Here is a 47230-nt window from a genome sequence, read left to right on the forward strand (position 1 = left end):
ATGAAGCACAGCCAGCCAGATCGCAACCTCGCCCTCGAGCTGGTGCGAGTGACCGAGGCAGCGGCAATGGCAGGCGGGCGGTGGGTCGGCCGAGGTCAGAAGAACAAGGCCGACGGTGCCGCCGTCGAGGCCATGCGCGCCATGATCTCCACCGTCAGCATGAACGGCGTCGTCGTCATCGGCGAGGGCGAGAAGGACGAGGCGCCCATGCTCTACAACGGCGAGCACATCGGCGACGGCAGCCCGCCGGAGGTCGACATCGCCGTCGATCCGCTGGAGGGCACGACGCTGGCCGCCAAGGGCATGCCGAGCGCGCTGGCCGTCATCGCGCTGTCGGAGCGCGGGACGATGTTCAACCCCGGCCCGATCGTCTACATGGAGAAGCTGGCCGGCGCCTCCGACATCGCCGACCTGCTCGACCTCGACCGGCCGCTGACCAAGACCATCGAGTTGGTCGCCGAGCGCCGCGGGGTGGAGATCGGCGACATCATGATCGTGTCGCTGGAGCGCGAGCGCCACGACAAGGTCCTGCAGGAGGTCCGCGACATCGGCGCGCGCGTACGGCTCATCCAGCACGGCGACGTGAGCGCCTCGATGCTCGCCGTCAGCGACCGCTCGCCGGTCGACCTGTTGTGGGGCATCGGCGGCACGCCGGAGGGCGTGATCTCCGCCGCGGCGATCAAGTCGCTGGGCGGCGGCCTCGTCGGCAAGCTCTGGCCGCGCGACGACGCCGAGCGGCAGGCGGCGATCGACGAAGGCTACGACCTCGGCCGCCAGCTCACCCAGGACGACCTGGTCAAGGGCGACGACTGCTTCTTCGCCGCCACCGGCGTCACCGACGGCGACGTGCTGCAGGGCGTGCGCTACCAGGGAGCCCGGAGCGCGACGACCGAGTCGCTGGTCATGCGCTCCCGCTCCGGCACGGTGCGTCGCATCCACGCCCGCCACGACCGCGCGAAGCTGCGCGCGCTCGTGTCCGGCCGGTACGGCTGAGGGGCGAACATCGCCCCGGGGGCGAACACCCGCGGCCTCGCGGACCCTAGGCGCTCTTCTCGCGTTCCCGCACCGGCGCGGGCGTGTCCTCGCCCTTGGGCACGCGGTACCGGCCGGTCACCGACTGCTCGAGGTCGCGGTGAGCCAGGCGGCGCAGGAACCCGTGGGTCACGATGACGTGGATCCGCGACTGCGTGTTGGTGTACAGGAACCGGCCGAGCCGCGACGCGATCGCCGGGTAGAAGTTGGCGACCTCGACCTCGACGTGGATGTGCGCCTGGTCGGGGTCGTCGCGGTCGCGCCGCACGTCGATCTCCAGATAGCCGTCGCCCTTGCGGCCCGACGGCGCCACGAGCAGGCCCTTCTCGATCCGCCAGCGCACGATGCCGCGGTCGGCCTCGGTCTCGTACTCCGGCGCCCGGAAGGTCAGCAGCTTCAGCGGCTTGAACAGCAGGCTGACGTAGCGCTCGCCCTCCGTGTAGTACACGCGGATCAGGCCGCCCGTCACGCGCGTCAGGTACGCCCAGTAGGTGCGGGCGAGGCGCTCGAGCGTCTCGGTGGTCCACAGCTCGTCGCAGAGCTGCCTGGGCAGCACGATGTCGGCGCCCTGGATCGAGCGGACCGCGCCGTCGGCGTCGATCTTGGTGTCGTCGGTCGGCGTGCGCACCGTGACGCCGTCGATCCGCCGCGAGCCGGCCAGCAGCCGGCGGGCTGTCGCGAAGAGCCCCGCGGCGATCAGGACCACGGCGGAGAGGATGGCCAAGGGCACCATCATCGATTGACCAACCTTACGCGGCGAGCGCTGCCCGCACGGCGTCGTCGAACCCCAGCGGGCGGTCGTTGAGGCCGCTCGGCGGCGGCTCGCGGACGACGGTCTCGGCGCTGAGCCCCTCGACGAGCGGCTTGACCAGGCCGAGCTCGACGGGCGTGATCAGCGCGACCCAGTAGGACGACAGGCGCGGGGTGAAGAGCGGGACGCCGAGCAGCAGCGGCTGGCGGCGACCCTCGACGGCGGCGAAGCGGCGCAGCATCTCGCGGTAGGTCAGCACGTCGGCGCCGCCGAGCTGGACCTCCTCGGGCGCGTTCGCGCGGTCCGCCAGCGCGGCGAGCGTGCCGACGACGTCGTCGATCGCCACCGGCTGGCTGCGCGTCTCCAGCCACTTCGGCGTGATCATCACCGGCAGGCGCTGCACGAGGCCGCGGAGCATCTGGAACGACACGCTGCCGGCTCCGACGATCATCGCCGCGCGCACGTAGACCAGCTCCGGCACCCGCGCGCGCAGCACGCCGGCGACCTCGTGGCGGCTGCGCAGGTGCTCGGACGCGCCGTCGTCGCCGCCCTCCAGGCCGCCGAGGTACACCGTGCGCGCCACGCCCCCACGGCGCACCGCGTCGCCGAAGTTCGCCGCCCCACGACGGTCGCGCTGCGCGAAGTCGTCCTCGCTGCCGCCCATGGAGTGCACGAGGTAGTAGGCGACGTCGGCGCCGTCCAGCGCCTCCGCGAGCCCCGTGCCCTCCAGCACGTCGCCCGCGACCATCTGCGCGCCGGCGGGCAGGTCGGCGCCGTCTGGGTCGCGCACGACGCAGCGCACCTCGTGGCCGGCGTCGAGCAGTCGCGGGAGCAGCTGGCCGCCGACGTAGCCGGTGGCGCCGGTCAGCACGATGGTCTGGCGGGGTCGGTGAGCGTCCATGTGACGGCTACGCGCGCCGGGCCATCGGCGATGAACCCGGGGGCTGGTCGGAAGACGTACCCGTCCGGCACCGAGGAACACTCAACGGCGTGTTGAACCATGCTTCACGATGTTGCTCAAGGACATGACCACCGACCTGGCCATCAAGGACGTCGCGGAGCGCACCGGCATAGCGCCCGGCACGATCCGCATGTGGGAGCAGCGCTACGGCTTCCCGGCGCCCGCGCGCACGCCGTCGGGCTACCGCCGCTACTCCGAGGACGACGTCGACGCGCTGCGCAAGGTGGTCGCGCTGCGCCAGCGCGGGCTGTCGGTTTCGGCCGCGATCGAGCGCGCGCAGGATGGCGCCGGCGGTCCGTCGGACCATCCGTCGATCTACGCCGCGGTGGCCGCCACCGACGTCGGCGCCCGGCCGCACCTGCTGCGCAAGTCCACGCTGATCGCGCTGTCGAAGGCGATCGAGCACGAGGCGCTGGCGCTGGCCGCCGCGCCGATCGTCTTCGCCGCGTTCCAGCAGGAGCGGTTCTACCGCCACGTCGAGCCCCGCTACCGCCGGCTTGCGCTGCACGCCGACGCGGCCGCCGTCTTCGCCGACTTCCCCGCCGGCGTCCGCCATCCGGCCGGCGCGCCCTCCGAGATCCCGATCGGCTCCGACGACGCGCTCGGCAACGAGTGGGCCGTGATCGTCGACGCGCCCGGCTACGCCGCGTGCCTGCTGGCCTGGGAGCAGCCCGGCGTCACCGAGCCCGGCGGGCCCGACGACCGCGACCGCCGCTTCGAGGCGATCTGGACGATCGATCCGCAGGCCACGCGCCGCGCCGCGCAGGTCGCCGCGCGGCTGGCCGGCCGCGCCGACCCGGCCTACGGCAAGCGCCTGCAGGAGCTGCTGGACGAGCGCCCGCTGGCGCTCGAGACGCCCGCGCCCGCGCTCACCGCGCTGACCACGCGCATGGTCGCCTACCTCGAAGCGGCAGGCTAGGAACGTCTTTCAGACGGGCTCGAGCACGACCTCGGTCCCCGCGGGCAGCGCGCCGTCGCCGCGGGGGATGAGCGCCAGCCCGTCGGCGCCGAGCAGCGACGACAGCACGTGCGAGTCCTGCGGGCCGGTCGGCTCGACGCGGCCGTCGGGCGTGTGGCGCACGCGCACCATCTCGTCGCGGTCGGGGTGGCGGCCGACGGCGACGGCGAGCGGCGCGGAGGTGCGCGGGACGGTCGGGTCGGCGCCCGCCAGCCGGGCGAGCGCCGGGCGCCCGAACAGCAGGAACGTCACGTACGCGCTGACCGGGTTGCCGGGGAGGCCGAGGACGAGCTTGCCGTCGCGCACGCCGAGCCAGGTCGGCTTGCCCGGCCGCAGCGCGACGCGCCACAGCAGCTCGCGTACGCCGAGGTCGGTCAGCGCCTGCTTGACGTGGTCGTGCGCGCCGACCGAGACGCCGCCGGCGAGGACGAGGACGTCGGCCTCGTCGAGCGCCTGGGCGATCACCGTGCGCGTCGCCTCGGGGTCGTCGACCGCGTGGCCGCGGCCGACGACCTCCGCGCCCGCCCGCGAGGCGAGCGCGGCGAGCATCGGTCCGTTGGAGTCGTGGATCTGCCCGGGCTGCAGCGGCGTGCCGGCCTCCATCAGCTCGTCGCCCGTGGTGACGATCGCGACGCGCGGTCGCGGCGTGACGTGCAGGTTCATCCGGCCGGCCCCGATGGCGACGCCGAGCTCGGCGGGGCCGAGCCGCGTGCCCGAGGCCAGGACCCGCGTGCCCGCCCGCAGGTCGCTGCCCGTCTCGCGCACGTTGCGCCCGGGCGCGACGTCGGCGCCGAGCACGACGTGCTCGCCGTCGAGGTCGATCAGCTCGATCTGCAGAACCGCGTCGGCGCCGGCGGGCAGCGCGGCGCCCGTCGAGATCGCCACGGCCTCGCCCTCGCCGAGCTTGCCTGCGAACGGCGTGCCGGCGCGCGACTCGCCGCCGATCCGCAGGCGGCGCCCGGACGGGCCGGAGCGCATGGCGAAACCGTCCATCGCGGAGTTGGCGAATCCCGGGACGTTGTGCGCGGCGGCCACGTCCTCGGCGAGCAGGAGGCCGAGGGCGTCGGCGACGGGGACGTCGATGGAGGGCAGAGGGCGCGTCGCGGCCAGCAACGTCGCGCGCGCCTCGTCGATGGACGGCAGGGTGGGCACGGCGGCATTGTCCATCCTCCCGTCCGGAGGTCCAGTCTTGGGGCCGCCGGAGGCGGTGACGTCGGACTTCGGTGCCAAGATGCACGAGCCATGGATGGAGCAGGAACCTTCGGTCGCAAGCCGCGACCAGTCGCTGACGCGCCCGCCGTCGACGCCGTCGCGATCGCGAAGGCGTGGCTGCTCGCGCTGGTGGCCGACGCGCCGCTGCAGCAGGCGGGTGCCGTGCCCGCCGCCGAGCTGGCGCGCAGCGGCCCTGCGCTGTGCGGCGCGCTCCTCGCGGCGCTGGGTTCCGACGCCGAGCTGGAGCGCCTCGTGGGCGGTGCCGGCCGCGCCCCGCTCGGCGCTGCGGCGGCCCGCCTGACCGGCGCGCGCACCCCCGCTGCGCTGTCGGCCGGCGTCGAGGCGCTGCGCGCCGCGACGTGGCGCCTGCTCCGCGCCGCGCTGCGCGATCCGGACCCCGCGCTGGTCGCCGACCTCGGCGACCGCCTCGCCTACGTGTGCGCGCGCGTCACCGAGGCCTCGCTCGCCGCACCGGCCACCGACGTCCCGCGCAGCGGCGGCCCGCTGGCCGAGGCGCTCGCGGGCGCGCCGCCCGCGCCGCCGCAGGCGCCGCCGCCCCCGCGGCGCGACGCGCGGCAGGCCGCCCACGACGCCGCGGCGCGCCAGGTCGCCGGCCTGGCGCCCAAGCCACAGCCCTCGGCGCGCGAGCGCGACGTGCGCGACGCCGCGTCCCAGGAGGCGATCGCCGAGGCCATCGAACGCGCCGCCCGCGAGGCCGCGGCGCTCCGCCAGGCCCGGGCTGTGGAGGCGGAGCCGCCCGAGCCGCCCGAGCCGCCCGCGCCGCCGCACGGCGTCGAGCTCGTCGACCTTCCGCCCGCGCTGCCCACCAGCCTCGACCCGCTCACCTCGCTGGCCGAGGAGCTGGCCGCCGCGCCGCCGACCGGCGTGAGCGGCGTGCCCGACTCCGCCTTCGCCCCCGCCGCCGACACGCCCGCGGTCACGCGGCGGCGCGTCGACACGAGCTGGGACGAGCTGGCCGAGGCCGGGCCGCCCTGGCTGGGCGCCATCAGCCGCCGCCTGGCACGGCGCGAGGACGACGGCCTGCCGTTCGCGGTGCTCGTCGTCGAGGTCGACGACCTCGACCGTCTGCTCGCCTCGCAGACCGGCCGCGAGGTCGCCGTCGCCCTCGAGGACGCCGAGCGCGCGCTCACCGCCGAGCTCGCACCGGCCGACCTGATCGTGCGGGAGCGCCTCGGCCGCTGGTGGCTGACGAGCCCCGATCGCGACCTGGCCGGCGCGCGCGACCTCGGCACGCGGGTCGCCGCGGCGATCGCCCGCGCGCACCTCGGCGGGGCGCCGCTGGCGGCCTCCATCGGCCTCGCGGTCTGCCCGGACGACGGCGACACGCTCGAGTCCCTCGCCGGACGCGCCGACGAGGGCATGTTCGCCGCGCGCGCGGCGGGCGTCCCGCTGGCTTAGGAGACTGTGTCGCTATCGCGACTGGGGACCCACCTCCGGCGGCGACGGCCGGCCGTCGTGGGCCTCGGCCTCGCTGGCCGCCTACGGCACCCCTAGGCCGGGGGCGTGACGGCCCGCACGGCGCCGATCGTGGTGCTCGCCACCACGCCGAGCGCCTTGGCGGTCGCCGCGGTCAGGTCGTAGCTCGTGCCTTTGCGAAACGGGCCGCGGTCGACGACCGGGACGGTCACCGTGCGGCCGTCGTTGTACAGCTCGACCATCGTGCCGCAGGGCAGCGTCTTGTTCGCGACGCCCAGCAGCGCGCGGGTCAGCTTGCGCCCGCAGGCGGTCTTCTTGCCGTAGAAGCCGGGGCCGTACCAGGTGACCTTGGCGCCGTGGTAGACGGTGATCGCGCGACCTTCGGTGCCGGCGGCGGTGCTGGCCGCGGCGGTCGCGCCCTGGCCGCCGGGCACGGCGCGCACCGTGGTGCGGCCCGCGTGGTCGGTGCGCCAGACGGCGTCGTAGGAGCCGTCGGCGCCGACCGTCGCGGTGGCGACGGCGACCCAGCCCGCGGTGGCGTCGAGGCGCTGCACCAGCACGGGGTCGCCGGGATGCGAGCCCGCGAGCGCCCCGTGCAGCTGCACGACGGTCCCGACGATCTCGCCCAGCGGGGCGGCGAGCGTCGAGCCGTCGGCGAAGACGGTCGGGGCGGTGGGATCGTCGTAGCTCAGGCCGCCGGGGGCGGCGTCGGCGCTCGCGACGGCGGGAACAGCAAGGGCGAGCGCGACGCCGAGAGCGGCGCCCAGCTTCACCAGGGGCGTGTAAGGCACGTCGATTTCAGTCCTCATCCAACGGCCTACGAGGTGAGCTGACGGGCTCGCGCCGGATGACGGCGCTACTGGCCGGGTGGCCTGATTCGCCCCGGCGAGTCGCGGCGATCCGCGACTCGCAGTGGTTCCCCCGCTCCGCACGGCCAGAGGTGGCGTGCGGACTCGGCTGACGGCGCGGGAGCATAACAACGCGCAACCACGGACGCGAACCGGCGTTCGGAGGAGATCGCGCTCGTAGCGCGAACGCGCGCGCCTGGCGGAGTGAGGCGCCTTACGGCTTCGGCAGGCGCGACAGCGCCTGGCGGAGCGCCTGGGTGCCGAACGTGAGGCCGATCTGCGCGATCTCGCCGACGCCCTGCACGACGCTGCCGAGCAGCTCGCCGGTGCCCCCACGGCCCGTGTCCTGCGTGGGCGCGGCCCAGCCGGCCGGCGGCGGGGAGGAGGCGGCCTTGGCGCGGGGCGTCGCGGGCGCGGGCGCCGGGTTGGCCGGGGCCGCCGCGGCGGAGGCGACCGACGGACGGCCCTTGGCGCGCGCGGCGGCGGCCGGCTTGCGCTTGGGTGCCGCCGAACCGGCGGCCTTCGCCGTGGCACCGGCCTTCGCCGGGGTGTTGGCGGTGCCCTTGCGCGCCGCGGGTGCCTTGGGCGCCTTCAGCTTCGCCTTCGCGGCCTTCGTCGCCGGGGCGGCGGCCTTGTTCGCGGCGGCCGTCCTGGCCGGCGCCTTCGCCTTCGCGGCGGCGGCGGGCTTCGCCTTCGGCTTCGCGGCGGCCTTCGCCGGCTCCGTCGCGCCGGCGACGGCGCCGCGCTTGGCGCTGCGCCGCGTCGGGCGGGTGCGGGGCAGGCTCGTCAGGACGTCGCGATCGGCGGGGCTCATGCGCGCAATCCTCGCACGCTTCGGCGATCGCCCACGTGTACGGCGGCGTGCAACGGGGCAAGTTCTGCGCTCGTTGACCGTTTGAGAAGAACGGCCCGGCCCTCAGGAGGCAGGCGGCCGTTGCCGATGGATCACGTACCGAAACCCTGAAACGAACGAGGACGCCGGACGTAGTGTCCCTGAAAGGCGTCGCGAAGTGCGGTCGGAGCGCGCCAGCAATGTGACGGCGGTCACACAGCGTTGCTGCCGCCGGAAACAGCGACTACCCTTGAGCCTACGCTCGGACAGGTACGTCGCTATTGCTGACCCGCCTGTGTCTCCGATCCGTCCTCCGCACCCCCGATAACCCCCCTGCCGGCGACGCCACGCCGGCGAACCGAACGGACGTCGATGTCAGTAGTTGAACTGCAGGAACTCGAGGAGATCAAGGGCCTTCTGGCGCGTGGCCAGGTCACCGGCGTACTGACGTTCGCCGAGATCGCCACGGCCGTCTCCGAGCTGGACCTGGACGAGTCCGACGTCGAAGAGCTGCACGGCTACCTGGAGAAGTCCGAGATCGAGCTGGTGGAGGAGATCGACCCCGCGTCGACCGCCGCCAACGAGGTCGAGCGCGCACCCGACAAGCGCACCCGCCGCAAGAAGGCGGCGCTGGACCTGCGCCCGGACATGACGACCGACAGCCTTCAGCTCTTCCTGAAGGACATCGGCAAGGTCCGGCTCCTCACCGCCCAGGAGGAGGTCGACCTCGCCAAGCGCATCGAGCGCGGCGACCTCGATGCCAAGCAGAAGATGGTCGAGTCGAACCTGCGCCTGGTCGTCTCGATCGCCAAGAACTACCGCAACCAGGGCCTGCCGTTCCTGGACCTGATCCAGGAGGGCACCCTCGGCCTGGTGCGCGCCGCGGAGAAGTTCGACTACCGCAAGGGCTTCAAGTTCTCGACGTACGCGACCTGGTGGATCCGCCAGGCGATCGCGCGCGCCCTGGCCGACAAGGCCCGGACGATCCGCATCCCCGTGCACGTGGTCGAGAAGCTCAACAAGATCGGCCGCGCCGAGCGCAAGCTGGTCACCGAGCTGGGCCGCGAGCCCACGGCCGAGGAGATCGCCGACGTCACGGGCATCGACCCGGAGGAGGTTGACTCGATCAAGCGCTCCGCGCAGGCGCCGGTCTCCCTCGAGAAGCCGGTCGGCGACGAGGAGGAGTCCGAGTTCGGCCAGTTCATCGCCGACGAGCGCGCCGAGTCGCCGTACGAGCGGGCCGCCGAGATCCTCACCAAGGAGGCGCTGCGCGAGGCGCTGGAGAACCTCTCCTACCGCGAGCGCCGCGTCCTCGAGCTCCGCTACGGACTGGGCGGGGAGCACCCCCGCACGCTCGACGAGGTTGGTCGCACGTTCAACGTCACGCGCGAGCGCATCCGCCAGATCGAGAACCAGTCGCTCAAGAAGCTGCAGTCCCTCGCGGAGGCCCAGAAGCTCCGCGACGTCGCCTAGCGGCGACCGCGCCCGAACACCTGGACGTCCCGGAAGGCCCCGCACCGCGGGGCCTTCCACGTCAGGCGTGCGGCCTCATCGGTGAGCGCTGCTCGGACGGCGAGCATCCGCATGACGCTCGGCCGCGATCAAGGCACGCAGTCCGCACCTTCGACATGCCGGACGCCGGTAGGAAAGGCGTCCAGGCGCCTTCACCCGGGCGGCGGAGGGGTCGACTACACGAACGTGTCCTTCGATCTCCACCGTGCCCTGGCCAAGCTCATCGAGCTCAACGGCTCGGACCTCCACCTGAAGGTTCCCTCGCAGCCGCTCTGCCGCATCGACGGCGAGCTGGTGCCGATCCCCGGCGCCGAGCCGCTGGCCGCGCAGGACACCGACGCCGCCGCCAAGATGATGCTCGGCAACGACAGCGTGAAGTACGCGGAGTTCGAGTCCGACGGCGAGGTCGACCTCGCCTACGCCGTGGCCGGCCTGGCCCGCTTCCGCGTCAACGCGTTCCGCCAGCGCGGGTCGGTCTCGATCGTCATGCGCGCGATCCCCTACGGGATCAAGACCATCGAGGAGCTCGACCTCCCGCCGGTCATCCGCGAGCTGGCCGAGGAGGAGCGCGGCATCGTGCTGCTCACCGGCACCACCGGCTCGGGCAAGTCCACGACGCTCGCGTCGATGATCGACCACATCAACTCGACCAAGGCCCGTCACGTCGTGACGATCGAGGACCCGATCGAGTTCCTGCACAGCGACAAGCGCTCGGTGATCAACCAGCGCGAGATCGGCATGGACACCCAGAACTTCAAGAGCGCCCTGCGCCGCGTCCTGCGCCAGGACCCCGACGTCATCCTCATCGGCGAGATGCGCGACGAGGAGACGGTCCAGACCGCGCTGAGCGCCGCGGAGACCGGCCACCTCGTCTTCTCGACGGTCCACACCGTGGACGCCGCCGAGACCGTCAACCGCCTGATCGATTTCTTCCCGCCGCACATGCACAACCAGGTGCGCGCGATGATCGCCGGCACGCTGAAGGGCGCGGTCTCCCAGCGCCTGGTGCCGACGGCGGACGGCAAGGGCCGCGTCGCGGTCTGCGAGGTCCTCCGCATGACGGGCCGCGTCAAGGACATGATCATGGACCCGCAGCAGACGGGCCGCCTGCCCGAGGTGATCGCCGACGGCGGCTACTACGGGATGCAGACCTTCGACCAGGCGCTGTTCCACCACCTCAAGGCCGGGCGCATCTCGATGGACGAGGCGATGCAGTTCGCCTCCAGCCCGCACGACTTCAAGCTGCTCGTCGCCGCCGACGGCCGCCGCGGCACCACGATGGACGACCTCGGCCAGGCCGAGGACCAGCGCGCCGAGGTCCAGCAGGGCTCGGTGCTGCGCTAGGGGTGCCGTCCAGCTGCGATCTACGGCTAACCCTCCTTGACCGCGTGCCGCCGGTCCGCGAGGGTCCGTGGCCGACATGCAGACGACACTGGCGCAATACAACGAGACGCAGTCCACCGACGCGTTCACCCTGCAGAACTCCAAGCTGCTGAAGGTCTCGCTGGCCGGCAAGACGATCCAGGCCAAGCTCGGGTCGATGGTCGCCTACCAGGGCGACGTGACCTTCGAGCACGCCGGCGCGGGCGGCATGGGGCGGATGCTCAAGAAGGCGGTCACCGGCGAGGGCCAGAGCCTGATGAAGGTCACGGGCACCGGCGAGGTGTTCCTGGCCGACTCGGCCCAGGACGTGCACCTCGTCTACCTCGAGGGCGAGAAGATCACCGTCAACGGCCCGAACCTGCTCGCGTTCGACGCCGACATCGATTGGGACATCGAGCGCGTCCAGGGCGCCAGCGGCGCGATGGGCGGCGGCCTCTACAACACGTCGCTGCGCGGAACCGGCTGGGTGGCGATCCTGTCCGACGGCCCACCCGTCCTCCTCAACGTCGCCGGCGCGCCGACCTTCGCCGACGCACAGGCCGCGATCACCTGGTCCCAGGACGTCACGACGTCGCTGAAGACCGACTTCAAGGTCAAGAACCTCATCGGCCGCGGCTCCGGCGAGACGATCCAGATGGCGTTCAAGGGCGAGGGCTGGGTCCTCGTGCAGCCTTCGGAGGGCCGCGTGGAGGCGGGTCCGACGAACGGCAGCGGCGGTGGGCTGGGCAACCTGCTAGGCGGCTAGGCGGGCGGCGGTCTGCGCGGGCGTGGGTGGTCGGCGGGGTTACGTGGCGTCGTCCCCGCGACTCCGCTTCGCGCTCGCGCGGTCGTCCCTGCGCGCGGGCGCTGCCCCTCGGTCCCCCCAACTCGACTTGAGCTGGGAGGCCGTGCGAGCGCGCTGCCCCGGCGACGAGCCATGGCCGGCACTCCGTGATGTCGGCATCCGCTGCGGAGGCGGAGGCGCGCGATCGATGCCCGGATAGATGGCGCCCCACCGGGCAGCGACACCACCGGTCAACGCCGGCGCCACCACGCACGGCGCGCCGAGCGAAGCGGCGGTGACGAGCGTCGCGGAGTGCCGGCCCAGCCAACCCCGCCGGCGCCGCCCACGCCACAACGCCGCACGCGCGCAAAGGCCGCAACCCCCACTTCACTCGGTATAGTTATGGGTCAATGCCGGTAGATCCCTCGTGTCCCGTCTGCCAGACGGCGGACATCATCTGCGGGAAGTGGACGCTGCTGCTGATCCGCGACCTCGCGGAGGGGCATTCGCGCTTCTGCGAGCTCGAGCGCTCGCTGGCGGGCATCTCGCCCCGCACGCTCTCGCTGCGCCTGCGCGCGCTGGAGGAGGAGGGCATCGTCGAGCGCCACACGTTCGGTGAGGTCCCGCCGCGGGTCGAGTACGCGCTGACGCCGAAGGGCCTGGCGCTGCTGCCGATCGTCGAGGACATGCGCTCCTACGGAGCGCGCTGGCTGGGCGCCGAGTGCGCCGCCGACGAGGCCGCCGAGCCGGCCGTCGCCGCGGTCGCCTGAGCGTTCGCCGGCGGCTTCCCCTGCGGAGCGAGGCGACGGGCTCCCGGTCCCGTCGCCGCCGATGCTCCTGACGTACCCCTACGTCCTGTGTCGGGAAGGTCGAGAACGGCAACGCACGAGTACCGCAAAACTTGCGGTCCCAATCGCAACACCGGCATGTCGCTTGGGTTGTCACCGGCGATGGGCCCCTTCCCGCCGCGCAGCACGGTCTCCTGCACGCCTTGCGATGGCTGAGGACGCGGCTACCCTCGGCGCCGTGGACGCCCCGTCGCTCACGCGGCGGCGTGCCCTCGCGCTGGGCGCCGCCGCCGGCCTCTCCTCCGTCCTGACCCGTGCCGCGCCGCCCGCGTGGGCGAGCAGCGCTGCTGCCCCGAGCGGCTTCGGCCTCACGCTCGCGCGCGACGCCTTCGGGGCCGGCCGGCGCACCGCACCGCTGCGCGCGCCACGACGCTTCGACCTGCTCGGCGTGCGCGGCGACGGCCTGCAGGCCGCCGGCCTCGAGGTGCGCGTCCGGCGCGACGGCGCAGCGTGGAGCGCGTGGGTGCCGCTCGGCGCCGGGCACGATCACCGGCCCGACTCGGGCACGGGCGCCCACGCCTCCGACCCCGTCTGGGCCGGTGGCGCCGACGCGTTGCAGCTGCGCGCCGCCCGGCGCCCGGCCGGCGGGCTGCAGGTGCACTTCGTGGCGATCGGGGCCGCCGCCAAGCGGCTCAGCGCGAGAGCGTCGGCCGCCGCGGCGGGCGCCCACGCCGCGCAGGCCGGGGGCCAGCCGACGATCATCGCGCGCGCCGCATGGGGCGGCGACGGCGTCACGCCACGGTCGGCGCCCGACTTCGGCGACGTACAGGTCGCGTTCGTGCACCACACCGTGTCGGCCAACGACTACGGCCCGGAGGACTCGGCCGGCATCGTGCTCGCGATGGCCAAGTACCACCGCGACACCAACGGGTGGAACGACTTGGGCTACAACTTCGTGGTCGACCGCTTCGGGCAGATCTTCGAGGGGCGCGCGGGCGGCATCGACCAGGCGGTCGTCGGCGCCCAGGCGCAGGGCTACAACGGCCACTCGACCGGCATCGCGAACATCGGCACCTTCAGCGACGTGGGCCAGACGCCCGAGGCGCTCGACGCCATGGCGCGCCTGATCGCGTGGAAGCTGTCGCTGCACGGCGCGCCCGTGACCGGGCAGGTCGTGCTGACCTCCGGCGGCGGCAGCCTCAACCGCTACAAGTCGGGCACGGCCGTGACGCTGGAGCGGATCTGCGGCCATCGCGACGGCGACGCGACCGCGTGCCCCGGCACCGCGCTCTACGACCAGCTGCCCGACCTGCGCCGCCGCGCCGCGGCGATCGCGCCCTCGGTGCCCGTCGCCTCGGTCGACGTGACGATGGCCGCTCCCGCGGCGGCGATCCTCTACGGCGACGCGCTCGAGCTGCGCGGGGCGCTCAAGCGCGCCGACGGCAGCGCGATCGCCGGCCAGCGCGTGCTCGTCCAGAAGCAGGGCACCAAGGGCTGGGTGACGGTCGCGCGCACCGACACCGACGCCGAGGGCGCCTGGACGGCGAGCGTCGCGTGGCGTGCCGCCGGGAGCGTCCGCGCCCGCGCGGCCGTGCCGGGCCTCGCGGTCGCGGTGACCGGCGGCGCCCGGGTCGGCTGCCTGCCGAAGCTCGCGGCCGCGGCCCAGACGACGCGCGTGCGCGCCGGGCGCTCGCTGACCGTGTCGGGCACCGTGCACCCGCTGGCGCCGGTCGTCGTGACGATCGAGAAGCAGGGCACCGACGGCAGGTTCCGCAAGACCGGGACGACGACGATCAAGCCCAAGCACGCCGCGTTCTCGGCGAAGGTCGCGCTCAAGCGTCCCGGCCTCTACCGGCTGACGCCGCGGACCGGCAAGGGCAGCGCGACGGCATCGGCGGCCGCGCTGTACGTGCGCGCCGTCCGCAAGGAGTCGTCGGTGACGACCACCACGCCGGCCTCGAGCGGCACCGGCGGCGCGGCACCGGCGCCCTAGCGATCGTGGCGCCGGGCGCTACAGCCCGGCGACGTGCCGGACCTTGAACCCGCGGAAGCTGCGGGCCGCGGCCTGCCAGCGGGTGCCGGCCTTCTTCTGGCCGCTGGTGTCGAACCGCAGGCCGGCGACGATCAGGTAGGTGTGGGTCTTGTTGGCGTAGACCGTCAGCCACGTGCCGGGACCGGTCGCGCCCCAGCGCGCCAGCGCGGTGGAGTCCAGCGTCGCGTCGAGGAGGCCCGCGCCATGCAGCGCGAAGGACACCGAGCCCGAGCAGTCGTAGGCGGTGTCGTCGAAGTCGCCGTGGCCGCCGCCGTACTTGTAGGGGAGCTTGGCGATCTGGTTGCCGGCGGCGATCAGCGCGGCGACCTGCGGCGGCGCGCCGGCGGGGGCGACGGCCAGGCCGTCCGGGCCGACCGTTGCGGCCGGGGTGACGGGCACCGTGGACGGCGGCGCCGTGGTGCTCGCGGGGGCGGTCGCGCTCGGCGACGGCGTCCCCTGGGAGGCCTTCGCCTGCGTCTTTCGCGGGTAGGCCGTCCCGCCCGTCGACTGGGCCTCGGCGCGCGCCGGAACGACCACGACGAGCGCGGCGAGGACGAACACGACGATGGTTCGACGGGACATCACCTGCCCCGGTCTTCGTCGCGGCGCGCGCACGTCCTGGCATGAACCGGGCCATGCACGGCGTTCGGACGCCGAACCTGCAGACGGGCGCCGCGAAGCTGCGGGCGGCTGCAAGGCATCCTGCGCCGGGCAGGAGGGCGGCCCACCGCCACGAACCGCACGGCATGCGCAACCGCCAGCTGCACGAAGCGCTCGCCGCGTTCGCCGAGGAGGCCGCGTTCCACCTCGCGTCCGACACGGCCGACGGCGCCGAGGTCCCGTTCGAGGTCGTCGAGCTCGGTGGCGGCCGGCGCGAGTCCCCGCTGTACTGCTACCGCCCCCTGACCGCGAGCTTCATCGACGAGCGGCTGTCGATCCTCGGGCGCCTGCCGAGCTTCCTGCCCGCGGTCCACGCCCTGGCGGCCTGCGGCGGCATCGACGCCTACCTCGTGGCCCGGGGCGAGGCGCGCGTGCCCCAGCAGCCGCGCGCCCGCGCCGAGGTCGCGCTGCGCCACTTCCTCACGCGCGCCTTCGAGGACTGCACCGACTTCGAGCTCTCGCCCGACCGCCTGGCCCGCGCCTACGAGGAGCTCGAGGGCATGGTCATGGAGGGTCGCGCGCTGACCGAGGTCGTCGCGCCGATCATGGGCCTGGCCCTGACCTCCGACGAGATCGCGCTCGGCGACGGCCTGAGCCTCGTGCGCGCCGACGCCTGCGAGGGCGCGCCGGCCGACGCGATCCGCGACCGCGAGGACGACCACCAGGTCGTGCTCGCCCGCCTGACCTGGGAGGCCGCGCCCGGCGACGAGGCCCCGCTGCGCCACGCGCAGGTCCGCCTGCGCCGGCTGCTGACCGCGCTGCGGCTCTACGACGCGGCCGGCATCGTGCTCGCGCGCACCGCATGGACGCGCACGGGCGGCGGTGGCTGGCAGCCCTTCGCGATCGGCGCCGGGGCGGCGTCGCGCGGCGTCTGCGTGATCCCGTCGCAGCAGGAGGACGAGCTGCGCGCGTTCCTGTCGCTCGTCACGCGCCGCACGCCGCGCAGCGGCGAGCTGGCCTGGGCGCTCAGCCGCTTCGAGCTGGCCAACGACCGTGCGCGGCCGTCCGAGGCGCTGACCGACGTGCTGCTCGCGCTCCGCGCGCTGCTGGAGCCCGAGGGCGCGCAGACCGGCCGGCTCGCCGGGCGCGTCGCGGCGCTCTGCGCGATCCCCGAGCAGCGCGCGCAGGCGACCGAGCGGATCGCGCACCTCGTCGCGCTCGAGCGTGCGGTGGTGGCGGGCGTGGCGCCCGAGGACAGTGCGCTGGAGTCGCTCGTCGACGAGCTCACCGGCTGGCTGCGCGCGCTTCTGCGCGACGTCCTCTGCGGCCACCTCGACTCCGACCTGCGCGCGGTCGCCGACGAGATCCTGGCCGAGGAAGACCAGCGCCAGCGCACGATCGTCTGACCCACCGCCTTTGTTCAGGGTCTGACCCCTTCATGAAGGGGTCAGACCCCTTTAGGAGCGCTGAGGTCTGCCATCCGCTGAGGTCTGCGCGCGCGGCCGGTAGGCTGCACCTCGCGTGTCAGGTCCGGTCAGGGGTGCGGTGCGGTGGATGGTGGCGGTGGCGATCCTGGCCTCCGCCCTGGTCGCGGCGCCCGCGTACGGGGTCACCGCGACCGAGGGCGCCGACGGCGTCCTGCGGATCACCGACGCCGACGACGCCCACGACAACCTCCTCGTGCTGCTCGCCGACGGGACGCAACGCATGCGCCTCGAGGCGTCGACGCCGGTGGTCGTGGCGGGCGAGCGGTGTCACGCGCCGCCCGGCGGCGCGTCGTCCGAGGTGATGTGCGACCCGCCGACGGCGATCGAGGTCGACAGCGGCGCCGGGAACGACTCCGTGGCTCTGCTCGTCGCGGCATCGGGCCTCACGAACAACGGCTTCAAGGGTCCGATCGTGCTCCACGACGGCCCCGGCGACGACACGTTCCGCGTGCAGAACGAGGGCCCCACGACGTTCCTCGACGGGCCCGGCGACGACGAGTACGTCGGCGGCGTCGGGCCGGATCGCTTCGTCGGGGGACCGGGCGCCGACCGGTTCGCCTCCGGCGGCGCCGGCGACATCATGGACTACTCGGGCTCCGTCGAGCCGGTACACGTCTCGATCAGCGACGGTCCCGACGACGGCGCGGCAGGCGAGCACGACGACGTCGCCGGCGGGCGCTTCGCGAGCATCCTCGGCGGTGCGGGCGACGACACGATCGTGGTCGGCGACGAGCCGCTCGGGCCGACGGTCGACGGCGGGCCCGGCGCCGACCGGCTCACCGGCGGCCGGGGGCGACGCTGCTCGGCGCGGCCGGCGACGACACCCTGACGGCGACCGGGTCCACGACCGTGCTCGACGGCGGCCCCGGCGCCGACGTGCTGAGCGGCGGCAACACCCAGCGCGGCGGCGAGGGCGCCGACCGGCTGGTGGGCGGCGGCGTCAGCGTCCGGCAGGACGGCGACGCCGGCGACGACACGCTGACCGGCGGCCCGCACTCCGACATGCTCACGGGCGGCGGTGGCGACGACGTCCTCGACGGGGCCGGCGGCAACGACACGCTCGTGCCGGACGGGGGCGCCGATCGGTTGACCGGGGGCGCCGGCAGCGACCGGGTCACCTACGGCGAGCGGTCGTCCGGGGTCTCCATCACCCAGAACGGCGTCGCCGACGACGGCGAGGCCGGCGAGGGCGACGACGTGGGGTCCGACGTCGAGAGCCTCGAGGGCGGCGCGGGCGACGACATGCTGGCCGGCGGCGCGGGGCCGACGCTGCTCCTCGGCGGCCCGGGCGTCGACACGGTGGACTACTCGGGATCGCCATCGGGCGTCACGGTGACGCTCGACCCGTCCTTGGAGGTCGCCGCCCCGGGCACCGCCGGCGACGACGGCGTGCTGGGGGAGGGCGACGACGTGCGCGGCGTGGAGCGCGTGCTCGGCAGCGCGTTCGACGACGCGCTGACCGGGACGGCGGCCGACGAGCTGCTCTCGGGCGGCGACGGCGACGACCGGCTCGACGGTGGCTCGGGGGCCGACCTCCTCGTCGGCGGTCCCGGTCTGGCCGACGTGGCCGACTACTCGACTCGGACCGCACCGGTCGCCGTGACGCTGGACGGGGAGATCGGCGACGGCGAGCCGGGCGAGGACGACCGGGTCGGCGCCGACGTCGAGGGCGTGGTCGGCGGCCAGGGCCCCGATACGCTGATCGGCGGCGCCGGCTCCGACACGCTCACCGGCGGTCCCGGTGACGATCGCGTGGACGGAGGGGGCGCGACGGACCTCGTCTTCGGCGGGCCGGGTCGCGACACGCTGACCGGGGGGCGCGGCGCGGACGCGATCGGCGCCTTCGACGGCGGGGGCGCCGACGTCGTCCGCTGCGATGCCGCCGATGCGGTGAGCCTCGACGGCGCCGATCGCGCGACGAGCTGCCCGACGGTCCTGCGCCAGGTCGCGGCGGGGCCGGCGCCGCAGGCGAGCGCGGGGGCGGCCGTCGCGCGGGCCGCCCGCGCCACCCGCACGGCCACGCCGCGGGGGATCGTCCGGCGCGGCGGCGCGCACGCCGACGACCTCGCCGGCGGCCCCGGCGCCGACCGGCTCAGCGGCGGCGCGGGGCGCGATCGCATCAGCGGCCGGGACGGGAACGACCGGCTGTTCGGCGGCACCGGCAGCGACCGGCTGTTCGGCGGGGCGGGGGCCGACGTCGTGCACGGCGACGAGGCGCCGGATGTGCTCGAGGGCGGCCCGGGCGACGACCAGCTGTTCGGCGACACCGCCGGGGACGACCTCCGCGGCGGCGCCGGGCGCGACGAGCTCACGGGCGGCTCGGGGGACGACCGGCTCAGCGGCGGCGCCGGCGACGACCACGTGTCGGCGGGGTTCGGGCACGACCTGCTCCTCGGGGGCGACGGCGCCGACGTGCTGCAGGGCGGGGAGGCGCCCGACCGGCTCGAGGGCGGGCGCGGCGACGACACGCTCACCGGCGGCTCGGGCCCCGACGAGCTGCGCGGCGGTGACGGCAGCGACACGCTCGCCGGCAACAGCGGCGGCGACGTGCTGAGCGGTGGCGCGGGCGACGACGTCCTCGGGCTCGACGACGGCGGCACCGACCGCTCCGTGTCCTGTGGCGCGGGCGACGACACGGTGATCGTCGACCCGGCAAGCACCGCCGCGGGCCGGGCGGATCGGGCGCTGCTCAAGCGCCTGGGCTCCGCGGCGCGGTGCGAGCACATCACCGAGGGCCTGGTCGCGCCTCCGAGCCCGCAGGCCGGCACGGTGATCCTGACCGGCGCCGGCGGCCAGGCGCGCCGGGGCACCGCCCGCGACGACAAGCTCCTCGGCGGCCAGGACGGCGATGTGCTCGCCGGCGACGCGGGCGACGACCTCCTGTGGGGCGACCGCGAGCCGGGCACGGCTGCACCCGACCTGCTGTTCGGCGGTCCGGGGAAGGACACCATCTACGGCGGTGGCGGGCCGGACTTCCTCGACGGCGGCCCTGGCGACGACGTGCTCCAGGGCGACGACGGCGCCGACACCATCGTCGGCGGCGCCGGCGATGACGCGATCCGCCCGGGCCGCGCCGCCGACACCGTGCGCGCCGGTCCGGGCTACGACACGATCCGCGCCGCCGCCGACGGCTCCCACGACCGCATCGACTGCGGCCCTGGCCTCGACACGGCCTACGTCGACCACGGCGACCGCGCGACCGGCTGCGAGACCATCCGCTGGGGCTGACGGCCGGCCCCGCGTGTCAAGGGGCCAGACCCCGCGACGAAGTGGCGAAGTCGTGACGGGGTCAGACCCCGCGACGAAATGGCGAAGTCGTGACGGGGTCAGACCCCGCGACGAAGTGGCGAAGTCGTGACGGGGTCAGACCCCTTAACACTGTGCTCAGGTCTGCTCGCGCGCCCGGAGGCCGATGTGCGTCGCGATCGTGCGGGCCGCCGCGAGGATCGAGCCGTCGCGATCGCTCGGCGGCTCGTAGGCGGTGAGGGCGGCGGCGATCACCTCGCCGCCGGCGAAGGTGTCGTCGATCGCGGCAAGGACGGCGTCCAGCGCCGGGCCGCCGGGCGCGGCGTGGCGGTTGGCGTGGCCGACGGAAGTGTCGAGCACGTCCAGGTCGACGTGCAGGTACCGGCGGCGTGGGAGGTGAGCGATCGCCCACGCCGACGCCTCGGCGTCGAACGCGGCGGGCGCCACGTGCGCGGAGCTGCGCTGGACGCGGTCGCGCTGGTAGGGCGCCAGGTCGCGCACGCCGAGCAGGGCCACGCGCTCCTCGCCGACGACGACCGCGCCGGGGATCGTCGCGTGGGCCGCGCCCCAGACGCCGCCGGTCAGCAGCGACAGCGCCATCACGTCCATGGACCCCGACAGGTTGTCGTCGGGCGTGTCGAGGTCGGCGTGGGCGTCGAGCCACACCGCGCCGACGTCGGCCGCGTCTCCGCCCGCAGCGCCCGCGACCGTCGCCGCCGCGCTGATGCAGCCGCCCGCCAGGACCAGCGGGAACGCGCCACGCGCTCGCGCCGCGCGGACGTCGGTCGCCAGCCCGCGCAGCAGGTCGAAGATCCGGGCGACCTCACCGGTGTCCGGATCCGCGGCGATCACCCGCTGCACGGTCGGCGCCCACCCGGCGTCCTCCAGGCGCGCGTGCAGCTCGGCGTCGGCGGCCAGCAGCGCAGCGCCCGCGCCCATCCCGACGTCGGGCGTCCCGCGGTCGAACGGCCAGCAGATCACCGCCAGCGGCGGCGCCGTCCGTCCGGTGCGCTCACCGCTCAGAACGCCGCCTCGTCCAGCAGCTCTGCGCGCCGCGCCGCGTCGGCGAACAGATGGCGGTGCATCGCGACGAGCCCGTCGACGTCGTGCACGTCGCCGTCGAGGTGGGGCACGAGGATCGGGTCGGGCTCGTCGAGCTCGCGCGTCAGCCGCGCCACGGAAGCGCTGTCGCGGCGCGCGAGCACCCGGAACTCCCGCAGCGTCCGCGCCACCTTGCGCGCCAGCGCCGCGTCGCCGCCGAGCTCGGCGGCCAGCGCCGTCTCGTCGACCTCGTCGCTCGCGTCGCCGTCAGCCAGCGGGTGTACGCGGTTGATGACCAGCCCGCCGAACGGCATCGACGCCTCGCGCAGCTTGCCGCGGAAGAAGATCGCCTCCTCGACCGGCTCGCGCTCGGGCGAGGTCACGATCAGGAACGTCGTCGCCGGATCCGACAGCAGGGCCTTGACCCCGGCCGCGCGCTCGCGGAAGCCGTCCATCACGCCGCTCAGCGCGCTGAAGAACACGCTCAGGTCGTCCATCAGGTCGACGCCGGTCACCCGGCGCAGCACCGAGAAGACGACGCTCGTGCCGCGTCCCACCACGCGCGCCGCCAGCCCCGACGGCGCCAGGAACAGCCGCAGCGCCCGCCCCTCCAGGAAGCCGGTCAGGCGGTCCGGCGCGTCGAGGAAGTCCAGCGCGTTGCGCGACGGCGGCGTGTCGAGCACGATCACGTCGAACAGCCCGGACCGGTCGAGCTCGTAGAGCTTGGCGACCGCCGTGAACTCCTGCGACCCCGCCACCGCGCCCGACAGCTCGCGGTAGATCCGGTTGGCGAGGATCTCGTCGCGCGTCTTCTCGTCGGGCGCGAGCTGCTCGATCAGCTCGTCGAACGTGTGCTTGGGGTCGAGCATCATCGCCCACAGCTCGCCCTGGATCGCGATGCCGTGGCCTTCGAAGCGCGCGTCGTCGACGCGCCGCGGGTCGCTGCCGAGCTGCTCGATGCCGAGCGCGTCGGCCAGCCGGCGCGCGGGGTCGATCGTCACGACGCACACGCGCGCGCCCTCCGCGGCCAGCCCCATGGCGATCGCGGCCGAGGTGGTGGTCTTGCCCACGCCGCCCGACCCCGCGCAGATCGCGACGCGCTTGCCCGCCAGCAGCTCAGACATGTTCACCGGACGAGCTCCTCGCCGAGTCGCTGGAGCTCCGGCGTCTCCAAGGTGGTGGCGAACAGGAACGGCAGCGAGCGGACCTCGACGTCCGAGCCGACGCCGCGGCGCAGGCGCGCGAGCTGGGCGCGGTGGCCGCGCGAGCGCGCCGCCTCGGCGCGGGCGGCCCGGATCGGGCCCGAGGGCGGCGCGGCGGCCAGCGCCTCGCCCTCGGCCTTCGTGAACCGCGCGGGCAGCACGCCGTTGGCCACGACCGCGGCCAGCGGCTGGCCGAGCCCGTCGCGCAGCGTGCGCTGGAGCGCCAGGGTCTCGTTGACCGGCATCTCCTCCGGGGCGGCCACCGCGACGATGCCGGTCTGCTGCGGGTCGGCGAGCATCCCGTGGATGATGCCGCCCTGGCGGGCGACGGGTCCCAGTCGGGCCGCGTCGGCGAAGGTGCCCGGTGCGGTCAGCACCGCGACGCCGTGCCCGGTGGCGGGCGCGTCGAGGATCACCAGGTCGTACGGATGGGCGCCGGGGGTGCGCCGGTCGGGCTGCGCGAGCTCCCAGACCTTGCCGACCGTCAGCAGCTCCCGCAGGCCGGGGGTGGCGGCGGTCAGGTAGGAGAACATGCGCGACGCCGCGAGCAGGTCGGCGACGCCGCGCGGCAACTGGTCCTTGAGGTACTCCTCCAGCGCCGACTCCGGGTCGATCGAGATGTGGTGCAGGCCGTCGCCGAGGTCGCGCTCCACGAAGCTGCGTCCCGGCCCGTCCGCGCCGCGGGGCGCCAGCGTGCGGGAGACGTCGTCGCGCGCGGCCACCTCGGCGACGATGGTGCGCAGGCCGCGGGCAGCGGCCGCCATGCCCAGCGCGGCGGCCACGGTGGACTTTCCGACGCCGCCCTTGCCGGTGACGACGAGCAGCGGTTTGGCCAGGAGGTCCCGCATCGGGCCCTGCGCACCCTACCCGCGTCCACGTTTCCGGCACCACGCTCAAGGTCACGGCCCAGGGGCCGATGCTCCTCGGGCCATGTCGCTCTCGCCCAGCCTGCCGCCTGGAGCGCCGTCGCTGGCCGAAGTGCTCATCCAGCGCGCGTTCACCAAGCCGCCGAAGCCCTTCGTGGACGGCGACTTCATCGAGGCGCTGTCGCACGCCGACGACGACCACCCGTCCGTCGCGGCGACCGCCGCGGCCTCGGCCCGCGCCGTCACGGCGGCGGCGAACGCCCAGGGCGGCCGCGGGGCCGGCCCGCAGGTCGACGACACCCACGCGCCGGGCGCCGCACACGCGCCCGCGGCGGCGCCGAAGCCCGGCACCACCGTCGACGTCCGCGCGTAGCGGCGCCGCGCCTCCTCCTCGCCGTCGGGGCCCGTGACGGTCGGGTGCGCCATCCGCCGGCGATGCTAACCCCACGCGCGACGGAGGAATCCCGTCCACGGCTGCGAATACCGCCCACGATGGGTCCCGAACCGACCACGACCGAGGCTTCCGTGAAGAGGGAGATCGCACGATGAAGGTCATCGCCTTCGCCAACCAGAAGGGTGGCGTCGCCAAGACGACGACCACGCTGAATCTCGCCGTGGCGTTCGCGGAGAAGGGCAACCGCGTCCTCTGCATCGACATGGACCCCCAGGGCAACCTGACCATGTCGCAGGGGATCGACCCCGATACCGTCGAGACGTCGATGTACGACGTCCTCGTGCACCATCACTCGATCCGCGACGTCATCCGCAAGCGCGAGATCGACATCGCCTGCGCGTCGATCGACCTCGCCGGCGCCGAGATCGCGATGTCCGCGCAGATCGGCCGCGAGCGCTCCCTGCAGAAGGCGCTCAAGCTGGTCGAGGACGACTACGACTTCGTCTGCATCGACACGCCGCCGAGCCTCGGGCTGCTCACGATCAACGCCCTGACGGCCGCCGACAAGGTGATCGTCCCCGTGCAGTGCGAGTATCTCTCTATGCGGGGCCTGATCCAGCTGCAGAACACCCTCCAGATGATCCGGGAGAACCTGAACCCGGACGTCCAGATCGAGGGCATCCTGCCGACGTTGATGGACACCCGCACCGTCCACGCCAAAGAGGCCATCCAGATCCTGGAGGAGAACTTCGGCGACCGAGTCTTCGCATCGCGGATCAAGAAGACGATCCGCTTCGCGGAAGCCCCCGTCCGGGGGATGTCGGTCCTGAAGTACGATCCGGACGGCATGGCCGCCCAGTCCTATCGCGATCTCGCGACGGAGGTTCTCGCCAATGGCCAGCGGTAAGCGCGCGAGCATGCGGGAGGGCCCCCTGGCGGCGCTCTTCCGTCGCACCGACGAAGACGAGCAGACGCCGGAGGCCGCCGCCGAGGCGAACGCCCCCGAGGCGCCCGCGCAGCAGCCGGCGCGGGAAGCCCCGCGGGCCGAGGCGCCCGCCGCGCCGCAGGCGCAGGCCCCCGAGCCGGCGCGTCAGGCTCCGGTGCCCGAGGTGCCGCCGGCCACGCCGGCCGCCGCACGCCGCCGCGAGATCGACCCGCTGCTCGAGCGCGGTCCGCAGGAGCCGCCCGCGCACCCGCGCGAGACCGGCTACCCGCACCCGTCGCTGGGCGCCCCGCCGGAGGGCGAGGCCCCGCGCGCCGAGGCGCCGCGCGCCCCCTCCGCCCAGGAGCGGCTGCGCAACGCGTTCTCGTCGGAGATCCCGGACGACATGCTCGCGCCGCCCACCCCGGAGCGCGAGCAGGTCCGCGCGGCGACCCCGCCGCCCGAGCCCGCCCCGGCACACGACGCGTACGCCCGCGTCGAGCCGCCCTCTCCCTGGGGTCAGCCCGTCGTCGGCCAGCCGATCATCCGCGTCATCGGCGTCGGCGGCGCCGGCGTCAACGCGATCAACCGCATGGTCGAGGCCGAGGTCCAGGGCGTCGAGTTCCTGGCGATCAACACCGACCTGCAGTCGCTGCAGCAGTCGACGGCCGACCTCACCCTGCACATCGGCCCGCAGATCACCCGCGGGCTGGGCGCCGGATCCGATCCGGAGCTCGGCCGCCAGGCCGCGATGGAGGAGTACGACCGCATCAAGTCCCTGCTGAAGGGCAGCGACATGGTGTTCATCGCCGCCGGCGCCGGCGGCGGCACCGGCACCGGCGCCGCGCCGATCGTGGCGCGCATCGCCCGCGAGATCGGGGCGCTCACTGTCGGCATCGTCACGAAGCCGTTCGGCTTCGAGGGCAGCCGCCGCGCGCAGGCCGGCAACACCGGCATCGAGGCGCTCCACGCCGAGGTCGACACCCTCATCGTCGTGCCGAACAACCGCCTGCTCAGCGTGCTGGACAAGCACACGTCCATGGTCGACGCGTTCCGCGTCGCCGACGACGTGCTGCGCCAGGGCGTGCAGGGCGTGTCGGACCTGGTGACGCTGCCGGGCATCATCAACCTCGACTTCGCCGACGTGCGGACGATCATGTCCGAGGCCGGCGCCGCGCTGCTGGGCATCGGCATGGGCGTGGGCGACAAGCGCGCGCTGGAGGCGGCCGAGCAGGCCGTGTCCTCGCCGCTGCTGGAGACGAGCATGGACGGCGCACGGTCGATCCTGCTCTCGATCACCGGCGGTCGCGACCTCTCGCTGTGGGAGGTCAACGAGGCCGCCAAGGCGGTCGCCGCGGCCGCGCACCCGGACGCGAACATCATCTTCGGCGCCATGGTCGACGAGAAGCTCGAGGACCAGGTGTGGGTGACGGTGGTCGCGACGCGCTACGGCGACAAGCCCAAGCGCCGTCCCGAGCCGCGCATGGAGGAGCCCACGGGCGAGCCGCGCGTCGAGCGCCGCACGCCCGCGCGGGTGGGTGGGCCCGAGCGTGAGCGCGAGCCCATCGCCGCCCGCCGCGGCGGCGTGGTCTCCGACCTCGACGTGCCGGAGTTCCTGCCGCGCCGCTAGATCGCCACAGCGATCGGTCAGCATCCTTCGAGGGCCCGCGCCGTGCGCGGGCCCTCGCTCGTCTGCGGATGCGTGACCCACGGCGCACGGCCGTCGCGCTGGCGATCGCCGCGCCGTGGCTCGTGTGGGCGATCGTGCGGAGCCTCGGCCTGGAGACCGGCGGCCGGGTGCTGCCGGCGCTGGCGTTCACGCCGTACGTCGGGCTGACGGCGCCGGTGCCGCTGCTCCTCGCGCTGGCCCTGCGCCGCTGGCTCGTCGCGCTGGCCTGCGCGGCGGCGGTCGTGGCGTTCGCGCTCGCGCTGCTGCCGCGCGCCGTCGCGGGCCCGCAGCCGGCGATCGGCGACGGCGTCGCGCTCCGGGTGATGACGACCAACCTGTACGTCGGCCGCGGCGACGCGCGCACGGTCGTCGACCTCGTGGCCCGCCACCGCATCGACGTCCTGGCCCTGGAGGAGCTGACGCCCGAGGCGCTGCGCCGCCTTGACGCCGCGGGTCTGCGCCGCCTGCTTCCCCATCGCGACGTCGATGCTCGTCCCGGCGCCGCGGGCACCGGGCTGTTCTCGCGCCGGCCGCTGCGGCGCCTGCCGCAGGCCAACGCCGTCGACCTCCTCGCCGAGCCGCGGGCCGCGCTGACCGTCCCGGGCGCGCCGCCGCTGGAGGTCGGGGCCGTCCACCCGCCACCGCCGATCAACGGCCAGGTCGGCACCTGGCGCACGATGCTGCGCGAGATCCCGCGACCGGACCTGACGAGCCCGACGCTGCGCCTGGTCCTCGGCGACTTCAACGCGACGCTCGACCACGCCGAGCTCCGCCGGCTCCTCGAGGGCCGCGCCGGCTACGTGGACGCCGCGGACGCCACCGGCGAGGGCTACGACACCACCTGGCCCGCGGGGCGCCACCTGCCGCCGGAGATCACGATCGACCACGTGCTGGTGGACCCGCGGATCGCCGCGCGCGACGTGTCGGTCCACGTGATCCCGCGCTCGGACCACCGCGCGGTGATCGCGACGCTCGAGCTGCCCCGGCGCTGAGGTCAGCCGATCGGCAGCCGGGCGCGCACGGTCGTCCCGTGGCCGTCGCCGGCCTGGAGGTCGAGCGTGCCGCCGACCGCCTCGACGCGCTGCGCCAGCGACGCGAGGCCGATGTGCCCGTTCAGCGGCGCGGCGGTGACCGCCTCCTCGTCGAGGCCCACGCCGTCGTCGGAGACCTCGAGCACCACCGCGCCGTCGTCGCGGCGCACGGCCACGTGGACGACGTCGGCGCGGGCGTGCTTGGCGGCGTTGGTCAGCAGCTCGCGCGCCAGCGACATCACCAGCTCGTCGCGCAGGCCCGCCGCCGCGGCGTCGACGCTGACCGCCGGCAGGAAGCCGCCCTGGCGCGCGGCCTGGTCGGCCGCCGCCTGCACCGCGGCCTCCAGGCCGCCGTGCTGGAGCACCACCGGATGCAGCGCGTGCACCGCCTCGCGCAGCCGCTCGACGGCCCGCTCGACCCCCTGGCGCGCGTAGTCCAGCATCTCCTGGCGCGTCGCGGGATCGGGCCCCGCCGCCTCGACGAGATCCTGGCGCGCGGCCAGCAGGTCCTGCAGCGCGCCGTCGTGCAGCTCCTCGGAGATGCGCTGGCGCGCGCGCTCCTCGGCCTCGATGTTCTCGGCGACCAGCCGCCCTCGCAGCGACGCGAGGCCGGCGATCTCGGCCTCGTGGCGCAGGCGCTCGATCGCCGTGGCGAGGAAGGTGGCCAGCGCCTCGAGGAACGCGTAGCTCTGCTCGGCGTCGAGCAGGCCGGGGGTCACCGAGTGCGTCGCGAGGACGCCGAACGGGCCGTCGTGGCCGCGGATCGGCAGCACGGCCGTGCAGCGCACGCCGTTACGCGACAGCTGCGGGGAGTAGGGGAAGCGGGTCTCGGTCAGCCAGTCGCGGACGATGAGCGGCGTCTGCGCGGTGAGCGCCGCTCGGGCGATCGACTCCCGTCCGGCGGGGATGGCGATGCCGGTCGACTTGTCGAAGCCCACGCTGGCGGCGAACGCGAAGCTGCCGTCGGGCTGGAGCGCCAGGACGCTGGTCATCGTGGTGTCCAGCGACGCGATGACGACGCGGCACACCTCGTCGAACAGCTCGCGCAGGTCGGTCCCGCCGAGCGCCATCTGACCGAGCCGGGCGATCTCCTCCTGCTGGCGGGTCGCGCGCCGGTGCCGCGTCACGTCCTGGACCGTGCCGCGCACGAACGTCTCCTCGCCGGCGCGGAAGGCCTCGCCGCGACCGACGAGCTCGATCCGGGTGCCGTCGGGCGCGGGCAGGGTGTAGACGAACTCGAACGCCGACAGACCGGCGATGGCCGCGGCCATCACCGTCTGGATCCGCGCCGCCTCCTCGGGCAGCATCAGGCGATAGAACTCCCCGCGCCCGACCGGCGGGCCGCCGGGATCGCGGCCGTAGAGGCGATAGGTCCCGGGGGACCACAGCAGCCGCTGGTCGGACATCCGCCACTCGAAGCTCCCCATGCCGGCGAGCTCCTCGGCCTCCGCCAGGCGGCGCTCGTTCTCGCGCAGCTCGGTGACGTCCTGCGTGGTTCCGCGGACGAGGATCGGCGTGCCGTCGGCGTCGCGGACCGCCTCCATGAGCGTCCGGATCATGCGGTCGCTCGGCGTGTGCATGCGGTACTCGACCTGCTGCGTGCCGGGCTCGGCGTACATCCGCCGCACCGCCTTGCGGAACCGGGCGTGGTGCTCGGGAACGACGCGGGCCAGCACGTCGTCCAGCCCCCACGGCTTGTCGACGGCGGGATCGATGGCCTGCAATGCGTGCATCTCGGGCGTGTAGAACCGCTCACCGGTGCGGAGGTCGACCTCCCAGCTGCCGATGTGCGCGACGCGCTGGGCCTCCTCGAGGCGCTGCACCGCGCGCCGGGCCTGCGCGCTGGTCGCCACGTGCTCGGTGACGTCGCGCGCGGCGCCGTAGATCAGCCGGGCCTCGACGTCGGCCGTCGAGCTCCACCGCAGCCACACGTAGTGCCCGTCCTTGTGGCGGTAGCGGTTCTCGAACTCGGGCGACGGCCGCCCGCTGAGGACGACGCCGAGCTCCTGCGCGGTGCGCGCGACGTCGTCGGGGTGCTGGAAGTCGGCGATCGGCGCGCCGAGCAGCTCCTCGGCGCGGTAGCCGAGCACGCGCGTCCAGGCCGCGTTGACGCGCTGCATCCGGCCGTCGGGCCCCACGATGACCAGCAGCTCGGCGCTCAGCTCGAAGAACCGCTCGGTGTGGTGGCTCATTCCAGCAGCCCCGAGCGCATCGCGACGGCGACCGCCGCGGCGCGGTCCGACACGCCGAGCTTCTCGTAGAGGCTCTGCAGGTGCGTCTTGACCGTGGACGGGCTGAGGTGCAGGTGGCGCGCGATCGCCGGCGCCGACCGGCCCTCGGCGATGAGCCGCAGGACCTCCTGCTCGCGGGGGCTCAGCACCGGCCGGCTCTCGGTCTCGCGCAGCTGGATCTGGGCCGCGAGGCCGCTCTGGACCTCCGGCGACAGCACGGTCTCGCCGCGCGCCACGGCGGCGACGGCGTCGAAGATCGTCGCGCGGTCGGCCTCCTTGGAGAGATAGGCGGCCGCGCCCATCGCGACCGCGCGGTAGACGAGGTCGCTGTCGACGTGGGCCGAGAGGAACACGACGCGCGTGGCGATCCGCTCGCGGGCGATCGCGTTGAGCACCTCCGTGCCGGTCAGCCCGGGCATCCGCACGTCGAGCACGGCGACGTCCGGCGTCAGACGCCGGATCTCGGGCAGGGCGGTGCGGCCGTCGGACGACTCCCCGACGAGCTCGAGGTCGGGGCGCTCCTTGATCGCCCGCACGAGCCCCTCGCGATACATGGGGTGGTCGTCTGCGACGAACACCCGGACGCGGCTCATGCCGCCTTATAGCTGCTCAACGGAGGTCGAGCAAGCAGCGGCAGATGTCGTCCCGCGCCAGGTCCTTGCTCAGCAGCGCGCGGGCTCCCGCCGCCTGTGCGGCGGCCGTCAGCGACTCCGTCGCGCTGCCGGTCAGCAGCACGACGTGCACGCCGCCGAGCTCACGCAGCCGGCGCGCGACCTCGAGGCCGTCGAGACCCGGCATGCGCACGTCGAGGAGGGCGACGTCGGGGGACGCCTCGCGCACGATCTCCAGCGCCTGCAGGCCGTCGCTGGCCTCGCCGACCAGGTCCAGCGTGCCGAAGCGGCGGATGGCCCGCGCCAGGCCGAGACGGTAGGTCTCGTGGTCATCGGCGATCACGACGCGCATGGTCTGACGGGGGCCTCCCCGACCGTCCCCATCAAGCGCGGCGACGGCGGAATACAGCACTTCACACATTCCGGACCGTCGTGGCACGCGACGCCATCGTCCGATCGGACGGTCGGCCGGACGATCTCGCAGTGCGACTGCACGAACACCGCCGCGGGCCCGGCGTGACACCATCCGCGCGATGGAGGGGATCGTCGCCGCCGGCCATCCGGTGTCTGCCGAGGCGGGAGCCGCCGTGCTGCGCGCGGGCGGCAACGCCGTCGACGCGGCGATCGCCGCCTGCCTGGCCTCCTGGACCGCCGAGCCCCTGCTGACCGGCCCCGGCGCCGGCGGCTACCTGCTCGTCGCGGGAGCGGGGGAGGTCCCGACCTTGCTGGACTTCTTCGTGGCCGCGCCGGCCGACGGCGACCGCGCCGCGCTGCTGCCGGTCGACGTCTCCTTCGGCGACGCCAACCAGGTCTTCCACGTCGGCGCGTCGGCGGTCGGCGTGCCGGGGACGACCGCCGGCCTTGAGGAGGCGGCGCGCCGCTGGGGCCGGCTGCCGCTCGCCGACCTCGCCGCGCCGGCGGCCGAGCTGGCCCGCGCCGGCGTGCCGCTCAACGCGGCGCAGGCCTACGTCTTCGAGATCCTCGAAGGGATCCTGCTCTCCACGCCCGAGGCCCGCGCCCAGTTCGCGCCCGAGGGCCACGTGCTGCGCACGGGCGAGGTCTTCCGCTCCGGGGAGCTGGCCGACACGATCGCGCGCTTCGGCGCCGAGGGCGCCGCGCCGTTCTACGGTGGCGACGTGGCGACCGCCGCCGCCGACTGGGTCGCGCGCCACGGCGGGACGCTGTGCGCCGACGACCTCGGCGCCTACGGCGCGATCACCCGCGAGCCCGCCCGGGCGCGGTACCGCGGGCGCACCGTCGTCACCAACCCGCCGCCGTCGGCCGGCGGCGCGCTCCTCGCGCTCGCGCTCGCGCACCTCGATGCGACGGCCGGCCCGCCGAGCCCGGCCGACCTGGTCGCGGCGATGGCGGTGGCCCAGGCCGCGCGGACGCCGGAGTTCGACGCCGGACTTCCCGAGGAGGGCTTCCTGGAGCGCTTCCTGGCCGCGCAGCTGGGCTCGACGACCCACGTCGCGGTCCTCGACGGCGACGGGCGCGCCTGCTCGGTGACGTGCACCAACGGCGAGGGCTCCGGCCTCGTCGTCCCCGGGACGGGCATCCACCTCAACAACGTCATGGGCGAGGAGGACCTCAGCCCGCTGGGGTTCTTCACCGCGCCGCCCGGCCGTCGGATGCCGTCGATGATGGCGCCGACCGTGGTGCTCGGCGACGCCGGCGTGGAGCTCGTGCTCGGCAGCGCCGGGTCCAACCGGATCCGCTCGGCGATCCTGCAGACCGTCGTCGGCGTGGTCGACCATGGCCTGCAGGCGCGCGCAGCGGTCGAGGCGCCGCGGCTGCACCTCGAGCAGGACGTCGTCTACGCGGAGCCGGGCATCGACCTGACCGGCCTCGACGAGGGCGGCCGCACGCTCGCGCCGTTTCGCGCGCGCAACCTGTTCTTCGGCGGCGTCCAGGCGGTCGAGCGCGCCGGCGGCCGGCTGACCGGTGCGGGCGACCCGCGCCGCGGCGGCGCGGCCGTCGCGGCGTGACCCGCGCGGTCATTGCGCGGCGGCCTCGGGGCCAGGCCCGGCCCTCGGTGACGCAGGCGCGCGGGCGCTCGGTCAGGATGCGCCCGTGCCCCGTCGCGCGCCCCACGCCTTCGCCCTCCTGCTCGCCCTCGTCGCGGCGACCGGCTGCAGCGGCCCGCGGCCGGCCGACCTCTTCGTCGTGCAGCGGTCGGGCTCGATCGAGGGCGCCCGCCTGACGCTGCGCATCACCGACGACGGCGGCGTCCACTGCAACGGTGGCGGCCGCCGGGACATCACCTCGGCGCAGCTCATCGACGCGCGCGAGCTGCGGCGCGAGCTCGACGGCGACCAGGACAAGCAGCAGGTGGGCCTGGCCCAACGCCACCTCGCCTTGAAGCCCGGGGTGATCACGACGCTCAGCTACCGCGTGCGCAGCGAGCAGGGCACGGTGGCCTTCAGCGACACGAGCGCCCGCCAGCCGCAGGCGTTCTACCGCCTGGCCAAGCTCACGCGCGACATCGCACGCGGCGCCTGCGGCCTGCCGCGCTGAGGCGTCAGCCGGCCCATCAGCAACGCTGATGGGTCGGACAAGACATCATCATCGTGGCTGGGGTCCGCAGCTGGAACACTGCAGCGGTGTCCCCTCGCGCCTGGTTCTCGCTGGCCTTCACGGCCGCCCTCTGGGGCGCTTCGTACATGTTCATCAAGGTCGCGCTCGACGACGGCCTGTCGGAGGGCTTCATCATCTGCGCCCGCACGATCCTCGGCGCGCTGGTGCTCGTGCCGCTGGCGATGCGCGCCGGCGCGGTGCGCCAGATCGTGCAGCGCCGCTGGTGGGCGCTGGCGCTCGCGGCCGCCCAGGTCGTCGTGCCGTTCGGGCTCATCACCTTCGGCGAGAACCACGTGCCCTCGTCGCTGGCCGGGATCCTCGTCGCGACCGCGCCGCTGTTCGTCGCGCTGCTGGCCATCCGCGTCGACCCGGCCGAGCGCTCGCACGGCTGGGGCCTGGTCGGGGTCGTGCTCGGCATGGTGGGCGTCGTGCTGCTGTTCGGCGTCGACCTCAGCGGGGACGTCGAGACGCTCGTCGGCGGCCTGATGATCGTCGGCGCGGGCGCCTGCTACGCCGTCGCGGTCCTGATCGCCAAGCGCGCCTTCACCGGCGTGCCGCCGGTCGGCGTCGCTGCCTCCAACCTCGTCATCAGCGCGGTGATCTGGCTGCCGGTCGCGCTGGTCTCGCTCCCGCACGAGGCGCCCGGCGCCAACGCCGTGCTGTCGATGGTCGCGCTCGGCGCCGGCGGCACCGGCCTCGCGTTCCTGTTCTTCTACACCTCGATCGCCGAGGTGGGGCCGGCGCGCGCCTCCGTGGTGGCCTACGTCGCCCCGGCGTTCGCCGTGATCTACGGCGTCGTGCTGCTCGACGAGTCCCTCACGCTCGGGACGATCGGCGGGCTGCTGCTGATCCTCGCCGGCTCGTGGCTGGCGGCGCAGGGCGAGCTGCCGTCGCGCCTCAGCCGAAGCGAACCTTCCCGTTCGACCGCGCCCGAGCCTGCGCGCGTTCGATGAAGTCCAAGCGCTTGACCGCCGCGCGGAAGAGCCGGGTCAGCAGCCGCAGCCGCGCGTTCTCGGAGCGCAGGTCCAGCAGCCCCTGCTTGGCGTCCGGGCCGAAGTCGACGGTCGCGGCCATCTCGTAGGCGGTGAGCGGCTCCAGCACCTCGGGCTCCAGGACCTTGTCGGTGGCCTCGGTGACGAGGCTCCCGTAGGCCTCGTGCGCGGCGTCGACGGTCGGGGTGTCGGGCGGCTCGACCTTGTCGTCGAGGAACTCGATCTCGCCCGCGGGGTACTCGTGGTCGAAGTGCTCCTCGAGGATCCGGAAGGGCCGCGTTCCGCGGGTGAGGATGTCGAGGCGGCCGTCCTCGTGGCGCTCGAGCACCTCGACGACCTCCATCGCGCAGCCGTTGGACCGCAGCCCGTCCTCGGCCGCCCAGACGATCCCGAACTCGCGCCCCTCGTCCAGGCACTCGGCGATCATCTCCTTGTAGCGGTCCTCGAAGATGTGCAGCGGAACCACCTCGTGGGGGACGGCCACGAGACCGAGCGGGAAGAGCGGGAAGTCCTCCAGTTGATTGCCCATGGGCCGATTGTAGGTGGGGCGATCGGCGCGCATGCGCCGTTTCGGTTCGCGGCCCGGGTCGGGTACCTCGCCGCCCGGGCGGGGTAGTGCGACGGGTATGAAGATCGCCTTCCTCGGCACGGGCATCATGGGGGCGCCGATGGCACGCCACCTCGCGCAGGCGGGCCACGACGTGTCGGTGTGGAACCGCTCGCCCGAGAAGGCTCGGCCGCTGGCCGAGCACGGCGCCGACGTGGCCGGCGGTCCGGCGAGCGCCGTCGACGGCGCGGAGGTCGTCGTCACGATGCTCACCGACGGCGGAGCCGTCGAGGACGTCATGCGCGAGGCGGCGCCGGCCGCGGCGCAGGGCACGGTGTGGTGGCAGGCCTCCACGGTCGGCATCGACGGGACCGAGGGCCTCGCGGCGCTCGCCGAGGAGCACGGGCTGACGTTCGTCGACGCGCCCGTGCTGGGCACGCGCGGTCCGGCCGAAGGCGGCGAGCTCGTCGTGCTCGCCTCCGGCCCGCCCGACGCCCTGGAGCGCCTCGCGCCGCTCTTCGACGCGGTCGGATCCAAGACCCTCGAGTTGGGCGAGGCCGGCACCGGCAGCCGCCTCAAGCTCGTGATGAACCTCTGGGTGGTCAGCGTGACCGACGCGATCGCCGAGACGATCGCGTTCGCGCAGGGCCTCGACCTCGATCCGCACCTGTTCCTCGACACGATCGCGGGCGGCTCGCTGGACCTCGGCTACGCGCACTTCAAGGGCCCCGGGATGATCGCGGGCGACCTGCCCGTGTCCTTCCCGCTCAAGCACGCGCTCAAGGACGCCGACCTGATCCTCGAAGCGGCCGACCGCCACGCGGTGGAGCTGGCGCTCGCGCGGACGGTGCGGGAGCGCTTCGCCGCCGCAGCGCAGGCCGGCTACGGCGACGCGGACATGGGCATGGTCATCGAGGCCTCGCGCCCGCGCCGCGACACGTCGGCCGGCTAGCGCCGGCGCGCGTGGCACGACAGCTTGAGGAAGCCGCAGCGGTCCACCCGACCGATGATCGAGCTGCGCGGCCGTGTCGAACGCCGGCGCCGTCGCCGGCCGGGACGCTGGGCTACGCAGGTGCCTTCTCCGCGGTGATCATCAGGTTGTAGAACATGGCCGGCGGCAGGCGCGGCTCGAGCAGCACGCGGTCGAGGTGCTGCAGCCCCACGTACCCGCGGAAGGCGTACATCTTCCAGGCCCACGGCACGGTCTCGGGGTCGGCGGTCGCCTCCAGGGCGCGGTTGGCCCACCCGAACCAGTTGGCCAGCAGCTCCTCGCCGCGGACGCGGACGTCGCCGAAGTCCGCGGCGCGCGCCCCGGCCGACAGCTGCTCGGGCGTGAAGGCATGGACGTCGACCTTCGACTCGAGCTGGTGGTTGGCCGCGCCGCCGTCCTGGTGGCCCTCCCGTGCGGGGTGGGCGCGCATGATCCGGCGCCACGCCGGCGCGGCGTGCGTGGCCGCGCGCTTGGGCACGCTGGCGATCCGGTCGCCGTAGTGCGACGGCTCGCCGGCGAAGACCGCCACGCCGCCGGGACGCAGGACGCGGTGGATCTCGCGCCACGCCTGGTCGAGATCGGGCAGGTGGTGCAGGACGGCGTGGCCCAGCACGAGGTCGAAGGACTCGTCGTCGAAGGGGAGCGCCTCGGCGTCGGCGACGCGCGCGTCGACGTCGAGCCCGAGCCGCTGCGCGTTGGCGGCCAGCGTGTCGACCATGCCGGGCGAGATGTCGGTGCACGTCGCGTCGGTGATGACGCCCGCCTGCAGCAGGTTCAGCGAGAAGTACCCCGTGCCGGCGCCGAGCTCCAGGCCGCGCTCGAAGGAGCGCAGGCGGCCGTCGAGCGCCTTGCGCAGCTTGCCGAGCACCTGGGTCCGGCCGATCTCGCCGAAGTCGATGCCCCACTTGGCGTCGTAGTCGGCGGCGGCCCCGTCGTGGTAGCGGGCGTTGACGTCGCGGATCTCCTCCGCGGTGGCGGGGGCGGGGCTCATGAGGCGCGGCATGCTAGCGATCGGCCTCCACTGAACGCGGGTGGTCGCGGGCATGTGTACCGTGCCCGCCTCGCCTATGTCCGACCAGCCCGAGCCGCAGTTGTACCTCCAGCGCGACCAGCCCCCGGGCGTCCCGCCGCTGGCGCTGACCGGGGAGCGCACGCTGCCCGACGTGCCCGAGGAGAACTACTGGTACCAGCGCCACCTCGTCGTCTACGAGTGGATCCGCGACCGCGTGGCCGGCCTGCGCGTGATCGACATGGCCTGCGGCGAGGGCTACGGCACCAACGTCCTCGCCGGCCGCGCCGCGGAGGCCGTCGGGGTCGACGCCAACCCGGAGGCCCACGAGCACGCGCGCCTGCGCTACACCGCGCCCAACGTGCGCTTCGCGCGCGACCTGGTCGAGACGTTCGACGAGCCCGCCGACGCCGTGGTGTTCCTGCAGACCATCGAGCACGTCCAGAACCCCGACGAGGTCCTGGAGCGGTTCAAGGCGCTGGTGTCCGCCAGCGCATCGCCGGCGGTGATCGTCTCCACGCCCAACGTGCTGACGCTCGCGCCCGAGGGCGCCGAGAAGTCCGGGAACCCGTGGCACGTCAAGGAGTACCGGCCCGAGGAGTTCCGCGCGCTCTGCGCCGCCCACTTCTCCGAGGTCGAGATGTACGGGCTGTTCCACGCGCGCAAGCTCGCGGTCCACGAGCTCGCGCTGAAGCGGCTGCGGTGGGACGACGTGCACGCCATGCTGGGGATCACCAAGCGCTTCTATGATTGGTTCACTCCGGCGATCTCCGTCACCGACTTCACGCTGACCGCTGACCGCTCGCTCGACGGCGCGCTGGACTTCGTGGCCGTCTGCCGGCCATGAGCGGTGCGCGCGCCGACGCGCGCCTGGCGATCGTCCTGCACACCCACATGCCCTACGTCGAGGGCTCCGGTAGCGAGTTGTCGTAGATCCTTTTGCCAGCATCAATGGTCCCGCGGGACGGCGCGCGGGGAGCGCGCGGAGAGCAGGATCGACGGGATCACCGACGGGGCTTGGCTGGAGGACAGCACGCGGTCAACCATCGACAGGCGGCGGCCCCGGCCGTCCTGCACTCAGGAGAGGTTTCTGCCAGTCATGTCTCAACGAAAGCCCCTGGCCGCGTTGGCGGCCGTCACGGCCGCACTCGCCCTGGTTGTCCCGGCGGCGAGCGCGAGCGCCGCGACGAGGGCGCCCGCGGTTCGCACAGCCTCCATCGGATTCGGCGGCGGTCTCGTGGCCGGATCGCTGCCGTGCCAGATTCTGGTCGACCAGATCCGATTCGCGGCGCTGACGGGGAACGTCCCGGCCGAGAACTTCCTCGGCGAGGTGCTCGTCTATTCGGGCTGCGGGGGTGCGGCCATCTAGCCGTCGCGGCTGGGCGCCGATGCAGCTCCGGGCGATGCTGTCATGAGCGCGGGGGGCGCGACGCCCCCCACGCCCGGCGCTGAGATTGCCCCCCGAGACGACGCCCAAGCCCGGCGTCGTCGCCGGCCGGCCGCAAGCTCACGAAGGACGCGGGGCCTTCACCCTCAGGGTGGCGGCCCTTCTTCATTTCTGCGGCTGGCGGACTGGCGTATGGTCTCGGCGCTCATGAGCAAGTCCAGCGGCGACGGCCGACTCGCGATCGTCCTCCACACCCACATGCCCTACGTCGAGGGCTTCGGGACGTGGCCGTTCGGCGAGGAGTGGCTCTTCGAGGCGGCGGCCACGGTGTACGTGCCGTTGCTGGACCTGCTCGACGCGCGCGCGGGCGGCGGGGTCACGCTCTCGGTGACGCCGGTGCTGGCCGACCAGCTCGCGGCGCCGGGCGTCCACGAGCGGCTGCTGACCTTCCTGCGCGACCTGCGTGTCACCACCCACCAGCTCGACGCGGAGGGCTGTCGCGGCGGCGGCGAGCCTGCGCTGGGCGACGAGGTGCAGCGCGCCGGCGGCGACTACGCCCGCGCGGCGGACCGCCTCGACGCGCTGGGCCCCGGTGGCCTGCTCGCGGGCCTGCTGGGCCACGCGGCGTGGACGAGCGCGGCGACGCACGCGGTCCTGCCGCTCGTGGCGAGCAGCGCCGGGGTGCGCCTGCAGCTGCGCGCCGGCATCGAGGCGCACCGCGCCCGCGCCGGTCGCTGGGGCGGCGGCCTGTGGCTACCCGAGTGCGGCCACGCGCCCTGGCTCCATCCGCTGCTCGAGGAGGCCGGCGTGCACGCGACGTGCGTCGACCTCACCGACGTCCTGCCCGATCCCCTGCGCCCGCTCGCGACCGCCGACGGGCCGCTGCTGGCGCCGCTGGACCGCGAGACGATCGAGCTCGTGTGGAGCGCGGGCGGCTACCCCGGCGCCGCGGCCTACCGCGACTCGCATCGCAAGACCGTCCACCACCACCATCCGTGGGCCAACGACGGCGCCGTCTACGACCGCGACCGCGCGCGCGAGCAGGCGGCCGCCGACGCCGCGGACTTCGTCGCCCGGGTGCAGCGCCGCGTGGCCGGCGGCGGGTTGTCGGTGTGCGCCCTGGACACCGAGCTCCTGGGCCACCACTGGTACGAGGGGCTGGACTGGCTCGTCGCGGTCCTCGACGAGGCGCAGCGCGCGGGCCTGGAGATCGTCGGGCTGGACGAGGCGCTGGCCGCCACGCCCCCGGCCGCCGCGCCCACGGACCTCGCTCCCTCGAGCTGGGGCGAGCCGCGCACGCTGTGGACCTGGGACGGCCCGCAGGTCGCCGACGTCGCGTTCGCCGCGCGCGACGCCGAACTGCGCGTGCTGGCCGCCGCCGCGCAGGGACGCGCAGGCCCGCGCGCGGTGCGCGAGCTGCTGGCGCTGCAGTCCAGCGACTGGGCGTTCCTGATCACGCGCGACATCTCGGGCCCGTACCCGCGCGAGCGCGCGGCGGGCCACCTCGCGGCGCTGGACGCGGCCCTGGCCGGCGCCGAGCAGGATCCGGCGGTGCGCCACCTGGCGCCCCACGCCGATCCGGCGATGCTGCTGGTGCCCTGAGCGGTCAGGCCCACCGCAGCGTCTGCGGCGCGTCGCGCATGCGCAGGACGCGGGCCGGCACGCCGGCGACGACCGCGTCTGACGGGATGTCCTTCGTCACGACGGTGTTGGTGCCGATCACGCAGTTGTCGCCGACCGTGGCGCCGCGCAGGAAGCAGGCGCCGTAGCCGATCCACACGTTGTGGCCGACCCGGACGTCGCGCTTGTAGATGCCCTGCTCGCGGATCGGCCGGTCGACCTCCACGACGCCGTGGTCGAAGTCGATCAACATGACGCGGTCGGCCACGATGCACTCGCGCCCGATCGACACGTGCTGGAACGCCGAGACCGTGCACTCCTGGCCCATCACGGTCTTGGCGCCGATCGAGCACTCGCCCTCGTGCACGCGGATCTTGCAGCCGTGTCCGAGCCAGGACCAGCGGCCGAGGCGCAGCGTGGCGCCCTTGCCGACCTCGAGCACCACGCCGGGGCCGATGAACGCGGGGCCGTCGAGCTGCAGCCGGCCGCGCAGGCGCAGCTTCCACCAGGCCAGCCGCACCATGAGCCACGCGTAGCGGCGGTTGAGCATCCCGTGGCGCCGGGCGAAGCGCAGGAGCGTCAGCAACCCGCCCGATCGGGGCGGGGGATCGCCGCGGAGGTGGAGCGGCGCAAGATCCGCTGGCGCGGGCGGGGACAGGACCGGTTCCACGCCCGCGGAGGCTAGCGCGCAGGCCCGTCGCCAGGCGCGCCGGCGGAGCCCCCGGGAACTCGATCGGCGCGTGCGGCGAATCAAGGACGATGGCACTGATGCTCCAGGCCGACCACGACGCGGCGGCGCAGCCCAGCGACGCCGCGATCCTCGCGGCGTCGGTCGGCGATCCGCACGCCTTCACGGCCCTGTTCGAGCGCCACTTCGCCCGGATCCACGGCTGGCTGCACCGCCGCGTCGGCGCGCCGCTGGCCGAGGATCTCGCGGCCGAGACGTTCACGCGCGCCTTCGACCAGCGCGAGCGCTTCGACGGCGCCTACGCCGACGCCCGCCCGTGGCTGTTCGGGATCGCCGCCCGCCTGGTGCACGACCACCATCGCGCCGAGCTGCGCCGCCTGCGCGCGCTGGCCCGCGTCGAGTGCTGGGAGGCGGTGGGCGACGACGTCGCGGCGGGTGCGGTCGCCCGGGCCGACGCCGCCGCGGCCGGGCCCGCCGTCGCCGCGGCGCTGGCCGCGTTGCGCGACGAGGAGCGCGACGTGCTCCTGCTCGTGGCGTGGGCCGGCCTGGAGTACGACGAGGTCGCCCGCGCGACCGGCGTCCCGATCGGCACGGTCCGCTCCCGCCTGCACCGCGCCCGCCGCCGGCTGCGGGCCACCCTCGAGCTTCCGGAGGAGACGGCATGAGCGAGGACCCCGACCTCACGACCCTGCGCGCCTGGACGCCGCCGGAGCCCAGCCCCGACGCCCACGCCGCCGACCGGGCTCGCGCGCGGCTGCTGGCGCACGTGGCGGCGGCGCCGCTACCCGCGGCACCGCACCCTTCGCGCCGCCGCTGGTGGCTCGTGGCCGCCCCGCCCGCGGTGGTCGTGGCGGTCGCCGTCGCGGTCGTGCTCTCGCTCGGCTCGGGCGTCCAGGAGGGGAGCGTGGCGCCGGCGCCGGCGACCGCCGCCCAGGCGCTGGAGCAGGCCGCCCACGCCGCCGAGCGCCAGCCGGCGCCGGAGGTCTTCCCGCGGCCCGATCAGTTCTTCTACACCTTGACGCAGGCCACCTACCTGAACTGCCGGCTGGGGCAGGGCGGCGCCGGCGCGTGCGTGCTCGCCACCCAGCGCCGCGCGGCGTGGATCAGCCAGCAGCGCACCGGTCAGACCCGCACGACCGTGCTCGGCCACCGCTGGCCGTCGCCGCAGGAGCGCCAGAAGTGGATCCGGCTCGGCCGCCCGTCGCTGACCCGGGCGACCGCGCAGACGTTCCGCCTCGCGCCCAACCACGCCTACTACCTCGGCAACGAGCGGTTGTCCTACACCAAGATGCGCACGTTCGACCAGAGCGGGCCTGCCCTGTTTCGCCGCCTGCGCGACGGCGTCAGCCACGGCCAGGGCAGCTCGCTCTACGGCGAGGTCTTCACCCAGATCGGCGACGCGCTGCGCGAGCAGCCGGCGCCCCCGAAGCTGCGGGCCGCGCTGTACCGCGCGCTCAAGCTCGTCCCCGGCGTTCGCTACCTCGGCCCCGTGAAGGACGCCCTCGGCCGCCCGGCGCTGGCCGTCGCGCGCACCGAGGACGGCACGCGCCGCGAGCTCCTCTTCGACCCCGCCACCTCCGCCATGCTCGCCGAGCGCGAGGTGATCGTGGGTCCGAACGCCCGCCGCGGCTTCACCGCGCCCGCCGGCACGACCATCGCCGACGCGGTCTACGAGCAGCGTGGCGTCGTCGACCGCATCGGCGAGCAGCCCTAGCCCCTCAGCCCCTCAGCCCCTCAGCCCCTCAGCACCTCAGCCCGGCAGCGCCTCCGCGAAGCGCGCCAGCGCGTCCGCGTCGCGCCAGGCCGGGCCGTGGCCGAAGACCATCAGCGCCGGGCGCAGCGCGGCGACGCGGCGGATCGACTCGCGGTTGCGAGCGATGTCGAGCGTGAAGCGCTCGGGCGGCTCGTGCAGGCCGGGGCGGCCCGTGATCGGATGGCGGCCGAAGAGGACGTCGCCGGCGACGAGCGTGCGGTCGTCCTCGCGCCAGTAGGACAGGTGGCCGGGGGAGTGGCCGGGCGTCTCGAGCGCGACGAACCCCGCGTCGAGCTCGTCGCCCTCGGCCAGCTCGCGCGTCGCGTCGACCGCCGGGCCCGCCCAGTGGCGCCGCTGCCAGCGGGTGATGACGTTGTCGCGGCCCAGCGGCGTGTTGTCGCCGGTGCGGAGCACGGGCGCCTCGCCGGCCGGCGCCCAGAACGGGACGCCGAGCGCGGCGACGAGGGCGGCGCTCGATCCCTGATGGTCGCTGTGGCCGTGCGTGACGGCGTGTGCGGTGACCGTGCGGCCGCTCACGGCGCGCAGGATCCGGCCGGCGGCGTGGCGGGTGGCGGCGTCGACGATCACCGAGCCGACGAGGTGGACGTTGAACGCGTCGCGCGGGCGGCCGGCGACGGCGTGGAGATCGGGGGCGAGCTGGCGCATGTCGGCCATACGGTGGCGTATGGCGCCGGCCGTGTCAATACGGTGGCGTATGGTGGGGCGACGATGATGGTCGACAACCTGGACCGCGACCGCTGGGAGAGCGCGGCGCTGGACGCGCTGGAGCGCGGCGGGCTGGCCGCCGTCGCGGTCGAGCCGCTGGCCCGTGAGCTCGGCGTCACCAAGGGCAGCTTCTACTGGCACTTCAAGAACCGCGGCGAGCTGATCGCCGCGACGGTCGCCCGCTGGGAGCGGCTGCACGTCGACGGCCCGCTGGAGGCGCTGGCCTCCGTCGAGGACCCGCGTGCACGGCTGATGGAGCTGCTCGGCAAGGCCGGCGCCAAGCCGCCGTCGATCTTCGTCCGGCTGCTCGACGCGGTCGACGCGCCCGTGGTCCGGGCCGCCGTCGCCCGCGCCGCGCAGGAGCGCGTCGCGTTCATGGCCCGGGCGTTCGGCGAGCTGGGCCTGACTCGCGCCACGGCGCGCCGCCAGGCGCTGCTGGCCTACAGCGCGTACGTCGGCCGCGCCCATCTCGCGCGCGACGCGCCGGAGCTCCTGGGCGACCCGGCGGCGCTGTCGAAGCACATCGCCGAGCAGCTGATCGGCTGAGTTCGGCATCATGCGGCGCCCATGACGCAGGACGCCCCGACCCTCGCACAGCGCCTCCTCGACGGCGATCGCCGTGCCCTCGCCCGGGCGATCACGCTCGTCGAGAGCGACGATCCCGCCGGCTGGGACCTGGTGCGCGAGGTCTACCCGCACACCGGCAGGGCCGCGATCGTCGGCCTTACCGGCGCGCCGGGCGCGGGCAAGTCGACGCTGATCGGCGCGCTGACCAAGCTGCGCCGCGAGCAGGAGCGGACGGTCGCGGTGCTGTCGATCGACCCGTCCTCGCCGTTCACCCACGGCGCGCTGCTCGGCGATCGCATCCGGCTGACCGACCACTTCCTCGACCCGGGCGTCTTCATCCGCTCGATGGCCAACCGCGGCGCGCTCGGCGGCCTCAGCGAGGCCGCGCTGCAGGCGGCGCTGCTGATGGACGCCGCCGGCAAGGACGACGTCCTGCTCGAGACCGTCGGGGTCGGCCAGGCCGAGGTCGACATCATCGACCACGCCGACACGATCGTCCTCGTGCTCATGCCGGGATCCGGCGACTCGATCCAGGCCCTGAAGGCCGGCGTCATGGAGATCCCGGACATCATCGTCGTCAACAAGGCCGACCACCCGCTGACCGACACCATGGTGCGCGAGATCCGCGGCGTGCTGTCGCTCGCGCCGCAGCGCGGCTGGCGCGTGCCGATCATCAAGACCGAGGCGCACAAGGGGGCCGGCGTGCCCGAGCTCGTCGCCAAGCTCGACGAGCACCGCGCCTTCATCGAGGCGGAGGGCACGCTGTCGGAGCGCCGCAGGCGCAACCTGCGCAGCGAGGTCGTCGCGATCTGCACGTTCCGCCTGCGCCGCCGCCTGGAGGAGCAGCTCGACGAGGACGACACCTTCGCCGCCCTGCTCGACGAGGTCGTCGCCCGCCGGCTCGATCCGGCCACGGCGGCCACCGGCATCCTCGAGCGCCTCGACGCCGCCGCCGCCTCGCGCCCCGCCTGACTCGCACGACGCTCACGCCGTCGCCAGCGCCACCGCGCTCGCGGCCAGCGTCAGCGCCGCCAGCACGGCGCCCGCACGCGGGGCGAAGCGCAACCCCCACGCACACAGCGCGGCAAGCAGCGGCAGCGCCGGCACGAGCTGGCGCGCCGGGTACCAGGCGCCGTCGATCGACGGCGCCAGGAACGTCGCGACCAGCACCACGGCGGCCGTGATCAGCGCCAGGAACGCGGCGGCGACCTCCACGTCGACCTGGTCGAGCACCGCGACGGCCAGCCGCTCTTTGCGCGACCGCCAGAGCAGCCACAGCGCCACGAAGGCCAGCGCGACGAACGGCGCCCACAGCAGCAGCCCGTCGCCGGGATCGAGCCACAGCGTCACGAGGCGCGGCGCGCGCTCGAGGTGCTCGGCCGCGCCGGAGGCGCCCGTCGGCCCGCCGCCCGCGAGGTCGTGCGGCGTCAGCCCGCCGAACAGCCGGTCGTTGACCGTGACGTAGACGACCGCGGAGGTCAGCGCGACCTCCAGCGCGACGAAGCCCGCCACGCCGCGCTGGCGGCGCCGCAGCCAGCGCGTCAGCGCCGCGGCGATCACGACCGCGGGCGCGACGAGCTTGGCCGCCAGCCACGGCAGCGCGGCCACGAGCGCCGCGCTCCCGAAGGCCGCGCTCGTCCGCGGGCGCTCGCGCACGCCCAGCGCCAGCAGCGCGGCCCCCGCGAGGGCCGCGCCGCCCACCATCTCGGGCGACACCGCCGCGGCCGCACCCAGCGCCGGCGGCGACAGGCCGACGACGAGCGCCGCGCGCGTCGGCCACGGCTCGGGCACGAGCCGGCGGCCCAGCGCGGCGGCCAGGCAGAACGCGAGCGCCGCGATCGCGCCGAGCAGGAGCCGCACGCCGGTGACCCCACCGACCGCGTAGGCGGGGGCGATCAGCAGCTCGAAGCCCAGCCCCGACGGCTCGACGAGCCGGCCGTCGGTCAGGCCCGCCACCGGCCTCAGCGGTCCGTCGTAGAAGTCGCGCCAGGCGCGGGTGGCGAACTCGTCGGTCAGGTCGAGGTCGCCGTCGGAGACCAGCGACTCCGCGCCGAGGAGGCGGTGGGCCTCCGGGGCCGAGACGTCTGCGGCCGGGCCGATCCCGATCGCCCACACCAGGGTGTAGACGGTCGCGAGCGCCAACCACAGCGGCAGCGCCCGCCGGACGGCGGACAACGCGGGTCCTAGGCCCCGGCCGCGGTCCGCTCGGCGAGCGCCACGAACGTGCGGACCATGGCGCCGGTGCCGCCCTTGGGCGCGTAGGCGCGCCCGCTGTCCCACGCGGTTCCGCAGATGTCCAGGTGCGCCCAGGGCACGCCGCCGGTGAAGCGGTGCAGGAACTCCGCGGCGGTGCTCGAGGCGCCCGAGCGCGGCGGCGACAGGTTGGCCAGGTCGGCGGTCGAGCCCTTGATCAGCTCGGCGTAGCGCTCGTGCAGCGGCATGCGCCACACCAGCTCGCCGGCCGCGGCCGCGGCGTCCTGGACCTCGGCGGCCCACGGCTCGTCGTCGGCCCACAGGCCCGAGTACACCCGGCCCAGCGTGCTCATGATCGCGCCGGTCAGCGTCGCGGCGTCGACCAGGCGCTCGGCGCCGAGGCCGATGGCGTGGTGCAGGCAGTCGGCCAGCACGAGCCGTCCCTCGGCGTCGGTGTTGTCGACCTGCACGGTCAGGCCGGCGGCGGTGGTGACCACGTCGCCGGGCTTCATCGCCCCGGGCCCGAGCAGGTTCTCCGTGGCGCCGACGACCGCGACGACGCGCATGGGCAGCTCCAGCGCGGCGATCGCGCCGACGGCCTCCAGCACGGCGGCGCCGCCCGACATGTCGTACTTCATGTCCGCCATCGACCCGGCGGGCTTGATCGAGATGCCGCCCGCGTCGAAGGTCACGGCCTTGCCCACGAGGCCCAGCACCGGGCCGCGCGCGGTCGGCGGCTCGTAGCGCAGCACGATCAGCGCCGGCTCCTCGTCGGTGCCGGCCGCCACCGCGGCGAACGCGCCCATGCCCAGCGCCTCGATGCCCGCGCGCCCGGCGACCTCGGCCGTCAGCGTGTCGTGGCCGGCCGCGAGCTCCTGCGCGCGGCGGCCCAGCGCGGTCGGGGTCATCACGTTGGCCGGCGCGTTCTGCAGGTCGCGGGCGTGGTTGACCGCCTCGGTCACGACGGTCGCCCGGGCGACCTCGGCCGTGCGGTCGTCGTGGTCGGAGACGATCAGCTCGTCGACGCCGGTGGCCGAGCCGTCGTCGCCCGCGCCCGACTTGCACGCCGTGAACGCGTAGGCGGCCATCAGCGTGCCCTCGACGACGGCGCGCGCGGGGTGGTGGTCGCGCAGCTTGTGCGGGAGCTCCCAGGCGAGCACCTTGGCGCGGAGGTCCCGCGCGCGCCCGTGGGCGGCGGCCGCGGCGAGGCGCAGCGCCTCGTCGTCGAGGCGCTCGCGCGCGCCGAGCCCGACGAGGATCCAGCGCTTGCCCTCCGCGTGCGTGACGGCCAGATGGTTGGCCGTGGCCCGCGCCTCGCCGCCGTCGACGAGCGCCTGCAGCGCACCGTCGCCGGCGTCGTGCACCACGCGCTCGCCCTCGATCAGCCCGACGACGACGGTGTCGGCCGCGGTGGACGCCGCGGCCTCGGTGGTGGCGGTCACGCGCATGGTCGGCGAGGCTAGATGATCGGCGCGGGATTCCGGCGGCCGTGCTCCCCGATCACCTACTCGTTACCGTTCGCCGCCCAAGCTGTCCTGACCCCGAGAGAGACCGAGACATCTTCATGCCCAAGACCGTCATCCTCGGCGCCGCGCGTACCCCGATCGGGAAGCTCGGCGGCGGCCTGTCCACCGTCGCTGCGACCGAGCTCGGCGCGACGGCGATCACCGCGGCGCTGCAGCGCGCCGACGTCGCGCCCGACCAGGTCGACCATGTCGTGATGGGTCAGGTGTTGCAGGCCGGCCAGGGGCAGGTCCCCTCGCGTCAGGCCCAGATCAAGGCCGGGATCCCGAACGAGGTCTCCTCGGAGACCGTCAACAAGGTCTGCGCGTCGGGGCTGCGCGCGACGGTGATCCTCGACCAGGCGATCCGCGCCGGCGACGTCACGGTCGGCGTCGGCGGCGGCATGGAGTCGATGTCCGGCGCGCCGTACCTGCTGCCCCAGGCGCGCTTCGGCTACCGCATGGGCGACGCCCAGGCGCTGGACGCGATGGTCCACGACGGCCTGACCAACCCGTTCAGCGGCCGGCAGATGTTCGACGAGGCGACCGAGATCGGCGACCAGCTCGAGCTCACGCGCCCCGACCTCGACCGCTGGGCGCTGCGCAGCCACGAGCGCGCGCTGGCCGCGATCGACGAGGGCCGCATGGCCGACGAGATCGCCTCCGTCACGATCAAGGGAAGAGGGTCCCGCCATCCCGACACCGTCGTCGAGGTCGACGAGGGGCCCCGCCGCGGCTCGACGCTCGAGGCGCTGAGCAAGCTCCCGGGCCTGACCGGCAAGGAGGGCTCGCACACCGCCGGCAACTCACCCGGCGTCAACGACGGCGGCGGCGCGCTCGTCCTGTCCTCCGATCAGTGGGCAGAGGCC

Annotated in this window: 45 protein-coding genes and 1 riboswitch; of the genes, 27 read left to right on the forward strand and 18 right to left on the reverse strand. The window is 74.7% G+C overall.

Annotated features, from left to right (window positions below):
• Complete coding sequence (gene glpX / locus VK501_RS23100; protein ID WP_324341669.1) at positions 1–993, forward strand: class II fructose-bisphosphatase; 993 nt, start codon at positions 1–3, stop codon at positions 991–993.
• A gap of 46 nt (positions 994–1039) precedes the next feature.
• Here the strand turns inward: glpX and VK501_RS23105 are convergent, their stop codons facing one another.
• Positions 1040–1756: a hypothetical protein gene (locus VK501_RS23105; RefSeq protein ID WP_324341671.1), complete on the reverse strand. Its 717-nt coding sequence runs from the start codon at positions 1754–1756 to the stop codon at positions 1040–1042.
• A 25-nt stretch (positions 1757–1781) separates the two neighbouring features.
• Positions 1782–2684 carry an NAD(P)H-binding protein gene (locus VK501_RS23110; RefSeq protein WP_324341673.1) on the reverse strand — a complete coding sequence of 301 codons (903 nt, stop codon included), beginning with the start codon at positions 2682–2684 and terminating at the stop codon, positions 1782–1784.
• Positions 2685–2793: 109 nt separating this feature from the next.
• Between VK501_RS23110 and VK501_RS23115 the strand changes: the two genes are divergently transcribed.
• Positions 2794–3663 carry a DICT sensory domain-containing protein gene (locus tag VK501_RS23115; RefSeq protein ID WP_324341675.1) on the forward strand — a complete coding sequence of 290 codons (870 nt, stop codon included), beginning with the start codon at positions 2794–2796 and terminating at the stop codon, positions 3661–3663.
• Positions 3664–3672: 9 nt separating this feature from the next.
• Here the strand turns inward: VK501_RS23115 and glp are convergent, their stop codons facing one another.
• On the reverse strand, positions 3673–4854 hold the full coding sequence (gene glp / locus VK501_RS23120) for a gephyrin-like molybdotransferase Glp (protein WP_324341677.1): 1182 nt from the start codon (positions 4852–4854) through the stop codon (positions 3673–3675).
• Positions 4855–4944: 90 nt separating this feature from the next.
• On the opposite strand from glp, the gene VK501_RS23125 reads away from it, so the two are divergent.
• The gene (locus VK501_RS23125; protein ID WP_324341679.1) at positions 4945–6333 is read left to right on the forward strand and encodes a hypothetical protein; all 1389 of its coding nucleotides are present in this window, start codon (positions 4945–4947) and stop codon (positions 6331–6333) included.
• Between the two features lie 92 nt (positions 6334–6425).
• Here VK501_RS23125 and VK501_RS23130 read toward each other — a convergent pair whose 3' ends face one another.
• Both VK501_RS23130 and VK501_RS23135 read right to left on the reverse strand, forming a co-directional pair.
• Complete coding sequence (locus tag VK501_RS23130; protein ID WP_324341680.1) at positions 6426–7142, reverse strand: septal ring lytic transglycosylase RlpA family protein; 717 nt, start codon at positions 7140–7142, stop codon at positions 6426–6428.
• Positions 7143–7150: 8 nt separating this feature from the next.
• A riboswitch (cyclic di-AMP (ydaO/yuaA leader) is annotated at positions 7151–7297 on the reverse strand.
• A 116-nt stretch (positions 7298–7413) separates the two neighbouring features.
• Positions 7414–8013, reverse strand: a complete 600-nt coding sequence (locus tag VK501_RS23135) for a hypothetical protein (protein ID WP_324341682.1) — start codon at positions 8011–8013, stop codon at positions 7414–7416.
• A gap of 390 nt (positions 8014–8403) precedes the next feature.
• On the opposite strand from VK501_RS23135, the gene VK501_RS23140 reads away from it, so the two are divergent.
• The 5 genes from VK501_RS23140 to VK501_RS23160 all read left to right on the forward strand — a co-directional run bounded on the left by VK501_RS23140 (position 8404) and on the right by VK501_RS23160 (position 14470).
• Positions 8404–9504: a sigma-70 family RNA polymerase sigma factor gene (locus VK501_RS23140; protein WP_324341684.1), complete on the forward strand. Its 1101-nt coding sequence runs from the start codon at positions 8404–8406 to the stop codon at positions 9502–9504.
• A 225-nt stretch (positions 9505–9729) separates the two neighbouring features.
• Positions 9730–10887 (forward strand): PilT/PilU family type 4a pilus ATPase, encoded by a 1158-nt coding sequence (locus VK501_RS23145; RefSeq protein ID WP_324341686.1) that lies wholly within the window; start codon positions 9730–9732, stop codon positions 10885–10887.
• 76 nt (positions 10888–10963) lie between these two features.
• On the forward strand, positions 10964–11671 hold the full coding sequence (locus VK501_RS23150; protein ID WP_324341688.1) for an AIM24 family protein: 708 nt from the start codon (positions 10964–10966) through the stop codon (positions 11669–11671).
• Between the two features lie 428 nt (positions 11672–12099).
• Positions 12100–12459, forward strand: a complete 360-nt coding sequence (locus VK501_RS23155) for a helix-turn-helix domain-containing protein (protein WP_324341690.1) — start codon at positions 12100–12102, stop codon at positions 12457–12459.
• 256 nt (positions 12460–12715) lie between these two features.
• Positions 12716–14470, forward strand: coding sequence for an N-acetylmuramoyl-L-alanine amidase (locus VK501_RS23160; RefSeq protein WP_324341693.1), 1755 nt, complete (start codon positions 12716–12718; stop codon positions 14468–14470).
• An 18-nt stretch (positions 14471–14488) separates the two neighbouring features.
• Here the strand turns inward: VK501_RS23160 and VK501_RS23165 are convergent, their stop codons facing one another.
• Positions 14489–15091, reverse strand: a complete 603-nt coding sequence (locus VK501_RS23165; protein ID WP_324341694.1) for a hypothetical protein — start codon at positions 15089–15091, stop codon at positions 14489–14491.
• Between the two features lie 164 nt (positions 15092–15255).
• Between VK501_RS23165 and VK501_RS23170 the strand changes: the two genes are divergently transcribed.
• From VK501_RS23170 to VK501_RS23180, 3 genes are all read left to right on the forward strand, one after another.
• Entirely contained in the window at positions 15256–16515 is a 1260-nt protein-coding gene (locus tag VK501_RS23170) for a hypothetical protein (RefSeq protein ID WP_324341696.1), read from the forward strand.
• A 115-nt stretch (positions 16516–16630) separates the two neighbouring features.
• Positions 16631–17425: a hypothetical protein gene (locus tag VK501_RS23175; RefSeq protein WP_324341697.1), complete on the forward strand. Its 795-nt coding sequence runs from the start codon at positions 16631–16633 to the stop codon at positions 17423–17425.
• A 20-nt stretch (positions 17426–17445) separates the two neighbouring features.
• Entirely contained in the window at positions 17446–19824 is a 2379-nt protein-coding gene (locus VK501_RS23180; protein WP_324341699.1) for a hypothetical protein, read from the forward strand.
• 156 nt (positions 19825–19980) lie between these two features.
• Here the strand turns inward: VK501_RS23180 and VK501_RS23185 are convergent, their stop codons facing one another.
• The 3 genes from VK501_RS23185 to VK501_RS23195 are packed head-to-tail and all read right to left on the reverse strand — an operon-like array spanning position 19981 to position 22933.
• Positions 19981–20823 (reverse strand): arginase family protein, encoded by an 843-nt coding sequence (locus VK501_RS23185; protein ID WP_324341701.1) that lies wholly within the window; start codon positions 20821–20823, stop codon positions 19981–19983.
• A gap of 38 nt (positions 20824–20861) precedes the next feature.
• Complete coding sequence (locus tag VK501_RS23190; RefSeq protein WP_324341754.1) at positions 20862–22007, reverse strand: ArsA family ATPase; 1146 nt, start codon at positions 22005–22007, stop codon at positions 20862–20864.
• 2 nt (positions 22008–22009) lie between these two features.
• Positions 22010–22933, reverse strand: a complete 924-nt coding sequence (locus VK501_RS23195; protein WP_324341703.1) for an ArsA family ATPase — start codon at positions 22931–22933, stop codon at positions 22010–22012.
• Positions 22934–23015: 82 nt separating this feature from the next.
• Between VK501_RS23195 and VK501_RS23200 the strand changes: the two genes are divergently transcribed.
• The 4 genes from VK501_RS23200 to VK501_RS23215 all read left to right on the forward strand — a co-directional run bounded on the left by VK501_RS23200 (position 23016) and on the right by VK501_RS23215 (position 26928).
• Positions 23016–23324 (forward strand): hypothetical protein, encoded by a 309-nt coding sequence (locus tag VK501_RS23200; RefSeq protein WP_324341704.1) that lies wholly within the window; start codon positions 23016–23018, stop codon positions 23322–23324.
• Between the two features lie 172 nt (positions 23325–23496).
• On the forward strand, positions 23497–24252 hold the full coding sequence (locus tag VK501_RS23205; protein WP_324341706.1) for an AAA family ATPase: 756 nt from the start codon (positions 23497–23499) through the stop codon (positions 24250–24252).
• Positions 24253–24673: 421 nt separating this feature from the next.
• Positions 24674–25897 carry a cell division protein FtsZ gene (gene ftsZ, locus VK501_RS23210; RefSeq protein WP_414641199.1) on the forward strand — a complete coding sequence of 408 codons (1224 nt, stop codon included), beginning with the start codon at positions 24674–24676 and terminating at the stop codon, positions 25895–25897.
• 68 nt (positions 25898–25965) lie between these two features.
• Positions 25966–26928, forward strand: coding sequence for an endonuclease/exonuclease/phosphatase family protein (locus VK501_RS23215; protein WP_324341711.1), 963 nt, complete (start codon positions 25966–25968; stop codon positions 26926–26928).
• 2 nt (positions 26929–26930) lie between these two features.
• Here the strand turns inward: VK501_RS23215 and VK501_RS23220 are convergent, their stop codons facing one another.
• From VK501_RS23220 to VK501_RS23230, 3 genes are read right to left on the reverse strand one after another with little or no spacing between them, the layout of a single operon-like run.
• Positions 26931–29159, reverse strand: coding sequence for a PAS domain-containing protein (locus VK501_RS23220; RefSeq protein ID WP_324341713.1), 2229 nt, complete (start codon positions 29157–29159; stop codon positions 26931–26933).
• Positions 29156–29791, reverse strand: coding sequence for a response regulator transcription factor (locus VK501_RS23225; RefSeq protein WP_324341715.1), 636 nt, complete (start codon positions 29789–29791; stop codon positions 29156–29158). The genes VK501_RS23220 and VK501_RS23225 overlap by 4 nt, the downstream gene beginning before the upstream one ends.
• Before the next feature lie 16 nt (positions 29792–29807).
• Positions 29808–30152 carry a response regulator gene (locus VK501_RS23230; protein WP_324341717.1) on the reverse strand — a complete coding sequence of 115 codons (345 nt, stop codon included), beginning with the start codon at positions 30150–30152 and terminating at the stop codon, positions 29808–29810.
• Between the two features lie 190 nt (positions 30153–30342).
• Between VK501_RS23230 and VK501_RS23235 the strand changes: the two genes are divergently transcribed.
• From VK501_RS23235 to VK501_RS23245, 3 genes are all read left to right on the forward strand, one after another.
• Positions 30343–31797 (forward strand): gamma-glutamyltransferase, encoded by a 1455-nt coding sequence (locus VK501_RS23235; protein WP_324341719.1) that lies wholly within the window; start codon positions 30343–30345, stop codon positions 31795–31797.
• A gap of 85 nt (positions 31798–31882) precedes the next feature.
• Complete coding sequence (locus VK501_RS23240) at positions 31883–32326, forward strand: hypothetical protein (RefSeq protein ID WP_324341721.1); 444 nt, start codon at positions 31883–31885, stop codon at positions 32324–32326.
• Positions 32327–32412: 86 nt separating this feature from the next.
• Positions 32413–33339: a DMT family transporter gene (locus VK501_RS23245; protein WP_324341723.1), complete on the forward strand. Its 927-nt coding sequence runs from the start codon at positions 32413–32415 to the stop codon at positions 33337–33339.
• Here VK501_RS23245 and VK501_RS23250 read toward each other — a convergent pair.
• On the reverse strand, positions 33284–33907 hold the full coding sequence (locus tag VK501_RS23250) for an LON peptidase substrate-binding domain-containing protein (protein ID WP_324341725.1): 624 nt from the start codon (positions 33905–33907) through the stop codon (positions 33284–33286). The two genes, VK501_RS23245 and VK501_RS23250, sit on opposite strands and share 56 nt — an antisense overlap.
• 97 nt (positions 33908–34004) lie before the next feature.
• On the opposite strand from VK501_RS23250, the gene VK501_RS23255 reads away from it, so the two are divergent.
• Positions 34005–34877: an NAD(P)-dependent oxidoreductase gene (locus VK501_RS23255; RefSeq protein ID WP_324341727.1), complete on the forward strand. Its 873-nt coding sequence runs from the start codon at positions 34005–34007 to the stop codon at positions 34875–34877.
• 112 nt (positions 34878–34989) lie between these two features.
• Here VK501_RS23255 and VK501_RS23260 read toward each other — a convergent pair whose 3' ends face one another.
• Positions 34990–35907 carry a class I SAM-dependent methyltransferase gene (locus VK501_RS23260; RefSeq protein ID WP_324341729.1) on the reverse strand — a complete coding sequence of 306 codons (918 nt, stop codon included), beginning with the start codon at positions 35905–35907 and terminating at the stop codon, positions 34990–34992.
• 61 nt (positions 35908–35968) lie between these two features.
• On the opposite strand from VK501_RS23260, the gene VK501_RS23265 reads away from it, so the two are divergent.
• The 3 genes from VK501_RS23265 (at position 35969) to VK501_RS23275 (ending at position 38914) form a co-directional block, all read left to right on the forward strand.
• Positions 35969–36772, forward strand: a complete 804-nt coding sequence (locus VK501_RS23265) for a class I SAM-dependent methyltransferase (protein WP_324341731.1) — start codon at positions 35969–35971, stop codon at positions 36770–36772.
• Between the two features lie 279 nt (positions 36773–37051).
• The gene (locus tag VK501_RS23270; protein ID WP_324341733.1) at positions 37052–37294 is read left to right on the forward strand and encodes a hypothetical protein; all 243 of its coding nucleotides are present in this window, start codon (positions 37052–37054) and stop codon (positions 37292–37294) included.
• A gap of 225 nt (positions 37295–37519) precedes the next feature.
• Positions 37520–38914 carry a 1,4-alpha-glucan branching protein domain-containing protein gene (locus tag VK501_RS23275; RefSeq protein ID WP_324341734.1) on the forward strand — a complete coding sequence of 465 codons (1395 nt, stop codon included), beginning with the start codon at positions 37520–37522 and terminating at the stop codon, positions 38912–38914.
• A 4-nt stretch (positions 38915–38918) separates the two neighbouring features.
• On the opposite strand, the gene VK501_RS23280 is transcribed toward VK501_RS23275, so the two are convergent.
• The gene (locus VK501_RS23280) at positions 38919–39518 is read right to left on the reverse strand and encodes an acyltransferase (RefSeq protein ID WP_324341736.1); all 600 of its coding nucleotides are present in this window, start codon (positions 39516–39518) and stop codon (positions 38919–38921) included.
• 182 nt (positions 39519–39700) lie between these two features.
• Between VK501_RS23280 and VK501_RS23285 the strand changes: the two genes are divergently transcribed.
• Together VK501_RS23285 and VK501_RS23290 are read left to right on the forward strand one after the other, a co-directional pair.
• Positions 39701–40285, forward strand: a complete 585-nt coding sequence (locus VK501_RS23285) for an RNA polymerase sigma factor (RefSeq protein ID WP_324341738.1) — start codon at positions 39701–39703, stop codon at positions 40283–40285.
• Positions 40282–41334, forward strand: coding sequence for a CU044_5270 family protein (locus VK501_RS23290; RefSeq protein WP_324341740.1), 1053 nt, complete (start codon positions 40282–40284; stop codon positions 41332–41334). Before VK501_RS23285 ends, VK501_RS23290 begins: the two co-directional genes overlap by 4 nt.
• Positions 41335–41370: 36 nt before the next feature.
• Here VK501_RS23290 and VK501_RS23295 read toward each other — a convergent pair whose 3' ends face one another.
• Complete coding sequence (locus tag VK501_RS23295) at positions 41371–42048, reverse strand: MBL fold metallo-hydrolase (RefSeq protein WP_324341742.1); 678 nt, start codon at positions 42046–42048, stop codon at positions 41371–41373.
• Between the two features lie 54 nt (positions 42049–42102).
• Here VK501_RS23295 and VK501_RS23300 point away from each other — a divergent pair, with 54 nt between their 5' ends.
• Both VK501_RS23300 and meaB read left to right on the forward strand, forming a co-directional pair.
• Positions 42103–42645: a helix-turn-helix domain-containing protein gene (locus VK501_RS23300; protein ID WP_324341744.1), complete on the forward strand. Its 543-nt coding sequence runs from the start codon at positions 42103–42105 to the stop codon at positions 42643–42645.
• A 21-nt stretch (positions 42646–42666) separates the two neighbouring features.
• Positions 42667–43638 carry a methylmalonyl Co-A mutase-associated GTPase MeaB gene (gene meaB, locus VK501_RS23305; protein ID WP_324341746.1) on the forward strand — a complete coding sequence of 324 codons (972 nt, stop codon included), beginning with the start codon at positions 42667–42669 and terminating at the stop codon, positions 43636–43638.
• Between the two features lie 12 nt (positions 43639–43650).
• On the opposite strand, the gene VK501_RS23310 is transcribed toward meaB, so the two are convergent.
• Together VK501_RS23310 and VK501_RS23315 are read right to left on the reverse strand one after the other, a co-directional pair.
• Complete coding sequence (locus tag VK501_RS23310) at positions 43651–44841, reverse strand: hypothetical protein (RefSeq protein ID WP_324341748.1); 1191 nt, start codon at positions 44839–44841, stop codon at positions 43651–43653.
• 8 nt (positions 44842–44849) lie between these two features.
• The gene (locus VK501_RS23315) at positions 44850–46307 is read right to left on the reverse strand and encodes a leucyl aminopeptidase (protein WP_324341750.1); all 1458 of its coding nucleotides are present in this window, start codon (positions 46305–46307) and stop codon (positions 44850–44852) included.
• 116 nt (positions 46308–46423) lie between these two features.
• On the opposite strand from VK501_RS23315, the gene VK501_RS23320 reads away from it, so the two are divergent.
• The coding region (locus VK501_RS23320) for an acetyl-CoA C-acyltransferase (protein WP_324341752.1) at positions 46424–47230 on the forward strand (807 nt) is incomplete at its 3' end.

It is taken from the genome of Baekduia sp., assembly GCF_035318805.1.
Taxonomy (GTDB): Bacteria; Actinomycetota; Thermoleophilia; order Solirubrobacterales; family Solirubrobacteraceae; genus Baekduia.

What these genes read in the sequence shown, in the direction of transcription:
- glpX (WP_324341669.1), top strand. Translation starts at nt 1, where the DNA reads ATGAAGCACAGCCAGCCAGATCGCAACCTCGCCCTCGAGCTGGTGCGA.
- VK501_RS23110 (WP_324341673.1), bottom strand. Translation starts at nt 2,684, where the DNA reads ATGGACGCTCACCGACCCCGCCAGACCATCGTGCTGACCGGCGCCACC.
- VK501_RS23115 (WP_324341675.1), top strand. Translation starts at nt 2,794, where the DNA reads ATGTTGCTCAAGGACATGACCACCGACCTGGCCATCAAGGACGTCGCG.
- VK501_RS23125 (WP_324341679.1), top strand. Translation starts at nt 4,945, where the DNA reads ATGGATGGAGCAGGAACCTTCGGTCGCAAGCCGCGACCAGTCGCTGAC.
- VK501_RS23135 (WP_324341682.1), bottom strand. Translation starts at nt 8,013, where the DNA reads ATGAGCCCCGCCGATCGCGACGTCCTGACGAGCCTGCCCCGCACCCGC.
- VK501_RS23140 (WP_324341684.1), top strand. Translation starts at nt 8,404, where the DNA reads ATGTCAGTAGTTGAACTGCAGGAACTCGAGGAGATCAAGGGCCTTCTG.
- VK501_RS23150 (WP_324341688.1), top strand. Translation starts at nt 10,964, where the DNA reads ATGCAGACGACACTGGCGCAATACAACGAGACGCAGTCCACCGACGCG.
- VK501_RS23155 (WP_324341690.1), top strand. Translation starts at nt 12,100, where the DNA reads ATGCCGGTAGATCCCTCGTGTCCCGTCTGCCAGACGGCGGACATCATC.
- VK501_RS23165 (WP_324341694.1), bottom strand. Translation starts at nt 15,091, where the DNA reads ATGTCCCGTCGAACCATCGTCGTGTTCGTCCTCGCCGCGCTCGTCGTG.
- VK501_RS23170 (WP_324341696.1), top strand. Translation starts at nt 15,256, where the DNA reads ATGCGCAACCGCCAGCTGCACGAAGCGCTCGCCGCGTTCGCCGAGGAG.
- VK501_RS23190 (WP_324341754.1), bottom strand. Translation starts at nt 22,007, where the DNA reads ATGTCTGAGCTGCTGGCGGGCAAGCGCGTCGCGATCTGCGCGGGGTCG.
- VK501_RS23195 (WP_324341703.1), bottom strand. Translation starts at nt 22,933, where the DNA reads ATGCGGGACCTCCTGGCCAAACCGCTGCTCGTCGTCACCGGCAAGGGC.
- VK501_RS23200 (WP_324341704.1), top strand. Translation starts at nt 23,016, where the DNA reads ATGTCGCTCTCGCCCAGCCTGCCGCCTGGAGCGCCGTCGCTGGCCGAA.
- VK501_RS23205 (WP_324341706.1), top strand. Translation starts at nt 23,497, where the DNA reads ATGAAGGTCATCGCCTTCGCCAACCAGAAGGGTGGCGTCGCCAAGACG.
- ftsZ (WP_414641199.1), top strand. Translation starts at nt 24,674, where the DNA reads ATGCTCGCGCCGCCCACCCCGGAGCGCGAGCAGGTCCGCGCGGCGACC.
- VK501_RS23215 (WP_324341711.1), top strand. Translation starts at nt 25,966, where the DNA reads ATGCGTGACCCACGGCGCACGGCCGTCGCGCTGGCGATCGCCGCGCCG.
- VK501_RS23220 (WP_324341713.1), bottom strand. Translation starts at nt 29,159, where the DNA reads ATGAGCCACCACACCGAGCGGTTCTTCGAGCTGAGCGCCGAGCTGCTG.
- VK501_RS23225 (WP_324341715.1), bottom strand. Translation starts at nt 29,791, where the DNA reads ATGAGCCGCGTCCGGGTGTTCGTCGCAGACGACCACCCCATGTATCGC.
- VK501_RS23235 (WP_324341719.1), top strand. Translation starts at nt 30,343, where the DNA reads ATGGAGGGGATCGTCGCCGCCGGCCATCCGGTGTCTGCCGAGGCGGGA.
- VK501_RS23250 (WP_324341725.1), bottom strand. Translation starts at nt 33,907, where the DNA reads ATGGGCAATCAACTGGAGGACTTCCCGCTCTTCCCGCTCGGTCTCGTG.
- VK501_RS23255 (WP_324341727.1), top strand. Translation starts at nt 34,005, where the DNA reads ATGAAGATCGCCTTCCTCGGCACGGGCATCATGGGGGCGCCGATGGCA.
- VK501_RS23260 (WP_324341729.1), bottom strand. Translation starts at nt 35,907, where the DNA reads ATGAGCCCCGCCCCCGCCACCGCGGAGGAGATCCGCGACGTCAACGCC.
- VK501_RS23275 (WP_324341734.1), top strand. Translation starts at nt 37,520, where the DNA reads ATGAGCAAGTCCAGCGGCGACGGCCGACTCGCGATCGTCCTCCACACC.
- VK501_RS23285 (WP_324341738.1), top strand. Translation starts at nt 39,701, where the DNA reads ATGCTCCAGGCCGACCACGACGCGGCGGCGCAGCCCAGCGACGCCGCG.
- VK501_RS23290 (WP_324341740.1), top strand. Translation starts at nt 40,282, where the DNA reads ATGAGCGAGGACCCCGACCTCACGACCCTGCGCGCCTGGACGCCGCCG.
- VK501_RS23295 (WP_324341742.1), bottom strand. Translation starts at nt 42,048, where the DNA reads ATGGCCGACATGCGCCAGCTCGCCCCCGATCTCCACGCCGTCGCCGGC.
- VK501_RS23300 (WP_324341744.1), top strand. Translation starts at nt 42,103, where the DNA reads ATGATGGTCGACAACCTGGACCGCGACCGCTGGGAGAGCGCGGCGCTG.
- meaB (WP_324341746.1), top strand. Translation starts at nt 42,667, where the DNA reads ATGACGCAGGACGCCCCGACCCTCGCACAGCGCCTCCTCGACGGCGAT.
- VK501_RS23315 (WP_324341750.1), bottom strand. Translation starts at nt 46,307, where the DNA reads ATGCGCGTGACCGCCACCACCGAGGCCGCGGCGTCCACCGCGGCCGAC.